The 57,671-nt window shown below is 35.7% G+C and carries 47 protein-coding genes, 1 tRNA gene and 1 pseudogene (2 of these 49 running past the window's edge); 19 read left to right on the forward strand and 30 right to left on the reverse strand.

Annotated elements, in window-relative coordinates; all coding sequences use genetic code 11:
• Positions 1 to 467, reverse strand: partial view of a DNA polymerase IV gene (dinB, locus tag LDL57_RS02515; RefSeq protein WP_225507448.1) — the start only. It extends 589 nt beyond the left edge of the window; only the first 467 of its 1,056 coding nucleotides appear in the window; its start codon is at positions 465 to 467; its stop codon lies beyond the left edge, outside the window.
• Positions 468 to 638: 171 nt separating this feature from the next.
• Positions 639 to 1,712 carry a C45 family autoproteolytic acyltransferase/hydrolase gene (locus tag LDL57_RS02520; protein ID WP_225506963.1) on the reverse strand — a complete coding sequence of 358 codons (1,074 nt, stop codon included), beginning with the start codon at positions 1,710 to 1,712 and terminating at the stop codon, positions 639 to 641.
• A gap of 702 nt (positions 1,713 to 2,414) precedes the next feature.
• Here LDL57_RS02520 and LDL57_RS02525 point away from each other — a divergent pair.
• On the forward strand, positions 2,415 to 3,284 hold the full coding sequence (locus tag LDL57_RS02525; protein ID WP_225506965.1) for a glycerophosphodiester phosphodiesterase family protein: 870 nt from the start codon (positions 2,415 to 2,417) through the stop codon (positions 3,282 to 3,284).
• Positions 3,285 to 3,332: 48 nt separating this feature from the next.
• Here the strand turns inward: LDL57_RS02525 and nqrM are convergent, their stop codons facing one another.
• The 8 genes from nqrM to LDL57_RS02565 all read right to left on the reverse strand — a co-directional run bounded on the left by nqrM (position 3,333) and on the right by LDL57_RS02565 (position 10,518).
• Positions 3,333 to 3,560 (reverse strand): (Na+)-NQR maturation NqrM, encoded by a 228-nt coding sequence (nqrM, locus tag LDL57_RS02530; RefSeq protein WP_180560497.1) that lies wholly within the window; start codon positions 3,558 to 3,560, stop codon positions 3,333 to 3,335.
• 12 nt (positions 3,561 to 3,572) lie between these two features.
• Positions 3,573 to 4,604, reverse strand: a complete 1,032-nt coding sequence (locus tag LDL57_RS02535) for an FAD:protein FMN transferase (protein WP_180560498.1) — start codon at positions 4,602 to 4,604, stop codon at positions 3,573 to 3,575.
• A gap of 68 nt (positions 4,605 to 4,672) precedes the next feature.
• Positions 4,673 to 5,899, reverse strand: a complete 1,227-nt coding sequence (gene nqrF, locus LDL57_RS02540; RefSeq protein ID WP_180560499.1) for an NADH:ubiquinone reductase (Na(+)-transporting) subunit F — start codon at positions 5,897 to 5,899, stop codon at positions 4,673 to 4,675.
• Between the two features lie 15 nt (positions 5,900 to 5,914).
• Positions 5,915 to 6,511, reverse strand: a complete 597-nt coding sequence (gene nqrE / locus LDL57_RS02545) for an NADH:ubiquinone reductase (Na(+)-transporting) subunit E (protein ID WP_180560500.1) — start codon at positions 6,509 to 6,511, stop codon at positions 5,915 to 5,917.
• Positions 6,512 to 6,519: 8 nt separating this feature from the next.
• A complete protein-coding gene (locus LDL57_RS02550) occupies positions 6,520 to 7,149 on the reverse strand; it encodes an NADH:ubiquinone reductase (Na(+)-transporting) subunit D (RefSeq protein WP_180560501.1) in 630 nt (209 codons plus the stop codon).
• Positions 7,142 to 7,939: a Na(+)-translocating NADH-quinone reductase subunit C gene (locus LDL57_RS02555; RefSeq protein ID WP_180560502.1), complete on the reverse strand. Its 798-nt coding sequence runs from the start codon at positions 7,937 to 7,939 to the stop codon at positions 7,142 to 7,144. The genes LDL57_RS02550 and LDL57_RS02555 overlap by 8 nt, the downstream gene beginning before the upstream one ends.
• Positions 7,932 to 9,170 (reverse strand): NADH:ubiquinone reductase (Na(+)-transporting) subunit B, encoded by a 1,239-nt coding sequence (locus tag LDL57_RS02560; RefSeq protein ID WP_225506967.1) that lies wholly within the window; start codon positions 9,168 to 9,170, stop codon positions 7,932 to 7,934. Before LDL57_RS02560 ends, LDL57_RS02555 begins: the two co-directional genes overlap by 8 nt.
• A gap of 4 nt (positions 9,171 to 9,174) precedes the next feature.
• Complete coding sequence (locus LDL57_RS02565) at positions 9,175 to 10,518, reverse strand: Na(+)-translocating NADH-quinone reductase subunit A (RefSeq protein WP_225506969.1); 1,344 nt, start codon at positions 10,516 to 10,518, stop codon at positions 9,175 to 9,177.
• Positions 10,519 to 10,943: 425 nt separating this feature from the next.
• Between LDL57_RS02565 and LDL57_RS02570 the strand changes: the two genes are divergently transcribed.
• Positions 10,944 to 11,696: a L,D-transpeptidase family protein gene (locus LDL57_RS02570; RefSeq protein ID WP_180560505.1), complete on the forward strand. Its 753-nt coding sequence runs from the start codon at positions 10,944 to 10,946 to the stop codon at positions 11,694 to 11,696.
• Here the strand turns inward: LDL57_RS02570 and LDL57_RS02575 are convergent.
• Complete coding sequence (locus LDL57_RS02575; RefSeq protein ID WP_225506971.1) at positions 11,667 to 12,434, reverse strand: class II glutamine amidotransferase; 768 nt, start codon at positions 12,432 to 12,434, stop codon at positions 11,667 to 11,669. The genes LDL57_RS02570 and LDL57_RS02575 overlap by 30 nt on opposite strands.
• 93 nt (positions 12,435 to 12,527) lie before the next feature.
• Positions 12,528 to 13,106 carry a D-sedoheptulose 7-phosphate isomerase gene (lpcA, locus tag LDL57_RS02580; protein ID WP_180560668.1) on the reverse strand — a complete coding sequence of 193 codons (579 nt, stop codon included), beginning with the start codon at positions 13,104 to 13,106 and terminating at the stop codon, positions 12,528 to 12,530.
• Between the two features lie 240 nt (positions 13,107 to 13,346).
• Between lpcA and fadE the strand changes: the two genes are divergently transcribed.
• Entirely contained in the window at positions 13,347 to 15,806 is a 2,460-nt protein-coding gene (gene fadE, locus LDL57_RS02585) for an acyl-CoA dehydrogenase FadE (RefSeq protein ID WP_180560669.1), read from the forward strand.
• A gap of 22 nt (positions 15,807 to 15,828) precedes the next feature.
• Here the strand turns inward: fadE and lysA are convergent, their stop codons facing one another.
• Positions 15,829 to 17,115 carry a diaminopimelate decarboxylase gene (lysA, locus tag LDL57_RS02590; RefSeq protein WP_225506973.1) on the reverse strand — a complete coding sequence of 429 codons (1,287 nt, stop codon included), beginning with the start codon at positions 17,113 to 17,115 and terminating at the stop codon, positions 15,829 to 15,831.
• A 122-nt stretch (positions 17,116 to 17,237) separates the two neighbouring features.
• Here lysA and LDL57_RS02595 point away from each other — a divergent pair, with 122 nt between their 5' ends.
• From LDL57_RS02595 to LDL57_RS02605, 3 genes are all read left to right on the forward strand, one after another.
• Positions 17,238 to 18,170, forward strand: coding sequence for a LysR family transcriptional regulator (locus LDL57_RS02595; RefSeq protein WP_225506975.1), 933 nt, complete (start codon positions 17,238 to 17,240; stop codon positions 18,168 to 18,170).
• Positions 18,171 to 18,564: 394 nt separating this feature from the next.
• Entirely contained in the window at positions 18,565 to 19,437 is an 873-nt protein-coding gene (locus LDL57_RS02600; RefSeq protein WP_180560508.1) for an MBL fold metallo-hydrolase, read from the forward strand.
• A 15-nt stretch (positions 19,438 to 19,452) separates the two neighbouring features.
• Positions 19,453 to 20,103 (forward strand): DsbA family protein, encoded by a 651-nt coding sequence (locus tag LDL57_RS02605; RefSeq protein ID WP_180560509.1) that lies wholly within the window; start codon positions 19,453 to 19,455, stop codon positions 20,101 to 20,103.
• 143 nt (positions 20,104 to 20,246) lie between these two features.
• Here LDL57_RS02605 and LDL57_RS02610 read toward each other — a convergent pair whose 3' ends face one another.
• Both LDL57_RS02610 and LDL57_RS02615 read right to left on the reverse strand, forming a co-directional pair.
• Positions 20,247 to 20,621, reverse strand: coding sequence for a DUF4354 family protein (locus tag LDL57_RS02610; protein ID WP_180560510.1), 375 nt, complete (start codon positions 20,619 to 20,621; stop codon positions 20,247 to 20,249).
• Between the two features lie 130 nt (positions 20,622 to 20,751).
• On the reverse strand, positions 20,752 to 21,438 hold the full coding sequence (locus tag LDL57_RS02615) for a prepilin peptidase (RefSeq protein WP_180560511.1): 687 nt from the start codon (positions 21,436 to 21,438) through the stop codon (positions 20,752 to 20,754).
• A gap of 256 nt (positions 21,439 to 21,694) precedes the next feature.
• Here LDL57_RS02615 and rsmE point away from each other — a divergent pair, with 256 nt between their 5' ends.
• From rsmE to hemW, 9 genes are all read left to right on the forward strand, one after another.
• Positions 21,695 to 22,426 carry a 16S rRNA (uracil(1498)-N(3))-methyltransferase gene (gene rsmE / locus LDL57_RS02620; protein WP_180560512.1) on the forward strand — a complete coding sequence of 244 codons (732 nt, stop codon included), beginning with the start codon at positions 21,695 to 21,697 and terminating at the stop codon, positions 22,424 to 22,426.
• 9 nt (positions 22,427 to 22,435) lie between these two features.
• Positions 22,436 to 23,407, forward strand: a complete 972-nt coding sequence (gene gshB / locus LDL57_RS02625; RefSeq protein ID WP_180560513.1) for a glutathione synthase — start codon at positions 22,436 to 22,438, stop codon at positions 23,405 to 23,407.
• Between the two features lie 185 nt (positions 23,408 to 23,592).
• Positions 23,593 to 24,156, forward strand: coding sequence for a YqgE/AlgH family protein (locus tag LDL57_RS02630; RefSeq protein ID WP_180560514.1), 564 nt, complete (start codon positions 23,593 to 23,595; stop codon positions 24,154 to 24,156).
• Positions 24,156 to 24,575: a Holliday junction resolvase RuvX gene (ruvX, locus tag LDL57_RS02635; RefSeq protein ID WP_225506977.1), complete on the forward strand. Its 420-nt coding sequence runs from the start codon at positions 24,156 to 24,158 to the stop codon at positions 24,573 to 24,575. The genes LDL57_RS02630 and ruvX overlap by 1 nt, the downstream gene beginning before the upstream one ends.
• Before the next feature lie 85 nt (positions 24,576 to 24,660).
• Positions 24,661 to 25,344 (forward strand): YggS family pyridoxal phosphate-dependent enzyme, encoded by a 684-nt coding sequence (locus tag LDL57_RS02640; protein ID WP_225506979.1) that lies wholly within the window; start codon positions 24,661 to 24,663, stop codon positions 25,342 to 25,344.
• A gap of 45 nt (positions 25,345 to 25,389) precedes the next feature.
• A complete protein-coding gene (proC, locus tag LDL57_RS02645) occupies positions 25,390 to 26,211 on the forward strand; it encodes a pyrroline-5-carboxylate reductase (RefSeq protein WP_180560517.1) in 822 nt (273 codons plus the stop codon).
• Between the two features lie 17 nt (positions 26,212 to 26,228).
• On the forward strand, positions 26,229 to 26,810 hold the full coding sequence (locus tag LDL57_RS02650) for a YggT family protein (RefSeq protein WP_180560518.1): 582 nt from the start codon (positions 26,229 to 26,231) through the stop codon (positions 26,808 to 26,810).
• Positions 26,811 to 26,830: 20 nt separating this feature from the next.
• The gene (rdgB, locus tag LDL57_RS02655; RefSeq protein WP_180560519.1) at positions 26,831 to 27,424 is read left to right on the forward strand and encodes an RdgB/HAM1 family non-canonical purine NTP pyrophosphatase; all 594 of its coding nucleotides are present in this window, start codon (positions 26,831 to 26,833) and stop codon (positions 27,422 to 27,424) included.
• Positions 27,417 to 28,547 carry a radical SAM family heme chaperone HemW gene (gene hemW / locus LDL57_RS02660; RefSeq protein ID WP_180560520.1) on the forward strand — a complete coding sequence of 377 codons (1,131 nt, stop codon included), beginning with the start codon at positions 27,417 to 27,419 and terminating at the stop codon, positions 28,545 to 28,547. The genes rdgB and hemW overlap by 8 nt, the downstream gene beginning before the upstream one ends.
• A gap of 66 nt (positions 28,548 to 28,613) precedes the next feature.
• On the opposite strand, the gene LDL57_RS02665 is transcribed toward hemW, so the two are convergent.
• The 5 genes from LDL57_RS02665 to trmB all read right to left on the reverse strand — a co-directional run bounded on the left by LDL57_RS02665 (position 28,614) and on the right by trmB (position 34,122).
• The gene (locus LDL57_RS02665) at positions 28,614 to 30,011 is read right to left on the reverse strand and encodes a T3SS effector SopD family protein (RefSeq protein WP_225506981.1); all 1,398 of its coding nucleotides are present in this window, start codon (positions 30,009 to 30,011) and stop codon (positions 28,614 to 28,616) included.
• Between the two features lie 448 nt (positions 30,012 to 30,459).
• Positions 30,460 to 31,185 carry a DUF2884 family protein gene (locus tag LDL57_RS02670; RefSeq protein WP_180560522.1) on the reverse strand — a complete coding sequence of 242 codons (726 nt, stop codon included), beginning with the start codon at positions 31,183 to 31,185 and terminating at the stop codon, positions 30,460 to 30,462.
• Between the two features lie 38 nt (positions 31,186 to 31,223).
• Positions 31,224 to 32,156 (reverse strand): glutaminase B, encoded by a 933-nt coding sequence (gene glsB / locus LDL57_RS02675; protein ID WP_225506983.1) that lies wholly within the window; start codon positions 32,154 to 32,156, stop codon positions 31,224 to 31,226.
• Between the two features lie 920 nt (positions 32,157 to 33,076).
• Positions 33,077 to 33,403: a YggL family protein gene (locus LDL57_RS02680; protein WP_180560524.1), complete on the reverse strand. Its 327-nt coding sequence runs from the start codon at positions 33,401 to 33,403 to the stop codon at positions 33,077 to 33,079.
• Positions 33,403 to 34,122: a tRNA (guanosine(46)-N7)-methyltransferase TrmB gene (gene trmB / locus LDL57_RS02685; protein WP_180560525.1), complete on the reverse strand. Its 720-nt coding sequence runs from the start codon at positions 34,120 to 34,122 to the stop codon at positions 33,403 to 33,405. Before trmB ends, LDL57_RS02680 begins: the two co-directional genes overlap by 1 nt.
• 246 nt (positions 34,123 to 34,368) lie before the next feature.
• On the opposite strand from trmB, the gene mutY reads away from it, so the two are divergent.
• The 4 genes from mutY (at position 34,369) to LDL57_RS02705 (ending at position 37,105) form a co-directional block, all read left to right on the forward strand.
• The gene (gene mutY / locus LDL57_RS02690) at positions 34,369 to 35,409 is read left to right on the forward strand and encodes an A/G-specific adenine glycosylase (protein WP_180560526.1); all 1,041 of its coding nucleotides are present in this window, start codon (positions 34,369 to 34,371) and stop codon (positions 35,407 to 35,409) included.
• A 24-nt stretch (positions 35,410 to 35,433) separates the two neighbouring features.
• On the forward strand, positions 35,434 to 35,706 hold the full coding sequence (locus tag LDL57_RS02695; protein WP_225506985.1) for an oxidative damage protection protein: 273 nt from the start codon (positions 35,434 to 35,436) through the stop codon (positions 35,704 to 35,706).
• A 69-nt stretch (positions 35,707 to 35,775) separates the two neighbouring features.
• On the forward strand, positions 35,776 to 36,846 hold the full coding sequence (mltC, locus tag LDL57_RS02700) for a membrane-bound lytic murein transglycosylase MltC (protein WP_180560528.1): 1,071 nt from the start codon (positions 35,776 to 35,778) through the stop codon (positions 36,844 to 36,846).
• A gap of 183 nt (positions 36,847 to 37,029) precedes the next feature.
• Positions 37,030 to 37,105: transfer RNA gene (locus tag LDL57_RS02705), tRNA-Phe, on the forward strand.
• Between the two features lie 36 nt (positions 37,106 to 37,141).
• Here the strand turns inward: LDL57_RS02705 and LDL57_RS02710 are convergent.
• The 10 genes and pseudogenes from LDL57_RS02710 to LDL57_RS02750 all read right to left on the reverse strand — a co-directional run.
• Positions 37,142 to 40,351, reverse strand: a complete 3,210-nt coding sequence (locus LDL57_RS02710; RefSeq protein ID WP_225506987.1) for a hypothetical protein — start codon at positions 40,349 to 40,351, stop codon at positions 37,142 to 37,144.
• 35 nt (positions 40,352 to 40,386) lie between these two features.
• Entirely contained in the window at positions 40,387 to 40,857 is a 471-nt protein-coding gene (locus tag LDL57_RS02715) for a hypothetical protein (RefSeq protein ID WP_180560530.1), read from the reverse strand.
• Between the two features lie 48 nt (positions 40,858 to 40,905).
• Entirely contained in the window at positions 40,906 to 42,009 is a 1,104-nt protein-coding gene (locus LDL57_RS02720) for a hypothetical protein (RefSeq protein ID WP_225506989.1), read from the reverse strand.
• Between the two features lie 457 nt (positions 42,010 to 42,466).
• The gene (locus tag LDL57_RS02725; protein WP_225506991.1) at positions 42,467 to 43,393 is read right to left on the reverse strand and encodes a calcium-binding protein; all 927 of its coding nucleotides are present in this window, start codon (positions 43,391 to 43,393) and stop codon (positions 42,467 to 42,469) included.
• A gap of 483 nt (positions 43,394 to 43,876) precedes the next feature.
• Complete coding sequence (locus LDL57_RS02730) at positions 43,877 to 46,942, reverse strand: pentapeptide repeat-containing protein (RefSeq protein WP_225506994.1); 3,066 nt, start codon at positions 46,940 to 46,942, stop codon at positions 43,877 to 43,879.
• Positions 46,943 to 47,049: 107 nt separating this feature from the next.
• Positions 47,050 to 49,758 carry a hypothetical protein gene (locus LDL57_RS02735; RefSeq protein WP_225506996.1) on the reverse strand — a complete coding sequence of 903 codons (2,709 nt, stop codon included), beginning with the start codon at positions 49,756 to 49,758 and terminating at the stop codon, positions 47,050 to 47,052.
• Positions 49,759 to 50,277: 519 nt separating this feature from the next.
• Positions 50,278 to 50,739: a M10 family metallopeptidase C-terminal domain-containing protein gene (locus tag LDL57_RS02740; RefSeq protein ID WP_180560537.1), complete on the reverse strand. Its 462-nt coding sequence runs from the start codon at positions 50,737 to 50,739 to the stop codon at positions 50,278 to 50,280.
• Positions 50,740 to 50,802: 63 nt separating this feature from the next.
• Positions 50,803 to 50,928 (reverse strand): annotated as a pseudogene (locus LDL57_RS18065) (hypothetical protein); the annotation flags it as partial.
• Between the two features lie 12 nt (positions 50,929 to 50,940).
• Positions 50,941 to 51,267, reverse strand: a complete 327-nt coding sequence (locus LDL57_RS02745) for a calcium-binding protein (protein WP_180560538.1) — start codon at positions 51,265 to 51,267, stop codon at positions 50,941 to 50,943.
• Between the two features lie 483 nt (positions 51,268 to 51,750).
• Positions 51,751 to 57,671, reverse strand: partial view of a pentapeptide repeat-containing protein gene (locus LDL57_RS02750; protein WP_225506998.1) — the 3' portion only. 445 nt of this gene lie beyond the right edge of the window; only the last 5,921 of its 6,366 coding nucleotides appear in the window; its start codon lies beyond the right edge, outside the window; its stop codon occupies positions 51,751 to 51,753.

Raw genomic sequence — 57,671 nt, forward strand, 5'->3', positions numbered from 1 at the left:
TTCATATCAGAAGCAATTTTAGCGAGAAATTTGACTGGTGCGATACCGGCTGATGCGGTAAGCGATAATTCATTAAAAATTCGCTGTCTAATTGCATTAGCTATTAATGTTGCGGAACCGTGATAATGGGGACTATTGGTCACATCAAGATAAGCTTCATCTAAAGAAATAGGCTCAACTAAGTGGGTAAAATCGAGCAGAATTTGCCGTATCTGCCATGATATTTTTTTATATAAGGACATGCGGCCAGGAATGATTTTCAATTGTGGGCAATGTTTAAGTGCTAAAGCTGTAGACATCGCACTATGCACGCCATAACGTCGAGCTAAATAATTGGCTGTACTAACTACCCCACGACGATCGGCTCTACCTCCAATCGCTAGCGGAATAGTGCGCAAAGAAGGATTGTCACGCATTTCTATGGCTGCATAAAAGCAATCCATATCAATATGGATAATTTTGCGCACCACTTCCTGCTCCTGACAATGCTGTTTAAATAAACAGTATAGTAAGAATTTTATTAAGCGTAAATAAAAAACTCAATCACAATAACAGCTCAATCCAATAATAGGATTTTGGCCATAAAATACTTGATTAAAATAGCGTATTACTTTTTTTAGATTTAATAATTTTTCTTGTTAGAAAGAAAGATAACCGGTTTGAGATAATTGATAAGGATTGCCAGCTGCATATTTTAATATACCATTTTTAGTATTAATACTTATTGTTAATAAAGTTTGCCAACGCTCTGTATCCGGTTGCGAACTGTTAGGCAGAAAACAAATTGGTGATTGCTCCCCTTCGGGACCACACATTGTAGCCGCGCGCGCCATAGTGCTTTTATTTTTCATATCACTAGATACGCTTTTTAGATGTTGATAACGTTTATAAGTCGTATCATCAGTAGTACCTTCCCCCGAAACCAATTCAGACGCTAGAAAATGATTAGTATGAAGTAACCAATTATTTTGTTGTGGGTAAACAATCGCTGACCGAAATGGACTTAACTCAATACTTACGGCTCGGCATCGTGCTGCCTGATGGCAAAATACACTTAATACTGACGACGCACTTACTTGCGCAGAACATGCTAAAGCGATAGCCTCTTCTACGGTTGTTGCTTCTTCTAATATTCGGCGAGCTACTGCATGTACAGGCACACCACCAGAATCATTGTCACTTGTATGATGTAAGATATTAAAATGTAAACCTAATCCAGCACTGTTAACACCAATTTTAGCTAACATACCAAATTCAGTAAAAAGCTTAAATTGCATCCCTTTTCTATTCTGTAATTGAATCATCAACCCATTAGGCGCTAAAACATCATGCCAATCCCAAGTTTGCATGGTTTGCGGCATATTAATATCAGGAGCTGTATAAATTGCGGTAGAGCATTCACTAGCATAGGATGTTGACTTTGTTGATAAAATTTCAGTGCGTGCATTTAAACTTGCTAGATACCAAATCGGAAGATTAGCTCCCATAGCTGTTGCTTCAATTTCACTTACCAAATCCGGACACCAATATTCCAGGGCAGCCAAACTATTTTCTCCAATTCTTTTCACCTGATCGCCAGTTATACCAATACGAGAAAAAAAATCCAAATAAAGCATTACCGTCTGTTTTATTTGCGGCGCCCAATATTCACCAATCTGTTTTCCTCGACAAAAAGGATCCTTTACCACGTTATTAAACGTATAAACTTTCATGATTAATAGCCTTTTTAATTAAAAAATAATTTAAATAATAGTAGTTAATATTATTCCTTAATTTAAAAAATTTAATAATACTATTTTACTATTATCTATAAACCAATAAGTCGATTTGAAATATTATAATTATAATATCCTATTTTATATTAAGCGATAGCTATTTTCATTATTAATAAAATAAAATAAATTTAAATTAAAAATGACAGAATATAGAAAGAAAAAAATTTTGTAATTTATTATTCAAACTTTATTAAAGAATAATTTCTAATTATAATTTTTAATTATTTTTACAAACAAGAAGGATAAAAAATTCCCATCAATATAACATATAAAAAATTAAGGTATTCTCATATAATATGACGATAAAATAAATTTATTTTATGATGATATTATAACTAATTTTATCTAATAGATAATAAACTCTATTACACCAACTTATCATTAAAAAGATAAAATAATTTAAAATAATATATACTATTCTAACTGACAATAGAAAAAATTATTTAGCCAGAAAATAAATTTCGATATTATAATTAAAAAAATAAATAATTTTATAAACAACATAAAGCTAAGTTATATTTTTATATTTACGATAAAAAATAATAAAAATCTGCTATATTAATTTATATTTAATCGGTAGCTTTTAATAATAAAATTAATTGATAATATTTTTCATACACACAACTTATGGAGAAGATAATGCATAAAAGTATCACCGCCGTACTACTTTTGCTCTGTTCAGTGACTGCCTTAGCAAATTTACCGAAAATTGTTGCCCATCGTGGAGGAACTGCCGATGCGCCAGAAAATACCATTTATGCTATCGATCAGGCATTGAAAAATGGCGCAGATAAAATATGGATCACCGTGCAACTTTCCAGTGATAAAGTGCCCATATTATATCGCCCATCTGATTTAAATACATTAACCAATAAAAGCGGCCCGGTTTCCTCTTACCGTGCACAGCAACTTATGAAAGCGGATGCTGGATACCGTTTTGGTTCCCGTCATAACCATCTTTATTGCAATAAAGGTATTGTCATTCCTACATTAAAACAAGTACTGCAACAGTTTCGGGCGACCGATTTCTATATCGATCTGAAATCTCCCGATGCCGATCCTTACGAACAAGCACAAGCGATTGAAAAAGTATTAAAAGAAGAAAAAGCTTTTCGGCGTACTCGCTTTTATTCTACCAACGAAGCTTTCTTAAATGCTTTATCTGATCATATCCAACGTTTTGAAAGTCGTGATGAAACCCGTGATATTCTGGCAAATATTACTATGAATCATCATTGTTTGATTGATAAAAGAATTAATACTCAGCGCTGGTATGGACTGGAACTACGGCGTAAAGTAGAAGTTGTCGAAAAATATACTCTTGGAGAAGCGCGTTCATCATCCGATTTAGTTTGGGATCATGAAGCAATGAAATGTTTTCGTGCTAGCGGCGGAGCACATATCGTTTTATTTGGCATAAAAGATGAAGCTGACTATCAACTAGCTAAAGAACTAGGCGCAGACGAAGTTATGGTCGATTCGCCTAAATATTTTAAAAATATAAAATAATCATAATATTAATAACCTCGTTATTACTATTAATAACGAGATTTTTTATTAAATAATACGGTTGTTCATCTGTTGTTGCTTTTGACAATTTTCCCTGGCCATACGCTTCTTACGAAGATCACATGGCTGCGGGCAATCACAAACTTTTTCAATGCCTATACTACTTAACCCACCACAACTTCCTTGAATTTCCTTGCGTTTAAAAATATATCCAAGAGACATAGCAATAAAAGCAAGTATGAAAAAAGCTAAAGTAGCAATAAATACTGTTAACATAATGTGACTCCGTTACATCCTTTTTACCAAATAAGGTTTAAATGCCGAACTATAACGCTCTTCAAAACCTTTATTCGTTGTAACGACCATAAAAACTGGTAAATTCAAACGTTCAGCTAGTTCCATTCCTTTTTCTGCCCCTAGCACATTTAGGCCAGTAGATAAACCATCTGCCATCATGCAAGTTGGGGCGATAACAGTAATAGAAATTAAATTATGAATAATCGGTCTACCGGTCTTCGGATCAATAGTATGTGAATAATAGACACCATCTTGTTCAAAATAATTACGATAGTCTCCAGAGGTAGCAACTGACATATTGCCAGGCTCAATAATTTCTTGTACCGACTGTTCTAGCCCTTTGTCCGAAGGTTTTTCAATCGCAATACGCCACGCTACACCTTTGCCATTATGGCCTTTTGTCCGGACTTCGCCACCAATATCGACCATATAATTATGAATATTTTGTGACTCTAAATATTCTGCTATAACATCAACGCCGTACCCTTTAGCAATAGCTGAAAGATCTATATAGAGTTGAGGTATTTTTTTTATCAGACTATTACCATCAATTGCCAGTTTATCAATACCAATCCATTGTCGACGCAACTCCAGTGTCTCTTCCGGCGGTGATTTAGTTATTCTGCCTTCTGGGCCAAATCCCCATAAATTAACTAATGGCCCAATAGTAATATCGAGTGCGCCATGGGTTAATCTATTAATATGAATTGCTTCTTTAACCACTGTCATCATGGCTAGTGAGACAGGAAATGGTGTATTTACGTGTTGAAATTGATTAAATTGGCTTAATTCAGAGTTAGGGCGATAAGTTGACATCTGATTGTTAACTTCTTCTAAACGGCTATCAATATCGTCACGCAATGTTTCCCAAAAAGGATGAGACGATTGATTAACATACTTAACAACATAGTAAGTTCCCATCGTTTGTCCTTGAATACTCTTTTGCTCTGTCTCAAAGCACCCACAAAGCATAAAAATAGTAGATAAGGTAATGGTCCAATTGAATAATTTATTTTTCAGCATAAAATTTTTTAGAGTATTAAGTCCATATTAACTCAATGATTATACATGAGTTAAAAGACAGGAAAGAATTAACCACCGAAATCATCTAATAAAATATTTTCATCTTCAACGCCTAAATCTTTAAGCATCTTAATAACTGCGGCATTCATCACAGGAGGACCACACATATAAAACTCACAATCCTCTGGCGCTGGGTGATCTTTCAAATAGTTTTCATATAAAACGTTATGAATAAAGCCTGTATACCCTTGCCAATTATCTTCTGGCATTGCATCTGATAGCGCAACATGCCAGGTAAAATTTTTATTTTCAACCGCCAATTGATCAAAATCTTCAACATAAAACATTTCACGTTTTGAACGGGCCCCATACCAAAAACTGATTTTCCGTTTAGAATTTAAGCGCTTTAATTGATCAAAAATATGTGAGCGCATTGGTGCCATACCCGCCCCGCCACCAATAAAAATCATTTCCGCATTGGTATCTTTAGCAAAAAATTCACCAAATGGCCCAGAAATAGTAACTTTATCACCTGGTTTTAATGACCAAATGTAAGAGGACATGATCCCTGGAGGTAAATCTGCGGCTTTTGGCGGTGGTGTTGCTATCCTGACGTTTAACATGATAATTCCATGTTCTTCTGGATAATTTGCCATTGAATAAGCTCTTACTGTCTGCTCTTTTGCTTCAGAGACATAACGAAATAGATTAAATTTATCCCAATCTTCACGATACTCATCAGGCACATCAAAATCAGCATAAGAAACTTTATGTGGCGGACATTCGATCTGAATATAGCCACCTGCCCGAAAAGGGACAACTTCTCCTGCGGGAATTTTTAATTTTAGTTCTTTAATGAAAGTGGCTTTATTCTCATTCGAAATAACTTCACATTCCCATTTTTTTACCCCAAAAATCTCTTCAGGTAATTCAATTTTCAGATCCTGTTTTACATTAACCTGACAAGCCAAACGACATCCTGCTCTGGCTTCGCGTTTATTAATATGGGCCAGTTCAGTAGGCAGGATATCACCGCCACCCTGCTTGATTGTCACCCGACATTGGCCACAAGAACCTCCGCCGCCACAGGCAGATGAAACAAAAATACCCTGATTGGACAACATATTTAATAGCTTATCGCCTGCTGGAGCAGCAAAACTCTTTTTAGGGTCACCATTAACTTCAATTTTTACATCCCCTGTGTTTACTAATCTAGATTTGGCAAATAAAATCATTGCCGTTAGAATCAACACAATTAGGGTAAACATTACGACACCAAGAATAATAATATCCATGAATTATTTTCACCCTTATAACTGTACACCGGAAAAAGACATAAAACCCAATGCCATCAAACCAGTAGTGACAAAGGTGATCCCTAAACCTTTTAAACCCGATGGGATATCAGCATATTTCATTTTTTCACGAATAGATGCCAATAAAACAATGGCTAGCATCCATCCCAATCCTGAACCAAATCCATAAACAATAGATTCACTAAAATTATATTCACGCTGGGCCATAAACGAGACACCACCAAAAATCGCACAATTAACGGTGATCAATGGTAGAAAAATACCTAATGCGTTATAAAGGGCGGGAAAATAACGATTCAAAATCATTTCAAGAATTTGTACTAATGCGGCAATGACACCAATAAAAGTTATGAAATTTAAAAAACTTAAATCAACTCCCTCGATCAGGGCACCATCACGTAAAATGAAATTATAAACTAAATTATTTGCGGGTACGGAAATACCCAGAACAACAGTAACTGCAATACCTAACCCAAAAGCAGTTTTGACATTTTTAGAAACAGCCAAAAATGTACACATACCCAGAAAAAAGGCAAGAGCCATGTTTTCAATAAACACAGCTCGAACAAACAAGCTGATATAATGTTCCATTGCGTCTGTTACTCCTTTTCAACCTGTGAAGGTTTTAATGTGCGCAGTCCCCAAATCAACATACCAATGATGAAAAACGCACTTGGTGCAAGCAGGAACAAGCCATTTGGCTGATACCAACCACCATTCTGAACCGATTGCAGAATAGTAATACCGAATAGTTTACCTGAACCAAATAGTTCTCTTAGGAAACCAACTAAAATTAAAATAGCGCCATATCCCAAACCATTACCTATACCATCCATGAAACTTTCAATTGGTGGCGATTTCATTGCATAAGCTTCCGCTCGTCCCATAACGATACAATTAGTAATAATTAAACCGACAAATACGGAAAGTTGCTTAGAGACTTCATAAGCGTAAGCGCGCAGGATTTGATCAACAACAATAACCAAAGAAGCAATAATTGTCATTTGAGCAATAATTCGCACACTACTAGGAATATAATGACGAATCAATGAGATAAAAAAGCTAGAAAAACCAGTCACTAAGGTCACAGCAATAGCCATTACAAGAGCAGTTTCTAATTTTGTCGTTACCGCTAAAGCCGAACAAACGCCTAAAACTTGCAATGCAATAGGATTATTATCCAATAAAGGTCCAATCAGCACGCGTTTAATCTCTTTACTATCAGCCATGATTTAACTCTCCTTTGCGTACTTTATCCAGAAACGGACCAAAACCATTATTACCCAACCAGAAATCAAACATTTTCTGAATACCGTTTGATGTTAGTGTTGCTCCTGATAGGCCATCGATACTAGAGGGATCATCTATTGCGCCACCACGCACAATTTTTATCGCAGGTTCCCCTTGTTGATTGTAGAGTTTTTTACCAATCCATTGGGCGCGCCATTGTGGATTATCCACTTCTCCACCTAAACCTGGCGTTTCACCATGAGAATAATAAGTTATACCACGTGATGTGATTCCATCTATATCAACAGCGATAAAAGCATACATTACTGACCATAAACCAGAACCATAAACCGGTAAAACAAGTGCCATGGTTTTCCCATGATCATCATTGACTAAATAAATTTCTGCCAGGTTGGCTCTATAACGAATCTTAGCTACATCTTGTTCTGGTGATAATACAATTCGTGTGTCATCATTACGCAGTTGACTATTAAGATCGAAGTTGCCATTACTATTTGATATTTCAGCTGTTTTGAAGTCCAAAATTTTAGCGCTAATACGAGCATTATAAAGAGATTGTATCTCTTTAGCTGACATTTTTGGCTTGAGTAAACCAGCTATATCAAGAATATTACGTTGCTTATCTAATAATTTTTGTGCTTGCTGTCTAGATTTCAAACCGACCGCTGCACCAGATACAACTATTGAACAAACTAAACACAGAATAAATACCACAAGAAATGTTCTGCCGACGCTATCTTTGGGATTTTTTATTTTATCGTTAGCCACGGGCTTTTCTCCGTTTAATATTTGCCTGAACTACCAGATAATCAAACAGAGGCGCAAATAAGTTGGCAAACAAAATCGCCAACATCATTCCTTCCGGATAAGCAGGATTAATGACTCTGATGAGAACACACATCACACCAATCAGCATGCCATATGCCCATTTACCTTCATTAGTAAAAGAGGCCGAAACAGGATCTGTCGCCATAAACATCATGCCAAAAGCAAAACCGCCTAGCACTAAATGCCAGTACCAAGGCATCGCAAATAATGGATTAGTCGATGATCCAATCGCATTAAATAGATAAGACATTGCCATCATACCTATCATCACACCGGCAACGATACGCCACGAAGCTATTCGGCAAAATAAAATCAACGCCCCACCGATTAAGATCATTAAAGTTGAAACTTCACCAATCGAGCCTGGAATATTGCCCAAAAAAGCATCCATCCAAGTCACAGGCTGATGGGTCAAATTATTTATTAGTGCATGATCTCCACCCCTCGCCCATTGTGACAACGGCGTAGCACCAGAGAAACCATCTGTTGCAGTCCAAACTAAATCACCTGAAATTTGAGCTGGATAAGCAAAAAATAGAAATGCACGCCCAGCTAATGCTGGATTTATAAAATTACGTCCAGTACCACCAAAAATTTCTTTCGCCACAACAATACCAAACGTAATACCTAATGCTGCCTGCCAAAGCGGTATAGTAGGCGGTACAATAAGGGCAAACAAAATAGAAGAGACAAAGAAGCCTTCATTGATTTCATGACCACGAATCAATGAAAATAATACTTCCCAAAAACCACCAACTAAAAAAACTACTATATAGATAGGTAAAAAATATACCGCACCAAGCAACATTTTACTTGCCCAGCCAGCCTCTGGTGTTAATGAAGCGCCCAAAAACTGAGCGATGCTATAATGCCAATCGGACACCAGGATCTTCTGCAATTCAGCTTCACTATTTAATTGATAAAGAGCTGGAATCGCTTGTGCGCCGACATTATACATTCCCCAAAACATGGCTGGAAAAACGGACAACCAGACTAGAATCATCATTCGCTTTAGATCAATACTATCACGAACATGCGATCGCCCGTGTGTGATTGTTCCCGGAGTATAAAAAATAGTCGCCACTGCTTCATAGAGCACATAGTATTTTTCTAGTTTTCCACCGGGTTCAAAATGACGTTCATACTTTTCAAATAAATTCTTTAAGCCCATGTAGTTAACCTTCTTGCTCAATTCTGGCCAATACCTTACGTAGTACAGGACCATACTCATATTTGGCTGGGCAAACATAGGTGCACAGCTCCAAATCTTCCTCATCCAGTTCAAGACAACCAAGTTGCTGAGAGCTGGCTAAATCACCAACAAGCAGATCGCGTAACAAATGGGTGATCATAATATCAAGCGGCATAATGCGTTCATAATTACCAATTGGAACTATAGAACGTTCACTACCATTAGTCGTGGTAGTGAAATTAAACTGTTTATTTTTCAGAAAGTGGCCAAGTGTGGTGCGGGTAATAGTAAACTTATCTATTCCAGGCGCAATCCAGCCAAATAACTCTTTTTCACGTCCTTCACGTAATACCGAAACTTGATTATGGAATCTGCCCAAATAACCTCGTGTATCATCACATTTATTACCCCATAAAATTGACCCTGAGATAATTCTATTTTCTCCTATTTTTAGTTCACCTTCCGTTAATTCGTACAGATCAGCGCCTAAACAAGTCCGAACTAAACGTGGCTTTTTAACTTGAGGTCCTGCCAGTGAGATTACGCGATCCGAATAAAGATGGCCGGTCGTAAAAAGTTTACCAATCGCAATCACGTCTTGATAATTTAAATGCCAGACAGTTTTCTCGGCACTAACCGGCTCTAGAAAATGGATATGGGTGCCGACTAACCCCGCAGGATGTGGGCCAATAAACTGCTTATAAATAATTTGTTCATTACCAGTAAACTTGACTAAGTTACCGTCTCCATGGCAAACATAAATTTTTCCTTCAGTTAATTTAGTCAATACTTTCAAACCATCATTGAATGCCATTTGCTCTTCGGCAATAATCAACAACGGATCCGCCGCCAGTGGACGCGTATCCATCGCCGTAACAAAAATTGCTTTTGGGCTGCTACCTGGTACTGGAGTATGGCTAAAAGGACGCGTTCGCATTGCTGTCCACAAACCTGACTGAAGTAAATTAGCTTCTACTTGTTGATACGTTAATGTATCAAGTTGATTATTATCATAACGATTAAATACAATTTGCTCATCGCCATGAATTTCAATAACAATAGATTGAAGTACTCGGCGTTCACCTCGATTGATTTTTATGATAGTGCCACAAGCCGGGCTGGTAAAAAATACGCCTGAATTTTTCTTATCTTCGAAAAGAATTTGCCCCTTTTTAACTTGCTCACCTTCCTTCACCAACATTGAAGGACGCATCCCTATATACTCTTCACCCAATACTGCAACATGATGAATGACAGGGCTATCCGCTATCACTTGAGCGGGCACTCCTGCAATCGGGAGGTTGAGTCCTTTTTTAATTTTAATCATAAGAATTGCACAAGTTTATCAGTTAAACCCTAAGCTAACGATTTCAAATGAAATCAGATAGCAACCAATAATTAAAAGGCTGTTGAATAATTGAAACAAGCCAGCTAATGAATCCCCACCAATTAATTACAATTTACCTATTATTTTAACGAAGACGATTTTATCAGTTCCCTGGCTTGCTGTCTGATACAACAAGTGATTTAGTTCAAGCAAATAAGAATAAATTTTTTATTATTTTAAGAACAATTCGCAAATAACGATCATTCAAATCATCTTTTTCGATGGATATTAGAATTTTTAGCGAAATAAGCCAAAAATGGCAGGAGACAAAATTATTAATTTTTAATATAAAAAACTACAATACAAATGTATGATTAATATTTATGTACTTTTTTTGTACAATAACTCACTTTTGTATGGAACTTATGAAACGCTCTTTTTTTATTAGCATAGGGATCTTTTCCCTTTTATTTTTTATCAGTAATAGCTACTCAGCGTCAAGGCTATATTATCCATTGGATATCCGTAATAACAGCAAAAAACACTTAAATAATTCACTATTTATTCAAATTTTTAAAGAAGAAAGAGTACTTGAACTCTATACTAAAAATGAAAAAGGGTTATTTTCCTTATTTAAAAGCTATCCAATCTGTAATTTTTCTGGTGGATTAGGGCCTAAAACAAGAGAAGGTGACTTAAAAAGTCCAGAAGGATTTTATCGCATTACACGCTCACAATTAAAACCCAATAGTAAATATTATCGCGCTTTTAATTTAGGTTTTCCTAATGAATATGACCGAGCTCATGGTTATACAGGTGCTTATTTAATGGTACATGGTGGCTGTAGGTCAATTGGCTGCTATGCTATGACTGATCGCTATATAAATGAAATCTATCGTTATGTGGAAAATGCCTTACAGAATGGCCAATATGAAATACAGGTCAATATTTATCCTTTTAAAATGACATCGGCCAATATGAATCGTCACCGGAATTCACGTTACTATATGTTTTGGCAGCAACTGCAACCCGCATATGAATATTTTACTAAAACAAATCAATTGCCGGTAATTAATATTGAACAAGGACAATATTTAGTAAACAAATTTCCTAATCGTCAATCATCGCCAGCTATAGTAGGTGAAAGATTACAGTATGCGCGTGCCCAAATGGAATAAAACAAAACTCCCCGGCTGGATTCGTTGCCAATACTCATTGCCAGTTAAAGGCTGGGTTGCAATCACTGATACGATATCAGTTGTTTGAGTATGTTGCTGAAAATCGATTTCAATATCGTTATCAAGCAACCTTGCCTTACCAAAAGGTGCTTTGCGTGTAAGCCAATGCAAATTAGTCGCGCAATAGGCCATCATGTATCGTCCATCGGAAATCAACATATTAAATACCCCCATTAGCTTTAATTGATCAGCCAGTTTGGCAATAAATCGATATACAGTTAACCAGTTAGCCGGTTTTTTAGGATATTTTTCTGAAAGTTGATTTAACATCCAACAAAATACCCACTCACTATCTGTCGCTCCAATTGGCCGATAATGCCCTACTGCTAATTTTTTATAACCTTTAAGTTGGCCGTTGTGAGCATAAGTCCAATTTTTTCCCCATAGTTCTCTGGTAAAAGGATGGGTGTTTTCTAATAAAACATCACCTCGATTTGCCTGGCGAATATGCGCAATAACTGCTTCTGACTTAATCGGATACTCTTGTACAAAGCGCGCAATTGGCGACTGATAACAAGGCTTAGGATCTTTAAATGTTCGGCATCCTCGACCTTCATAAAAAGTGATCCCCCAACCATCTTTATGTGGCCCTGTCTGGCCTCCTCGAGAGATAAGACCACTTAAACTAAAATTAATATCTGTCGGGACATTAGCATTCATACCGAGTAATTCACACATAATGCCTCCTTTATGCCAGAATGAAATTGCTAAATTCAAACATTATCATGTAAAATAAATGCCTTACCCATCCGGCAATATTGTATAGCAATACTATTTTACCATCTCTTTCTCTATTAACTGAATTAAGATATGGATCACTTTAATATGAATTTCTTGGATCCGATCGGCATAGCCAAAATGAGGTACACGGATCTCAATATCAGCGGTTCCTGCCATTTTTCCACCTTCTTTACCTGTCAGTATAATCACTTGCATTCCTTTCGCACGCGCAACCTCGATTGCCTTAATGATATTGCCAGAATTACCTGATGTGGAAAGCGCAAAGAGTATATCTCCTTCTTTACCCACAGCTTCTATATAGCGAGAAAAAACATAGTCATAGCCAAAGTCATTACCAACGCAGGAGAGATGACTAACATCGGAAATCGCAATGGCAGGATAACCTGGCCGATTTTCCCGATAACGTCCAGTTAATTCTTCGGCAAAATGCATGGCATCACAATGCGAACCACCATTGCCACAAGATATTACTTTTCCTCCCGCTTTAAAGGCATTTGCCAACATAATCGCGGCTTGCTCAATCGCTTCGATATTTTCTTTGTTATTAAGAAAATTCTTCAATGTAACCGCCGCTTCTTCTAATTCAGCACAAATAAGCTCCTGATACATCATTTTTACTCCTAATAAAATATTATTTTTTTCAACAATCCCAGTGTAACGGATTAAACTTTATGAAAGAAGTATCAAAGATACTTATCATAACTAAGTTAAGTTCAATAAATAATTTGTGAACTACATTGTAATTAACATGTAAAAATATTGATAAATAAAATTACATAGATTAAAGATAAGAAAAAACACAGATATGACCTCCGATGACTTAGTTTAATCATAATCAGGAGTACCATGATGGCTCTACTCACTTTTTTTCTATTTATTGGTTTATTCGGAATTCTTTGTTATCACAAAACGAATCTACTATTTAGTAGCCTACTTATACTTGCTTATTGTTTAGTTATGGCTAGTGCTGGTTTATGGTATTATTGGACGTTATTACTCGCAGCAGCGATATTATTCCCGCTGGTCTACTTGCCAGTTCGCCGCTCATTTATTTCTAGCAAAGCCTTACAAATTTTTCAGAAAATTATCCCCGCCATGTCAAAAACCGAGAAAGAAGCCATCGAGGCGGGCACAACTTGGTGGGAAGGCGACTTATTTCAAGGTACGCCTAACTGGGATAAATTACATAATTATCCAAAACCGCAATTAACAGCTGAAGAACAAGCCTTTCTAAATGGCCCAGTTGAAGAAGCATGCCGTATGGCTAATGACTTTCAAATTAGCCATGAACTAGCCGATCTACCCACTGAATTATGGCAACATTTAAAGCAACACCGTTTTTTCGCGATGATCATCAAAAAAGAGTATGGTGGACTGGAATTTTCTGCTTATGCTCAAGCGCTGGTATTACAAAAATTAGCTGGGGTTTCCGGTATATTAGCCATTACTGTTGGTTTACCTAACTCATTAGGCCCAGGAGAACTTTTACAACATTATGGCACAGATGAGCAAAAACAGCACTATCTCCCCAAACTAGCGCGCGGTGAAGAGATCCCCTGTTTTGCATTAACCAGTCCTGAAGCCGGTTCCGATGCTGGAGCTATTCCTGATAGCGGTGTTGTCTGTATGGGCGAATGGGAAAACCAACAGATATTAGGTATGCGTCTAAATTGGAATAAACGTTATATTACCTTAGCGCCGGTAGCTACAGTATTAGGGCTAGCCTTTAAACTTTATGATCCTGATCATTTATTGGGCGATATAGCCGATCTCGGCATTACGTGCGCTTTGATACCTACCAATATTGATGGGGTAGAAATTGGCCATCGCCATTTTCCTTTGAATATTCCTTTCCAAAATGGCCCTACACGCGGTAAAGATATTTTTGTGCCGATTGATTATATTATCGGTGGTGCCAAAATGGCCGGCCAAGGCTGGCGTATGTTAATGGAATGTCTTTCTATTGGTCGTGGTATTACGCTTCCATCTAACGCTACGGGTGGCTTAAAAAGTATTGCAATGGCAATCGGCGCATATGCCTATATCCGTCGGCAATTCAAACTACCTATTGGAAAAATGGAAGGTATTGAGGAGCCTTTAGCGCGTATCGCTGGTAATGCCTATTTAATGGATGCTGCTTCAACGTTAATTACTACAGCAATTGTATCAGGCGAAAAACCAGCCGTCCTCTCTGCGATTGTAAAATATCACTGTACTCATCGAGGCCAAAAAGCAATTATTGATGCAATGGATATTGCTGGCGGTAAAGGTATTTGTATGGGTCCGGCAAATTTCCTCGCTCGGTTTTATCAAGGGGCTCCTATTGCGATCACTGTTGAGGGCGCCAATATTTTAACACGAAGTATGATGATTTTTGGCCAAGGGGCTATTCGCTGTCATCCTTACCTTTTGCAGGAAATAGCTGCAACCCAAAATAACGATATTGTCACTTTTGATAAATTACTGTTTAGCCATTTGAGCCACACAATAAGTAACCTATTCCGCAGTTTCTACTTAGGCCTAACAAACGGCAGAACAAGCAAAGCACCAACAAAAGATAATACTCGCCGCTTCTATCAGCAATTGAATCGACAAAGTGCCAATCTTGCCTTACTGGCTGATATTTCTATGGCTGTATTAGGTGGCGGGTTAAAACGCCGTGAACGTATTTCTGCCCGTTTAGGCGATATTTTGAGTCACCTCTATTTAGCATCAGCAACATTAAAACGTTTTCAGGATGATGGCCGTCCAACAATGGATTTGCCTATTGTCGAATGGGTAATAAAAGATTGTTTGTTTCAATCAGAGAAAGCCATGCAAGCACTGCTACGTAACTTTCCGAATCGTCTAGTAGCTATGTTAATCCGTATTATCATTTTCCCATTGGGTTATCATTATTCCCCACCTAATGATCAACTTGATCATAAACTAGCAAAAATTATGATGACACCATCAGAAACACGTGATCGCATTGGTCGCGGTCAATATATGACACCCAGTGAGTCCAACCCTCATGGCATAATTAATGCCGCGTTATTAGATATTATTGCCGCTGAGCCAATCTTCGAACGCTTAGTTAGCCAAAATGCACACAAACCGCACTTTACCAATTTAGATAAACTTGCTGAGCAAGCACTTGCTGACGGTAAAATTACCCCACAAGAAGCTGACATTTTACGGAAAGCAGAAGCCAGCCGTTCAAGAACAATCAATGTTGATGAATTTGAATATGATGCCCTGGCTGTGGCTAGTGAAAAAACTGATAAACAGAAAAATAGTTCGCCGTTAAATAAAGAGCAAGCTGCTTAATCCTGGTGCTTACAGGGAGCTGTTAAGCTCCCTTATTACTAGTTATCAAACATGTTTCTAATGCCAACAACTCTGCCAATGTTTGACGCCGACGAATTAATTTTGGCTCACCATCTAAATACATTACTTCAGCAATTAGCGGGCGACTATTATAATTAGAAGACATAGAAGCACCATAAGCACCAGTATCATGAAAAACTAAATAATCGCCCACATGAATTTCAGGTAATAAACGAGGGACAACAGCGCCGTTATTTGCCTGTGTAAAAACATCACCAGATTCACATAAAGGACCAGCAACTAAGGTTTCACGTAAATTTTCATTAGTAAGATCTCGATTATCCGCTGCTAAGACAGAGATATGATGATAACAACCATACATAGCAGGACGCATAAGATCATTAAAACCACTATCAACTAGTACATAATGATTTTTGCCCATTTTTTTTATTGCCCTAACTTCAGCTAAAAGCACACCTGATTCTGCTACCAAATAACGACCAGGCTCAATTTCTAGTGTAATATGATGCCCCAAATGCGCTGAAATACGTTCACGAGCACTATTCCATAAGGCAAAATAATGGTTAATATCAATCCGCTCTTCAGCTAAATTGTATGGGATCGACAATCCGCCACCAGCAGAAATAGCTTGTATATCACAACCACTCAAGATGACCTGCTCTACCATGGCGTCACAGACTTTAGCCAGGTGACAATAATCAACCCCAGAACCAATATGCATATGTATCCCGACCAGCGTTAACTGATATTGATTAATTTTTTCAATAGCTAATGGCAGATCACTAAACCAGATACCGTGCTTACTATTTTCTCCACCCGTGTTGGTTTTTTGGTTATGTCCATGGCCAAACCCAGGATTGATACGTAACCAAATAGGATGATGCCGTTTGGCTTTTCCTAATTGAACCAGCATATCAATCGATCCGACATTAACCGGAATATCTAACTCTATTACACGCTCAAGAGTTTGCTTTTCAATCACATCCGCGGTGAACACAATTTCGGCTTGTTCACTTCCTGGACGAAAACCTGCGACTAACGCTCTTTCAATTTCGCCTAATGATACAGCATCAACTTTCACCCCCTGTTCACGCATCAAACGCAAAATATGAATATTGGAGCATGCTTTTTGCGCAAAACGGATCACATCAAATGCGGTTAACTGCATAATCGCCTGTATAATAACTTCACTATCATAGATCCAGATAGGGGTTTCGAATTGAGCAGGAAGTTTAATTAATTGTTCTGCTGTCAAATATCGACTCGTTGTGGTTGCAAACGTTGTCATTAATAACCTTAATTTATTTTTTCATTTTTTATTATTATTAATAGAAAAAATGAGGATTAAAAATATCTATTTAGCTATAGTTTATTCATATTGGATATAGATAACTGCAGCGAGTTATATAAATGAAAACTTTTTCCTGGCGTCATATAGAAATTTTTCGCGCGGTCATGACCACCAAAAACTTAACCGATGCAGCCCAATTACTTAGAACATCTCAGCCCACAGTCAGCCGTGAAATCAGTCGTCTAGAAAATCTGTTACGATTTAAATTATTTGATAGGGTCAAAGGGCGGCTATTGCCAACTGCTCAGGGGTTAAGGTTATTCGCAGAAGTCGAACGTTCTTATTATGGATTAGAAAGGATCTATAATATGGCGGAAAATATCAGACAATTTTGTGATAGTAAACTTTCAATTGCCTGTTTACCGGTATTTAGTCAGTCGCTATTACCTAAAGTCTGTAAACGGTTGCTGCTCAATTACCCTGAAGTTAACTTCACCATTACCTCTCAAGAGTCACCTATATTAGAGGAATGGCTTTCAGCGCAACATTACGATATCGGTTTGACAGAAAATCAACAGATACCCACCGGTACCTATGGCGATATTTTAATTAGCCTAAATGAAGTCGTTGTTTTACCTCGTATGCACCCACTAAGTAAAAAAAAATATTTAACGGCTAAAGACTTTAATAATGTTGCTTTTATTAGTCTCTCAATTACCGATAGTTATCGCCAAGCAATTGATACATTTTTTGCTGAACAACATATTAGCCGGCGAATGATTATGGAAGTACATAATGCTGCCTCTGTTTGTGCTATGGTCAGGGAAGGATTAGGTATTTCAATCGTCAATCCATTTACCGTTATTGATTTTCTACAACATGATCCTGATAGCCTTTGTATCAGACCTTTTATTAAACCAATTCCTTTCACTGTCAATTTAATTAAGCCAATACATCGCCCTTCTTCTGAACTTACTGAAAGATTTATTCAATGCCTAAAAATGACTATTAAAGAATTTGAAACACAGTTACTTAAAGCCTTTCATGATTGATTATTTTTAAACTGATCCATCAACCAATTTAAGTTTAAAAAATTGAATACTAATTCTTAATATTATTGAGTTATTTTTATAAATAAAATATTGATAATTAAAAATAATTAGATTATTTTTTGATTAATTAATAATATGCCATGCTAATTGTATAGGATCATCTCGTCAGTTAACTGTTTTATTGATTAATTGTCGATCCACAGTAATACTATTTTGTATATGGGCGAAATTTGCCAAGCAGCGACTAAAATACTCTTTGCTGGTGAAATTGTATTGTTACCCTGTTTGAATACGCATATATACAATAACTTACTGTCAAGCGTGTTATTTTTCTTTCGGTTTTTACCATTTGCTATGAGTGATTAAACATTCATTCAGTATTAAGGAAAACATTATGAAAGTTGGCTCCATCATCACTATGGCTGTGCTTTTTACTTTCAGCACATTAGTTCAAGCGACAAATTTAAAAATGTCAGTCTATAACCCCGGTGAAAAAAGTATTTTCCCCGTCTCTTCTGAAATTATTAGTGGCGAGCATGAAATAATTCTTATTGATGCCCAATTTCAAAAAAATGATGCGGAAGAATTAGTTAATGGTATAAAAAAACTAAATAAAAAACTAACAACAATTTATATTAGTCATTCTGATCCCGATTATTATTTTGGACTAGAGGTTATTACTAAAGCTTTTCCTAATGCAAAAGTATTAGCAACAGCCGAGACGGTTAAAGCGATAAAGGCGACAAAAGAGGGTAAACAGGCCTATTGGGGGCCTATATTGAAACAACAAGCACCTAACAAAATCATTATTCCTGAGGTGTTGCAAGGTAATACATTAACGGTTAATGGTGAAAAAATTAAAATTCAGGGACTAAAAAGTGCTGCACCTGATCGTACTTTTGTTTGGATCCCTAAACTTAAAGCTATTGTTGGCGGTGTTCTTGTCTCTGACAATATTCATGTCTGGACAGCTGACACTCAGAGCAAAGCATCTCGCCAACACTGGCTACAAGCGTTAGAAAGTATTAAACAACTTAAGCCAAAAGTCGTTATTCCGGGGCATTACCTTGAACCTTCGGCAAAAGATATTACCAGCGTTACTTTTACAGAAAACTATATAAAAAAACTAGAAAAAGTTTTAGCAAAAAGTAAAAATTCAACTGAAGTCATTGACATTATGCAGCAAGCTTACCCAAATTTAAAAGAGCCTGCTAGTCTCGAATTGAGCGCCAAAGTATTGAAGGGTGAAATGAAATGGCCACAATAATTTCGCGAGGAAAAAATGTCATCAATAACCTTACATTATATTTTTGATCCTTTCTGTGGTTGGTGTTATGGTGCGTCTCCATTGATAGAAATTGCAGCTAGTCAGCCAAATATTAAACTACAACTACATGGTGGTGGTATGCTGACAGGTTATAACCGAGTAAAGATTGACGATCAATGGCGTCAATTTTTGTTAGATACTGATAAGCAGATTGCCAGTATAACTGGACAAACATTTGGTGATAATTATCACCAAATGTTACAACAAAATAATGTAATACTAGATTCGTTACCACCGATAACAGCAATTATTACCGCTGATGAATTAGCAAATAAAGGTTTAACAATGTTAAAGGCCATCCAAACAGCGCATTATATTGATGGGCTTCAGGTCAGTGATGAGAACACTTTGTTGCAATTAGCACAACAGATTGGACTAGACAAACCGCTGTTTCAACAAACTTTTGCCATCAATAAAGATGAACCAACTAACAAACATATCCAATCTAGTCGTACCTTATTACATAAAGTTGCTCGTTCCGGTTTTCCGACCCTAATTGCTCAACATAATGAAAATCTGATGGTAATAAATTTAGATAGATATTTTTCTCAACCCCAACTATGGCAAAAATATCTACAAAATTTATCAGCAGCTTCTTTATCATAAAATTTATTTATGCCTTTCCATGGATTGAAAGGGGTAAACAGTTATTTAGTTAGTGTAAGAATAAATTTAAACTTATTAAAAAGACATCTCTAATAATTTAACGCAGCTGCTTATTATAAAGTTAAGCTGCGTTTTGAGATTATTTATTTACAATTATCAGTTAATTTAACCATTGCTGCTTTAGTAATATCACGATTAATAGAAGCAAATACAATCATACCTTTTGCATTTTCGTTATTTTTTAGCACTTTATTATGTAAGTTCTCATCAATGGTATCAACTTTGAATTCTCTTGAACCTAAAAAAGCCTTGAAACAATATTTAGACAGATCAAGCTCTTTTTCCGACAAATTAGCAACCATTACCTCGAATCTTTTTGTATAATAGGATTTCTTCGCTGTAGAAATACTACCGGCTTCTTTTTGAGAGGCAAATACCGTAACACCATTTGGCACAGTTGCCATAATTGAAAATGAACAACAGATAAGAAAAGATAATAGCAAACTTGCTTTTTTCATTTGAACTTTCCTCATATTTTATCTAGTGAGTTAAAAGTACATAAAATTAATAAAGTCTTTTTTCATTAATAATACCAGTCTAAGTGTAACAGAGTTACCCTATAGCCCCAAATATCAACATACTAACTTGTTAAAGAATATTTTTTATGAGCCAATCCTCTTTAAAATATTTAATCAACATGAGACTAATACCTGCACTGGCTAATGCGGGACCAAAAGCAATTTTATCTGGTTTATATCGTATTTTGACCCATAAAAAAACATAATTAAGTAAGCCTAGACAAGCAGATAATAACATTAGATAAGGTAAAATATATATGCCTAACCAAGCACCATAAGCCGCAACAAGTTTAATATCTCCTTGTGCTAATCCTCGACGTTTAATAGCCAATTTAAAAAAACCATAAATAAACCAAAATATTAAATAACCAATCAAGGCACCATAAATAGCTAGTAACAGTTGCTCACTAGATTGCATAGCATGAAAAAGTAATGCTAATACAAGTAAGGGATAGACTAATAAATCTGGTAAATAGCCTGTCTGATGATCAATAAAAGCCAGTAATACGCTAAACCAGACGAAAAAAAGTAAAATCATCATATGGCTAAGGTCGGTAAGTAACAAGAATATGATAGTGAAAGGAATAAAAAGAGTAATAAAAAGGAGACATCTACTGGGTGAGCCATTAAATCTATAATTAAATAGATGAAATGGTAAATAACTAATTAATAATTGGCTTAAAGGGAATAAAATAATTGTTATAATAAACGCTTGTATCAGTTGCCAATACGAAAAAGTGGTGAGCCACGTTGCCATCTTCAAATTCCTTTTTGAAAAATCCTCATTATTCTCTCAGCATCCATTTCCAACATGCATAAATAAAAAACAATGCTTAACAACAGTTCTACAATAGATATTAACAATAATCTGCTTGTAAGCGATTTTTTGCGAATTATTACGCAAAATAAAAAGGGAAAATCAATAGCTAGCGAGACAACTTGCTAGTTTATTTTCCCATCTCTATTATAGGCACAATATTTTGCTAGCATTCAGTTTATAAGGAAGCATGGTTATGCGTGTTCCTCGGATCTATCATCCTGAAGCATTAGAATCAGGCGCAATAATACGATTAAGTGATAATGCCACTAACCACGTTAGTCGAGTTCTACGTATGAGTGTAGGACAAAATATTGAGTTATTTGACGGTAGTAATTCTATTTTCGTGGCGCAAATACTCGAGGCTAATAAAAAATCAGTTATAGTGCAGCTCGGGCTGGCGACAATTGCAAACAGAGAATCCCCTTTAGATCTCCATCTTGGACAAGTTATTTCTCGCGGGGAAAAAATGGAATTCACTATTCAAAAATCAGTAGAGCTTGGCGTCAATACCATTACTCCACTACTTTCTGCACGCTGTAATGTTAAACTGGATCCCGGGCGACTGAGTAAAAAGCAACAACAATGGCAGAATATTGCTATTTCTGCTTGCGAACAATGTGGACGTAACAAGATCCCCTTAATTCGTTCAGTCATGCCTCTTGAAGCTTGGTGCATGGAAAAAGATGATGCATTAAAAATTAATCTCCATCCTAAAGCCCAATCAAGTATTAATACACTGCCTGCATCTGTAAATAAAGTCCGCTTACTCATTGGCCCAGAAGGCGGACTTTCACCAGAAGAAATCATAATGACAACTAATTACCAATTTACTAATATCCTACTTGGACCTCGGATATTAAGAACAGAAACCACTGCGTTAACTGCAATCACAGCATTACAAGTTCGTTTCGGCGATCTTGGTTAAGGAGACAAAATGATCAAATTAGGTATTGTGATGGATCCCATTTCAACCATAAAAATTAAAAAAGATAGTAGTTTCGCTATGCTATTAGAAGCACAACGCCGTGGCTATGAAATTCACTATCTAGAAATGGGCGATCTCTATTTATTACAAGGCGAAGCATACGGGCATACTAAGCAACTGATCAATATTAAACAAGATACTATGCAATGGTATGAATTTGGTGCTGAGCAAGATATTGCGCTGAAAAATCTTGATGTGATTTTAATGCGAAAGGATCCTCCATTTGATACTGAATATATTTACGCCACTTATATCCTTGAAAGAGCAGAACAAGCAGGTAGTTTAATTGTCAATAAACCTCAAAGCCTACGGGATTGTAACGAAAAACTATTTACTGCCTGGTTTGCTAAGTTAACGCCTGATACATTAGTAACCCGAAATAATAAAAAACTACGTGAATTTCATCAAAAACATGGTGATGTCATCTTTAAACCCCTGGATGGAATGGGTGGCGCGTCTATTTTCCGGCTAACAAAAGATGATCCTAATGTCAGCGTCATTATCGAAACATTAACCCAACATGGTCAGCGTTTCTGTATGGCGCAAGATTACTTACCTGCTATCAAAGAAGGTGATAAACGTGTGTTGGTTGTCGATGGTGAACCGGTTCCTTATTGCTTAGCCCGTATTCCAGCTCAAGGTGAAACGCGAGGAAATCTAGCTGCTGGAGGATCTGGGGAAGCGAGGCCATTGACAGGAAGTGATTGGAAAATTGCTAGAACAGTCGCGCCTATATTAAAAGAAAAAGGGTTAATTTTCGTTGGCTTAGATATTATTGGTGATCGCTTAACCGAAATTAATGTTACCAGTCCTACCTGTATACGTGAAATTGAAGCCGCATTTTCGGATATATCAATTACGGGTATGTTATTTGATGCAATAGAAAAACGACTAACTGCAAAACAGCAAATTAACAAATAGCTAACATTATGGTTAACTGAATAATAAAATAGGATACTATAAATGTTTTCTACTGTTATAAAATACGAATATCGTAAAGTCTACCTACGATAGAATTTACACAACCTAGTGTGTTTGATTAATTATTTTTTACCGCTTAATTCAGGTATATTTTATTGATAATTCAGGAAAATAAGTTTAATGATATGAATTTACAAAACCACTTTCTCATCGCCATGCCAACGTTATTAGATCCGTTTTTTCAAAAGTCGGTGGTTTATATCTGTGAGCATAATGAAAAAGGTGCTATGGGTTTGGTGATCAATAGACCAATCGAACAAATTTCAATCAACAGCATATTAAAAAATTTAAACATCAAAACAACAGAATACGATCATATAACTGAATTAAGTCAACCGGTTTTTTCTGGTGGCCCGATTGCAGAAGCGCATGGTTTTATTCTACATTCGCCACAAAACGGTTTTCATTCTACCTTAAAGCTTTCTGATGAAATTATGATCACCACTTCAAAAGATATTCTCGAAACTTTAGGCACCACCAAACAACCAGAAAAAACACTTATCGCCTTAGGATATTCAAGCTGGGAACAAGGGCAACTGGAAAAAGAGATGATGGAAAATAATTGGCTAACCGCTAAAGCTGATAGCAATATCATTTTTCACACACCTATTGCTGAACGCTGGCGTGAAGCCGCTGCTCTGATTGGGATTGATATTTTTAATATTTCAAATCAAGCAGGTCATGCATAATGGCAAATAGAACAATTATCGCTTTTGATTTCGGTACACTGAGTATTGGCATCGCCATCGGGCAGGAAATTACAGCAAATGCCCGTCCTTTAACAGCAATAAAAGCCAAAGACGGTAAGCCCAACTGGTTAGAAATTGAAAAAATATTACAAGAATGGCAACCTGAACTAGCTATTGTTGGACTTCCTCTCAATATGGACGGAACAGAGCAGCCAATGAGCAATCAAGCCCGTAAATTTGCTAACCGTTTGCATGGGCGCTTTGGTATTCAAGTTACATTACATGATGAACGCCTAACAACGATAGAAGCGCGAGCACAACTCTTTAATCAGGGTGGTTATCGGGCTTTAAATAAAAGCAAGATTGATTCCATTTCTGCTGTCATCATTTTAGAAAGTTGGTTTGAACAACATGCTTAGTCAGCATAATTATAATAAACTGTTACTCATAGCCACGATAATGAAGTTATGCTGTTATCCTATTTTATTTAGCATCTAAATTTTTATGAATACAATCCAACAAAATCTGGTTAATGTCAAAAATAGCATCATTCAAGCAGCTAATAAATATCATCGCTCGCCAGAAGATATTACTCTGCTTGCCGTCAGTAAAACTAAATCATGTGAGGCAATTCAAGACGCTATCGATGCGGGTCAATACCAGTTTGGCGAAAATTATTTGCAAGAAGGGATAGAAAAAATCACCTATTTTAGTCACAAACAGGATTTAATATGGCACTTTATCGGCGCGCTACAATCCAATAAAAGCCGATTGGTAGCTGAGCATTTCGATTGGTGTCATACTATTGATAGATTAAAAATAGCACAACGATTAAATAATCAGCGTCCGGCAAATAAAGCGCCATTAAACGTACTGATCCAAATTAATATCAGTGATGAAATAAGTAAATCAGGTATTGCACCAGCAGAATTAGATAAATTAGCGGCTGAAATTGTATTACTACCAAACTTAAAATTACGTGGTTTAATGGCAATCCCAGCCCCAAATAATGAACTGAGCCAACAAACGTCAATTTTTCGCAGTATGGAAAATTTATTTAATCAATTAAAAAAACAATATCCAGATATTGATACTCTTTCCATGGGTATGACCGCTGATCTTGATATTGCTATTGCTTGTGGTTCAACATTAGTCAGAATTGGCACAGCTATTTTTGGTTCCCGATAATGAATTAATTTGAAAATCAATGCGATCAATAAAAGGAGCAATATAATGCAACAGCGAAAAATTACCTTTATAGGCGCTGGGAATATGGCTCATGCGATTATCGCAGGATTAATATCTGCTGGTTATCCGGAAAATTACATTACAGCATGTTCCCCCACAGCAACAAATCGCGAACTACTGGTAAAAAAATATGGTATAAATGGAAAAAGCGATAACAGCGAAGCAAGCAAACAGGCAGATGTTATTATTCTTGCTGTTAAGCCCCAGATAATGGAAACCGTTTGTCAACCTCTAAAAGAACAGGTTAATTTTGCCAATAAATTGGTTTTGACAATTGCCGCGGGAATTCCGGCGAAACGTTATCAACAGTATCTCGCGCCTAATATAAATTTGGTGCGTGTTATGCCCAACACACCGTCTCTGGTTGGTCAAGGTGTTAGTGGTTTGTATGCCATGGATTGTGTATCAGAGGATGATAAAACCTTTGCTACAGAACTAATGGCAAGTGTTGGTAAAGTTTTCTGGCTGAATAACCAAGCCGCTATTAATGATATTATTGCCGTAACTGGTAGTGCACCCGCTTACTTTTTCCTATTTATGGAATCAATGCAACAGGAGGCTGAACGACTTGGTTTTGATAGTAAAACAGCAAAAGAGCTGGTTTTATATACCGCCCAAGGTTCTATTGCCCTAGCAGCAAGTAAATCAGATCTCTCTTTTGCGACATTAAGAGAACAAGTAACCTCTAAGGGCGGGACAACAGCTAAAGCCTTAGAGCAGTTTTATCAAGCTAATTTACCTCAGATTGTTACCAATGCCATGCGTGCTGCAATCTGCCGCGCTGAAGAAATGGAAAAACAATATTGATCTTTTAGGATAATTAAATGCAATTTTTAACTTTTATCGTACCAACCATTATTCAACTATACATTATTATTTTATTGCTACGCGTTTGGATGCAATGGGTTAGAGCGGATTTCTACAATCCCTTTTCCCAATTTGTGGTCAAAGTCACTCAACCGATCGTAGGACCATTGCGTCGTTTTATTCCAGCCATTGGTGCGATTGATACAGCAACTTTATTAGTCGCCTATATTCTTACCGTGGCCAATATTCTTTTTGTCATGTGGGCAACAAATACGCTCGCTTTAATCAGCATAACGTTACTACCTCTTAGCTTTATCCAATTATTAACCTATGCCGGCAAGTTAGTTTTTTGGCTGATCTTAATTCGAGCTATTCTTAGTTGGATAAGCCAGGGCCGTAATCCTATTGATTATATGCTTATGCAATTAACCGAACCTTTGATGTCACCTATTCGTCGGATTATTCCTGCCATGGGTGGATTGGATTTCTCAGCCATGATAGTGATGCTGATCTTGATTGCTTTAAATTATCTGCGGTTGGATATTCTGTTATTTATTGATCCGACTATTACCAGCATACTTTTTCAGTTGGCTATTTGATGTAAAGGTAAACAAACTTCATGCAAAAAGTGGTATTAGCAACGGGTAATGCCGGCAAGGTAAGTGAATTTTCTGACCTATTAAAAGAGTGTAACTTAAATATTATTGCTCAAACTGAGTTAGCTATCAGTCCGATCGCGGAAACAGGATTAACTTTTATTGAAAATGCGATATTAAAAGCACGTCACGCAGCAAAAGTCTCTGGTTTAGCGGCCATTGCCGATGATTCAGGCCTTTCGGTTAAGGCGCTAAAAGGTGCGCCCGGTATCTATTCAGCACGCTTTGCGGGTGAAAATGCTTCTGACGAAGATAATTTATATAAACTATTATCCCTCATGAAAGATATCCCGGATAACCAACGCCAAGCTCAATTCAATTGTGTCCTGGTTTATCTCCGCCATGTTGCCGATCCCACACCGATTATATGTCACGGTATATGGCAAGGTGTGTTAACCCATGAACCTAAAGGTAGCAACGGTTTTGGTTATGATCCTATTTTTTATGACACCAAACTAAAACTTACCGCAGCTCAATTAACCAAAGCGCAAAAAAATGCACTCTCTCATCGTGGGCAAGCATTAAGGATGTTATTAGGATCTTTAACTAATGCTTAAATTACCTCCAATGAGTCTGTATGTTCATATCCCTTGGTGTGTACAAAAATGCCCTTATTGTGATTTTAATTCACATACACTAAAAGGTGAGCTACCCCAACAAGAATATGTCACACATCTTCTAACCGATCTCCAGGCTGACCTGGCATTAATAAATGGTCGCCAAGTTAATAGTATCTTTATTGGTGGAGGTACGCCAAGTCTGCTCGACGCTAAGGCGATGCAATCTTTGCTTGATGGTATACGGCAAAGATTATCCTTGGCTTCCGATGCCGAAATCACCATGGAGGCTAATCCTGGCACCGTTGAGGCGGATCGTTTTAGCCAATATCAACAAGCTGGCATTAATCGGATTTCGATTGGCGTACAAAGTTTTGCTGCCGATAAACTCACTAAACTAGGCAGAATACATGGCCCCGAAGAAGCCATCCAAGCCGCTTCTCTGGCAGCAGCATTAAATTTACGTAGTTTTAATCTTGATCTGATGCATGGCTTACCTGATCAGACACTGGAACAAGCACTTTCTGATCTACGCCAAGCAATTGACTTATCTCCGCCCCATATTTCTTGGTATCAATTAACGATTGAGCCTAATACCCATTTTGGCTCTTGCCCACCGATACTCCCTAATGATGATGCACTATGGAAGATTTTTTCTCAAGGGCATCAGTTACTTAATAAAGCCGGATATCAACAATATGAAATATCGGGTTATGCCAAGCCAGGATATCAGTGTCAGCACAATTTAAATTATTGGCGTTTTGGCGATTATCTAGGTATTGGCTGCGGCGCACACGGAAAAATCTCTTTTGCTGATGGTCGTATTTTGCGAACAATGAAAACAAAACATCCCCGTGGCTATATGACGGGTCACTATCTCTATCAACAACAAGAGGTAAACCAATCAGATAGGCCTTTTGAATTCTTTATGAATCGCTTTCGCTTGCTTGAGGCGGTAGCAAGACAGGATTTTGTTGATTACACCGGTTTAGCGGAAAGTGTTATTCGTCAACAACTTGATAACGCTTTGAAACAAGGTTATATCACACAAACAAAATCGCACTGGCAGATCACCGAGCAGGGTAAGTTATTTCTTAACTCTTTGTTAACGCTATTTCTATAAAGTCATTTACATCCCATTTAGCATTGGGATGTAAATGATGGCATATTATTCTACTTTTCTGAGCAGTTATACCCTTTTATCTACTATAGTATTCCTACTCTTACCATCGGTATTATTAATACCAGGTTGAGTGATACCAAATAATTTACCCAATGTCGTATCACCAATAACCTGTTTATGGAGTGCTTGTACAGTTTCCTTGCTAATTAGAGGACTTTTATTTTCAATTAGAAACTTAATAGGATCATACATGCCATCCGGACACTCAATGGAATTACCCTTAGTCAGTAGTTGAATAAAAATATCCAAATGAGGAGGTACCGCATACAGTAGCATGGTATTTTGTCCTGTACGATTATTACCTTGTACACACAATTCTCTCAAATTGCGATAATTACCACTTTGCAATGCGTTTTTTAAAAGAGCTCCCCTAAATTCACCGTGTAAATTGTCTCTATTAGAAAATTCTAAACTCCCCTCTTTGAAGTGAGCAATAAATTTCGCTGAATCAGCACCTTCTTCGATTGTACAAAAATTTTCATGGCCATACTTAGGGTTGTCTAAGTTTTTTCCAAGCTGCTCGCGTATTATTTCATCATCACTCATACATTGGATACTTACCCTAATATGATCATCAGTACTTTCATGACCAATACCAAAAATATCAGGGTTATCAGATATATATTGGCGAAACGCCATACCTGTAGCCGCTGCACAAAAAACACCATAAGAAGTGTTTGCACTATCAACTACATTATTGGCTTGATATATTGTATGCTCTGCAATTTGTAATCGATAATCCCATTCAACATATTTATTAGGTGGATCAGCGTCAATGGTAAAATCTTTTTGGTGTTCAGGATTGGCTAACTGACGCAACTGTTCAAATTTCTGTAATCGCTCATTTAGTGAAGTATCATCGGATGATGGATGATAAATTTGAAATAATTTCTCTAAGGCCTGCGACTTCATTTCATCTTGAAAAAAATGGTTAACCCGCTCCAATAACCCCGCATTTTGTCTTATAAATTGACGATGTTCTATCTCTGTTTTAGCTGAGCAAAAGCTATCATAAGAGGTATCTGCCTGATCAGCGATAGTATTGGATTGATATATATTGTGTTGTCCAATCTTGAATTGAAAACTCCATAGTCTAGCTTCGTTAGGTGGATTAACCTCAACAGTAAACTTTGTTTGTTGTTCTGGTTTGGCTAAATCAATCAATCGTTCAAATTTCTCTAGTTGCTTATTTGGTGATGCATCATGGCGTGCTGGCTGATTAATTTGATCAAACAATGCCTCTATTGCTTGCCGCTTCACACCACCTTGAAAAAAATCTTTAATCCGATCCCATAATCCCATATATTGTGCTTCAGCCAATGTTTCTGCATTCATAACACGATTAAGTCGACTTTCATTGAAGTTATAATTGTGGTTATGACCTAGGTTCAATATGGTAGACATGAATTGTGCTCCTATCAAAGCCAAACTTTTTAGTCATTTATTTTCTATAACAGGCTTATCAGTTAAGTTTCATACTTAGTACTGTCTTTTTTATTGACATTAGCCACTAACAAAAACAGTCTATTTAACGATAAGTGTTATTATATTTAATAAATTATTTCATTTAATAGAATAGAGATATCAGGGTATAGCCTGATTTTTATCAAATAGTTAATATTTCATGGAGTAATAAACAAGCTCGTAGATTTTAATTTTTTCTCATTAAAAAACTTCACTGAAATCTAGCAAGAAAAATGTCAGAAAATTTAACCTGACTAATACCTGCAACAATAACAGGTAATAATCAGATTAAATTTTATTGATTAAAATAAATTGCGATTAAATTAAGCACTCAATTTAGTCATACCCGATTAAATTGTACGGTTAAAATAGATGATAGTTTAAAAAACTATTTCAACTTATTTAATAGATCAATACGCAGCTGTTCCATGTGGGTAATTTTGCGACAAACCTGTTGGCCAAACTGGCGAAAATTATCTTCTTGCTTTTTCCATTCCAATTCTAAATCCTGCTGTAATCCGCTTAACCCACCGAGCAAATTTTGCAGCGACTGGTTGGTATCACTACCGGTTAATAATTGTCTACGCCCCATTTCATTAATACTATCTTGCAATATTCCACCTAAACTTTCATTAAGTAAAATACGGCTGTCTGCTTCAATTGTTTTTAATCTCTGATGATGAAAGATCAAGCTATCAGCGCGTTGTTCAATAACCTTATCAATCTGTTTATCCAAATTCTGTTTTAACACATTTAAGCGATTTCTCACTTGACTGTCCTGACCCATCAACCGAACCACCAGCTTATCGAGTATTTGCTTAGCTTCCGCTAATTTCTGCTCTGTATGCTGTTTTATCCACGGCAACTCTTTACGCACCTCTGTTTGATAATTAATAGCTTGCACTCTCTGCAGCGCGGTTAATGGCATTACTTTATTATTAAATCTAACTTCACCATCAGGTGTGATCTGTAAATTGCCACTGGTGCCTTTCACTTGTATATGTTGTTTGGTAATAATAATGTCATCTTTAAGATTCGTAGAACATTGATGTCCTTCAGCCACAGCAAAAGTTGCCATCAGTAATGTACAAACAATTAGTAAAATACGTAACATATCTTCTCCTGTAACCTGCTGCTTTATATTGCCATTTGTTAAAAAACGGAGCGACCTATCCGTTGAGATAATAATTCTAAGGCAGCGCAACCTGCCAAAGAGTTCCCTGATTTATTTAATTCAGGTGACCATACCGCTACAGTAAAAGCATTAGGCACAACACAAATGATACCGCCACCAACACCTGATTTACCCGGCATACCGATACGAAAAGCAAATTCACCAGAGCCATCATACATACCACAAGTCATCATAAGGGCGTTAATTTGTCGAGCTTGGATTGGTGTGATGATCTGCTCCTTATTTAATAATCGTCCATTATTGGCTAAATAATTAAAACATTGGGCTAATTCCACACAATTCATGCTTAGTGAACAATAATGAAAATAAGTTTCTAATACTGCTAAAACATCACTCTTAAAATTACCAAAAGATTTCATTAAATAGGCAATTGCTGCATTGCGACTCGCATGCTCCATTTCCGAGCGCGCCACTTGGTTATCATAACCAATATCCATTTGACCGGTAAGTGAGCGAACAAATTCTAACATTCGTTGCTTAGGGGTGCTGAATCGAAACTGCAACATATCAGTGATGATAATAGCCCCGGCATTAATAAAAGGATTCCTTGGTATGCCCTTTTCCATTTCTAACTGTACCAATGAATTAAAAGGTAGTCCTGACGGTTCCTTACCAACCCGACACCAAATTTCATCTTCGCGGTAGCGAGTCATAGCTAAGGTAAGGCCAAGGACTTTAGAAATTGACTGAATAGAAAAACGCTCATATGCATCACCGGCCGAAAATATCTCTCCTTCGACAGTACAAACAGCCATAGCCAAATGGTGATTCGGTACTTCTGCTAACGCTGGGATATAATTTGCTAATTTTCCTTGTCCGATCAAAGCACGGACCTGCTGTAAAATATCTATGAGTAAGGTATTAGAAAGTGTTGTGTTTAAAGTTTTCATGTCTTAATACTATCCGATATTATTTTTATTTCCTATAAATTACCATGATAAAAATATAATCTATTTATCAGGTTAACTTTTATCTATTTTCTCTTGATGCTTAAATTTCACCCAATTGATGATTAAAAAATTTAATTAATTCCAAAACTCATAATTATCAAGTGCCTATTATACGGCAAAATATCACCTAGTTAAGTTAAAGAGCAAAAGCTTCTATCATTAATTATAATTTAAAAACATAATAAAATTTTAACTTATAATGCAAAACATAACCACCTATTATTAAACATCAGAAAAATTAATTAATAATTTTAACGAATTCCATGTAAAAATAGATAGTTAATTAAATACTAACTGATTATTTTTTTAGCCTATATTATAAGCATGCTAAATTTAACCATTTGAAAATATATTAATATTTTTTATATATGTATAATGGATAGAATGGCAGACATCATTTTGATTGATTCAAAGTTTTAAAAAATATATTGTTGTAATAAAGACAATATTTATTACTTAAAATAAAGAGACTAAAATAGTTATTTATTTTTTTATTCAATGAGTTAATATAAATCTAATTTTATCATCATTTATTATGATGAATTAAAAAATAAGATAGCGTAATATTTGCCAACTTTGTAATGAACCATCTGTAATTTAAAGTTATAAAAATACATTTAAAATTGCTAAATATTTCATTTGCTTTTTCTTTAATTGATACTAAGCAAAAAATAAATAACTGCTAATCTTTAAAAATATAGTTTTATAGTGAAATAATCTATTGATAAACTTATCTACACCAAAAAAGTAATCGTTAGATGTGGATTAAATAATCCCTTATATTTATTCTTCGGTTAGACAAATTAAAGATGCCAAAGACACTTAGTAACAATAATCTGTCTAATAATATTTTAAACAGATTAATCCCACCAAATATCAAATAATTCCGATGTAACCACCTTTTTCATACCTTGATTTTTTAACCACTCTTCGACTAATTTACGATGCTCTTCTGTACATTTGCCAGTTTTTTCCATACAGATTAATCCTTCCCAATCTAAATAACCACTGGCGTCCATCGCTAAACCATTAGGCTGAATAAGCTCTATAATAAAGGTATCAACCATACTATCAATCTTATCAACCGGTGTTTTAGCAGGAAAAGACCATTTTACTGAGAAACCGACCTCCTGAAATTCGTCTATATGTAGTTTTTTACGTAAACGACGGCTACGTTGCTTAGACATTATTTTATCCTCTCAAACATAAGATCAAATACACCATGACCTAATTGTTGGCCACGCTTTTCAAATTTAGTCACTGGTCGCGAAGCGGGGCGCTCAACATAATCGCCTGCAACTGACAAATTTCGATAATTACTGATTTCGCGCATTACATTTAACATATGCTCGGCATAAGGCTGCCAGTCGGTTGCCATATGAAATATACCGCCTAACTCTAATTTATGTAAAACAAGCTCAGCAAAAGGTTGCTGCACAATTCGACGCTTATTATGCCTTACTTTGTGCCAGGGATCCGGGAAAAAAAGTTGCACCATATTTAACGAATCATCTGGTAACATTTTCTCCAATACTTCAATTGCGTCATGACACATCACGCGTAAATTACTCAAGTTGGCTTCATTGGCGGCTGCCAAACAAGCCCCAATTCCCGGGGCATGGACTTCAATGCCCAAAAAATTTTTAGCCGGATTTTGTTCTGCCATGGTAACTAATGATGCTCCCATACCAAAACCAATTTCCAGGATCACCGGCGCATTATTGCCAAATAGCGAATTAAATAATAGAGGCTGGCCAGTAAAGTCTACCCCCATCTTAGGCCATAACATTTGCAGCGCATTTTCCTGACGGGGAGTTAATCTTCCCTGACGACGAACAAAGCTACGAACACGACGCATTACTTTGCCCTCGTCATTCACTTCTGGAGTAATAACATTTTTCATCATAAGTATTGAGATTATTTCTACCAATTAATACTATTCATAATAGAGACAATTATATTACGAGTAGTTGAATAAGAAAATGGCTGGTATAAGCATTACTTGATTGACGGAATAAAAGCCCTCGTCAAAGCTAATATCTGACTAAAAAGTAAAAAATATATATTCCTAACAAAAACGGCTATCGATGATAACACTACTCATATCAAAACCTAATTTTTATCAAAACTATTTAGGGTAAAGACTTTTTATATGGATACACTGCAATTTTCTCATTCTGTACTTAACTGGTATCATCGTTATGGGCGCAAAACGCTTCCCTGGCAACGAGAAAAATCACCCTATCATGTCTGGTTATCTGAGGTCATGTTGCAGCAAACACAAGTTGCTACCGTTATCCCTTATTTTGAGAAATTTATTAACCATTTCCCTGACATCACCTGTTTAGCTAATGCCTCACTAGATGAAATATTGCACCTCTGGACTGGCCTCGGTTACTATGCCAGAGCGCGCAATTTGTATAAAGCAGCACAACAAATTGTGGCAAAATATAATGGCAATTTCCCTAATAAATTTGAACAGGTTATTTCGCTGCCAGGTATCGGACGCTCTACCGCAGGCGCTATTTTATCGTTATCACAAAATCAACATTTCCCAATCTTGGATGGTAACGTAAAACGCGTGCTTACACGTTACTATGGCATTGCAGGTTGGCCCGGTAAAAAAGAAGTTGAAAACCAATTGTGGGCTCTCAGTACCCAGGTAACCCCAGCTAATGATGCGCAATATTTTAATCAGGCGATGATGGATCTCGGTGCTATGATCTGTAGTCGCAGTAAACCAAAATGCGAACTTTGCCCGTTACAAAAAGGTTGCCATGCTTTTATAAACCATAGCTGGCAAAATTTTCCTGCCAAAAAACCTAAACAACAAATTGCCGCCAAAAGTAGCTGGTTTTTGATCCTACAACATGACAACTCAATTTGGTTAGAAAAGCGCCCTCCTGCTGGTATTTGGGGAGGCTTATTTATTTTTCCACAATTTGATACGCTTAATGCACTAAATGAGTGGCTTGAGAATTCGGGTATTGTATATGACAAAATAGAACAACTCATTCCATTTCGTCATACCTTTAGCCATTTTCATTTAGATGTTATCCCCATTTATGTCACTATTAATCAATTCTCCGCTTGCATGGATGAAACGCAAGGACTTTGGTATAACTTACAGCAAGATATAAAAATTGGCTTAGCCGCACCGGTTGAAAACTTACTTAACCAATTTAGAAATTAACTTTGCCGTTTTGAGGATCACTTAATGAGTAGAACTATTTTTTGTACTTTTTTACAACGTGAAGCGGAAGGTTTAGATTTTCAGCTTTATCCTGGGGAAATAGGTAAACGGATTTTTAATCAAATATCTAAGGAAGCCTGGGGGCAATGGATGAGCAAACAGACCATGCTGATCAATGAAAAAAAGCTTAGCACGATGAATCCTGAAGATAGAAAATTACTAGAGCAAGAGATGGTAAAATTTTTATTTGAGGGGCAAGACATTCATATCGAAGGCTATACCCCACCTGAAAAATAATGGTCAACCCATCAGAATCTTGACCATTCTGATGGCTTTTTATCTGACAAACTGTGAATGATATGTGATATGAAAAAGCTGCTGCTCCCTCTCATTATTGCCCAACTTTTGCTGGCTTGCTCCAGTAAAAAAGAAGTCTCATTTCATCCTGAATACATCAAAGATACCAATGGATTTGATATTTTAGTTCAGCAATTTGCACATAATATTGAGAATATTTGGGGCATTCAGGAAGTTTTGATTGCGGGGCCAAAAGATTACGTCAAATATACTGATCAATATCAAACCCGTAGCCATATTAATTTTGATAGCGGCCGCATTACAATAGAAACTATTGCTGGCGTAGAGCCGAAAGAATACTTAAAAAAAGCAATTATTACTACCTTATTGATGGGTGATGATCCAGGCTCTATTGATCTCTACTCTGATATTAATAATATCGCTATTAGTAAAGAGCCGTTTTTGTATGGACAAGTACTTGATCAGACAAATCAACCAATCCGCTGGGAATGGCGGGCGACAAAATTCGCCGATTATTTATTGCAAAATAAATTACAGCGCCGTCAGTCAGGATTACACATTATCTGGTCAATTACCATCCAATTAGTGCCAAATCACCTGGATAAACGTGCTCATAAATATTTACCTTATATTCGTCAGGCAGCGGCAAAATATGGCGTTGATGAATCGTTGATCCTAGCAATTATGCAAATAGAATCTAGTTTTAATCCTTATGCAGTCAGTCGCTCTGATGCCATAGGTTTAATGCAGATTATGCCAAACACCGCAGGTAGAGACGTTTTTCGTACCCAAGGAAAATCGGGCCTTCCAAGCCGCAATTATTTATTTGATCCCGCCAATAATATCGATCTAGGGACTGCCTATTTATCATTGTTACAAAACACTTATCTAGGTGAAATCACTAATGCTACCTCGCGTCGTTATGCGATCATCACCGCTTATAACGGCGGAGCCGGTAGCGTATTAAGAGTATTCCACAACGATAAAAAGTTGGCAGCGCAAATTATTAATCAAATGCCACCAGGTGATGTTTACCAAACATTAGTGACTAAACATCCAGCAGCTCAATCACGTAACTATCTGATTAAGGTAAATAATGCGCAAAAAAATTATCGATAATAACTTTTTTACTTAGCTAAGTTGGTAGCCTGAAAATAAACGGCAGCATGTCTCATTGGCGAAAAAGCTTTGAACGATTTTTCTATAACACTACTTAAATTGTTGAAAAAACAAGCATAAGAAAGCTTATTGCAATAATTTTAATTGACGAAAATATTATAATCAGGTTTAATACGCCCTGTTGCCCGGATAGCTCAGTCGGTAGAGCAGAGGATTGAAAATCCTCGTGTCGGTGGTTCGATTCCGCCTCCGGGCACCAAGTTGCTAGCACAGTCATTGAAACTGAGAGTTTCAATTATTTCTTAAAATTATCCTCGATTAAGTATTCGTTTAGCGATTTAATCGCTTCCAAACTTTGCCCCATAAACTTATCCAACAAAATATAAGAATTACTCGTTAAAGAGATAACCTTTATCATAAGTTCAGCAAATTCATTTGCATTAGTAATTTCTGTTGTTTTTAGCAACATATCCATTTTTGGGATTAGCTCTTTACCTAATTCAGCATTAAATCCATAATATTCTGGATGTAATAGCAAAAAATCATCTACCGTTATTTTCTTTGAAATTAATTTAGCCAACTCTACGATAAGAGATAATATTTTATCATCAACGCCATTCTCGAGGCTCTTTTCACTATCAACTAATTTTTTTGTGTTTTCAAATAAAAGCAATAACTGCCGCCAAAACAAGTTATTTTTATAACTCTGTTCACTGGCAAGATTTAAATCATCATCACTAAGATAAACTCCAGCTTCATATATTTTAGCTTTTGGCGCTGATGGGAGATTATTTTTCACCAGATCTTTTTCTAATGAAAGAGGATGGGCGTTTACTTTTTTATTTAATTTATTTGCTAGCACTTGAGCGACGGGGATTGAACCCATTGCGCCAAAACAAGATTGCAACTCAATAGTTTCTACTTTTTGCCAGTTATTAAAACCAAGTGATTTTATGGCTAATCCTTCAATAATATTACTAAAATCCTCTCCATCCATATAATTTACTATGGTCGGTACTCCCTGTGCCTTAATAAATAATGTATTTCCTTCCAAATTGAAAATGGAATCTTTTCCCAGCAAAGAATCTTGCCGTATTGCTTGTAAATTAACTGAACCTGAAATAACATTTGAGTTTTGAAATTTACCATTTACGATATCTTCAAATTGAGAAGCCGAAACAATTCCATTATATTTCTCTGTGTATATCCCAATGCGCGCCCCATGGCTAATAACAAATTGACCCTCACCTAGACTCACCATCATACTTTTTAATTCATAATCCGTACCATAAAAAGCCACTAAGCGACCAGGTGGTAATTCTGCTAATGATATAACGCTGTTCATGTCTATTAGTTTTGTATTCTTATTGTCTATTAGCTTTATATTTGTTAATAAATTTTTAATACTTTTTTTATTATTACCAGTGGTACAGAGCGCTTTGAGATCTTGATAAAAAATTGTTGCCTGCTCATCAGTTAATTCATTAGCTTGTTTTAAAATTTTTGTCATATATTCTGGTAATTCTAAAACTTCATCTTTTAAAGATTGCTCAACAACCTCATTAATTGAGTTGTTAGGTACTTGAGAACCGATAGCTTGACCGGCATATATTTTTAGTTTATCTGATGGCATACCAAATCGTTCTAACTGACCTTCAACAAATTGGCCAATTTGTTCTGCCATAATAATACCATTGTTATTTATAAGAGAAGCACATAATTTATTATTCTCTAAACTAGAAAATAAACCATTGCCTAAACTAATCATCATAGAAATAAGCTTCCCTTCCTCAGTATTTAAAAATACAATTTCTCCTGGTTTAACAAGTAATAATTCATCCATATTGTTAATTTCACGATAACTATGTAGTACTTGCAACCACAAGCTTTGACTATTTTCAATAGCCTGATTCTGTTGTATTCTTGACAATCCTTCTGCTAACTTTTGTTTATATTCTTTATTTATTAATAATTTAGCATTGTATAACACCTCAGAAATATAATTATTATTATCTTTTGGCAATTTATTATACCAATACATTTTATGTACTATATCCCGAATTGGATTGTAGTTAATTGAATAATTAATTTTGTTTTTAAAAACTCTTTGTCCTGACAGTTCATTTAAATACCAATCTGGTTTTGTTAATATTTGAGTTCCGTCAATAACTTCAGTAGCTGACATATATGAATATTTTTTAAATTCACTAGCCGCCATTTGCTCACCAACAAAATCTTTATATTTAACAATACTATCGGCAAAAGCTAGCAGATATCTGTTTTTCCATTCTGATTCCTCTAAAATAAGTGGGCCATCTAAACTGGAACGGCTAATTTTTTTAAAGCGATGGGCTGTTAAGTCAAAAACATAATTTTTATCCCCTTTTTTGCCAATTACTGCAATATGGTTTATCGGTGTGTCATCCATTATATTATGCCAGATATATATACCTCGATATCTAATATCAGTCATTCCATGCTCGCTCATAAATTTTGTAATTGCGATCATTGATGTATCAAATTCTGCAGCTGGATTATTAATTTTTGCGGCAACTGAAGAAGTTAATTGAAGCTCAGTCAGATATTGAGCTGCTGGAATATTAATTGTTAGATTATTTGGATTGAATGCCGGTTTTATTTCCAGTAAAAATCGATTTTCATTTTCAATAGGGGTTAAACCAATATTTAATTTATTGTGTTTATGGTGAAAATCATTAGCTAACTTTGTGACTATATCTTTATCAAGTTGAAGAATTTTTCTATTAAATCTATATTTGACAAAAAGATTAATTGCTTTTACAGCGGCCACAGCGCTGCAACTAAAAGCCTCAGGAATTACTGTGCCTAGAATTTCCGCCATAATATTCATTACCCCTTCGTTTAAATAGCGTTTATAATCAGCTTCTGTATCACTAATCGACGCTTGTAAAAATGAAGGCGTTGCTGATAAAACGCTACCATAGACAATCCCAGGGATATTACCCATTAAAAATGTAAAAAAAGTATAAGGAAATGTTATATCCTTAAATCGTTCAAATAATTCAAATATTAATGCTTCATTATGGGATCTAATTAATATATCGGCTTCTTTTATATTAAAATTGATAATATCCTCAAATAAAAAAGAAAAATCATCATTTCCTCTAAATAATTTAAGTTGAGAAGGATTAATTTCACTGTAATTACTAACATGTTGTTTTATCCATAAATTTAATACATTATCATCAATAATTGAGAGTTTAAAATCACGAAAAGATGGATAACGAAGGCATTCCCCCGTCAGAAGAGATATTAATGCAATAGGTGTTTGTTCTGGAGCAATACTCTTTATAGTTTTATCAATGCCAGTTTTTGGCCCTCGATCCTCATCAGGAAAAACCAATAATAACGGGTTATTCTCTAGCAAATAGTATAAAACATCCTTTTTATCATAAATGGTTAATACATGCTCTAAAAATTCATAAAACTGCTTTTTTATTTCCTGATTTTTTTTAATATGTTCCATTTCAACAATATAACTATTTTGAATATCAGCAGAATTTATTTCACTGATAATTTTTTTGTATATTGAGTGGGATATAAAGCACCTAATACTTCATCTAATTTATAATTGGTATTTTCAGATAACCATTTTCGCTCTCTACCTAGCAAAATATCACGTATAGTATATAGTTTTTCAACAGGCGGATGAATGTTATTGATAGCAGCATTCAATTCGGGATTAAATGAAGAAGCTTTATAGCGAAATTCAACCAGATCATCTAAGCTAGTAGGATTAACATTATGCTCTTTACTTATTTTGGCTAAATATATTTCTAAATATTTTTCCAGGTTGGGCATTTTTTCTTGTAGTTTATCTTTTTCTTCTTTTAATGAATTAATATTGTTGATGAAATCAATTTGTTTTTTTAAATTAATGGCTTCTTCGTTTAAATAATTGATTAATTCAGAACTAAATTCTACTGGAAATCTTATATTAACATTCTCTCGTTTTATTAGCGGAGAACTCATCTCATTTATATGTTGAGTCAAATAATCAAAAATAGTGAAAGTAGAATACTAAGTATTGTTATTAGGAGCAGTATAACTATATATTATTTCTGTATTAATAATATCTTCTATTGATAATTCACCAAAGGCATGTTTATCAGTATCATAGATGGCATATATTTTCTGTAATGCATAAGTTTTAATAATATCCTGGGTTGGGTTAATATGATCAAAATGATATTTTATATTAAATAGTTTAGTTAATTGATCTATTTTATAAATCGATTGTAAGACTGCTTTTTCATCATTACTATCTGTATGCTGAAGTTCATAATTGATCTTTTGCTGAAAGATGTTATGTAAACTAAAACCGATAGGCGTAGGAGCTATCGCAGATAATTTACTATCAATATCAATTTGTAAAATTTTAACAAAATGATCATTAAGTCGTTCACGTCCTATATTTATTGATTTAGTAAAATCATCTAAATCTTTAATTAATTTTTCTTTTTGTCCATAAAAATCCTCTTTAGCGGCACTTAGATTTAACTTATAAAATGTGGAAATAGCATTCTCTATTTTTTCCATTTTATCAATTACTTTAGAAATAGGCCCTAAATTAATGTTAAACCCTAATTGATATATATGATTTATAATTGTCGATTTTTCAGCTAGAAATAAAATATCACGATAAAGTTTAATAGTTCTTTCATGAATGCGAATATCTTCTTTAATCATAAGATAAAGTTCATTTTCATCTTTAAGCACTGAAGCTAATTGTTTTTCATTTGTTATTTTTAACTGGAGGCAATATATTTGTTCTTTTAATCTTAAATATTCATTAGTATCTTTTATGCTAATTAAATTAGTAATATTATCTTTAGCCCGTTTGATTAAATTAATTAAAGCATCTGTTTGAAAATTTGGTTCATTTACTTCTTCTGGAAATACATCTCTTACTTCCCTTTCTTTATAAATACTCTTATTAATTAAATAATAAAAATTATCAGTATTAGCTATATTTTTTTCTAAATTAATTACCGTCACTTGTTCATCATTAACATTAACACTTTTTTCATTATTTTCAATTTTATCATATAATGTCTTTTCATCACTCAATTTATTATCAACATAAATATATTTTCCATTAGAACCATCATTTGATATTTTCATTTATATTTTCCATGACTTTCACATAATTAATAATATAAAACTTTAGTATATATTATTATGTGAAATTTACAAAAAATAACCAATTATATATTTCACAATTTTATATATGTTAAAAATATATTTTTATAATTTAGGTAGTTGCAAAAATAACAATACTCAAAAATAAATTAACGTATGATAAGAGACGATTTTTTATTAAAAAACATCTATCTTCTATAAAATAATCTACTTTAGTTATGTCATATTAATATAAGCAACCTAAAGAGCAATGAAGGTACGGTTATTATGGTCAAATTTAACGAAATAATAAATAGCAGTAGAATATTGCATAATCTCGCTTACATCATTTATCCTAGTCTAACTTTGTTATTAGCAACTTAATTAGGTAAACGACCCAGCTGTTTCGAGTCGTTTCTATCATCAATTTAATATTAATAGATTTTATTTTTTACAACATTTAAATCAAAATATCTTCGGCAAATTTGACTTCGCCGGTAATTTCAATTTTAAAATCCATTTGTCCATCACCATCATGATCTAACATTAGATTGGTCAAATTAGCTTCTTTATTATAAGCAAACAACAGCTCATTCTTATGATGCGTAAAACTATCTACTTTTTTAAACTCAATAACTTCATCACTAATTCTTCTAAAAATAGACATATCTATTTTATCTTTACCGCTCTCAAAATCAGTTATTTTATCCGCTGATTGTGGCAAAGAGTCAACGATTGATTGATAAAGAAAAATATCATTTCCGCTACCACCTAATAATTCATCAGCACCGAAACCACCCATGATAAAATCATCGTCATCGCCACCAGATAGAATATCATTGCCAGCTCCACCAGATAAATTATCATTACCGTTACCACCTTTTATAGAGTCATTCCCGTTACCTCCGGCAAGATTATCATCTCCATCATCACCGGAAAGGCGATCATTACCATCACCGCCCAAAAGAGTATCATCACCGTCACCACCGGCAAGGTTATCACTTCCGTCACCACCGTCGATATTATCATCTCCTGCACCACCTGCTATATTATCACTCCCATCTCCTCCAGATAAATCATCATTCCCGTCATCACCGGATAAATTATCAGCTCCTGAACCACCGATTATCTTATCAGCACCAGCACCCCCAACTACCACATCATCGCCTGAGTTACTATCTAGATAATCATCCCCATCACCTCCTGAAATAACATCATTTCCTGCTCCACCTAGAATACGATCATTACCGCCATAACCTAATATTTGATCACTTCCTGCATTACCATATATTTGATCATTTTTTGCAGTACCTGTTAATATATCACTATTATCTGTACCATTGATGATATTATAAGTGGTATTTTTAATCTCTGATTTATTTTGCATTAAATTTCGCCTCTATTTATCACCACAAAATATAAAAAATGAAAAATAATTATAGAAGAGCATATTATTTTAACCTTAAATAAAATCATAAAATTTTCAATTAATTATTTTAACCCTAAAATTATAACTTACACTATTATTAATGACTTTATTATAATAGTCTTATCAGATGGTTAAATTTAGTTATTATTAATAACTATCTTAATTTAATAGTATATCTAATTTTTATTTTCAATTATTTATTAATATAAAAAAACATTCATCATTAATAGAATTAAATCAAAAGAGTGAATATATTTTCTTATGGCTACATTAAAGATATTAATAATAAATATAGTAGCTAATATTATTAGCTAATAATGACTCCAATTAGATATTTGTAATCAGTACTTCAATAAAAAAATATTAGCATCTTTTATTAGCACTGTGTTAAATTACGACAGTGCCATTTTATTGAGCAAACTAATTAATATTGCAAAATCCTTACCGCCATGCCGATGGTTGGATCTTTTTTAAAGTTCCATTACAGTGTTCTTTGGCATGTGCAATCATCATGTCCGACAAAAGTGCCGTACAAGTAAAAGCATTGCCTGTACCTAATAATCTATCTTTCCAATCATTGAATTTATCTTGACCAATCAGTGTATGATCTAGATTGTGAGCTTTTTCCATTAAGGCGTAAGCATAATATCTGAGCATTTGTGGAGAATCTGACTCGGTGCCAAAAATAGTACTGGATGAATAACGATTAAAAACGGTAGATAACGCCAATAGATGCTCAGCTTTTTCTCTATCTGTACTTGATGTTAAATTGTATAAATTGATAATCTGGTCATAATTTTGTTTTTTTAAGCTATAGCCCTGTTGAAAATCAAGTAGAGGAGAGAAAATTTTAATTAATGCCTGTTGATGAGTGTCAGCTATGAGTTTTGTACTATAGGAATTGGATTTTATCGCCTCAAGAAAATATTGTTTATATTGGTGATTTAAATCGAAGCTCTCTATTAATCGATTAAACGTTATCTGATTTTCACAATTAATAAACGGTGTGGCGAAAAGAGGAAAGTCTTGTTTATAACATTGGCTCAGATTGTATTCAGCCGGACTCAAACAGTTGCCATCCTGAAAAAGAACAATGTTATCCCATTTTGTGTCCCAATCAAGATGTAACATACGAGTAAAAATACTTTCAGAAACTACTAATACTCTGCCTGGTTTTGTTGGTGACAATAACAGATAATTTGTTGCATATTTGTCTGCCCAGTCTGCATTGCCTTCATAATCACCAAAAATGTCTTTAATTTGACGGTATTGCAGTTGTTGCTCAATTTCAGGTAGTTTTAAATATTTTTCATACAGTTTATTCACAGCCGAAATCTCTATCACATTTATGCCTGGCATTCTGGCCGCTAATATGGTTTGCATAAAAGCGCTATTAGCGTGTGCTGAGGCTAGTAAATGTGGATGTTGGTCGAAATAATTGAAAAAAGGCTTAATGAGTTTAGGATGAGACTCCAAGTTATTGAGTAGTTCTAAGGAAGAGTCTGTTAAATAATTCTCTATCAGTTTATTAATAAAATTGCTAATTTCTCGATTTTTTATAAAAGGGGGCTGCCCTAACACTTCTATCAGTGGTAGCCTGGCCTGTGCAAGATTAATGTCAGTACGGTCAAGGGAATGAATAAGTTGCAGCGCCAATTTAGTTTTTAATTCACGATATCTATCATCTATGCTATTAATACTAGTTAAAAAACTACCTTCTTCATGAGCAAAATGATTAAGTATCAAATCCAAGTTAGCGTCACTCCATTCAATAAATGGATTTAGTGAAAGTGTATTGTTTAAGAGCGCACCAGAAAAATCAACAGATATAATATCGACCCCCTCCAGATTAGCATCACCTAGATTAGCCCCCCTAAAATTAATTCTACGCAAAAAAGCGCCACTAAAATCAACTCCTGCTAAGTTAGTATTTGCCAGGTTGACATTTATCAAGTAGCTATCGGTTAGATTAGCTAATTGCAAATTAGCATTTGCCAAGTTGGTATCGATGAATTCAGCTTCACTTAAATTAATTTTTGTCAGATTGGCAACTGTTAGATTAGCGTCCTCTAACCTAGTATTAGTGAAGTTGCTATTGGTAAGATTAGCGCCGGTTAAATCAGCCCTTGTCAGATCAGCCTCTAAGCCGTTAGCTTTTGTCAGGTTTACTTCTATCAGATTAGCTTTTAAAAAGTTAGTATTTGATAGTTCAGCCTCTGTCAGATCAGCTGCTGATAAGTTAGCATTACTGAAATTGGCATTGACTACATTAGCATGGGCTAAATGCGCTTTTGTCAGGTCGGCACCTGACAGATTAGCTCCGTGCATATTGTCATAAAGTATTTTGGCATCATAAAGCTTAGCCCCACTTAAGTTAGCATCAGTCAATTTGCTGTTACTTAAATTAGCTGCTGATAAGTCAGCATTAGTGAGATTGCTTTTAGTTAGATTAGCGGCGAATAAGTTAGTCTTTGTTAAATTGGCTTTTATCAGATTAGCTTGTAAGCCGTTAGCTTTTGTTAAATTAGCACCTGCCAGATTAGTGTCTAAGCAGTTAGCATTTGTCAAGTTTACTTCTGTCAGGTTAGCTTTTAAAAAGTTAGCATTTGATAGCTGAGCCCCTGTCAGATCGGCTGCTGATAAGTTAGCATTACTGAAATTGCTATTGACTAAATTAGCATGGGTTAAATGCGCTTTAGTCAGGTCAGCACCTGCCAGCTTAGCTCCATGCATATTAGCATAAAGTATTTTGGCATCATAAAGCTTAGCTCCACTTAAGTCAGCATCAATCAATTTGCTGTTACTTAAATTAGCTGCTGATAAATCAGCATTAATGAGGTTGCTTTTGGTTAGATTAGCAGCAAATAAGTTAGTCTTTGTTAAATTGGCATCTATCAGATTAGCGCTTAATAAGTTAGCCTTTGTTAGGTTAGCTTCTGGCAGGACAGCTGCACATAACTTAGCCTTTGTCAGGTTAACTTGTGTCAAATCAGCGGCAAACAACTTAGCATTTGTCAAATTAGCTTCTGCCAGATCAGCGGCAAACAACTTAGCATTATTCAGATTAACTTCTGTCAGATCAGCGGCAAATAAATTAGTATTTGTCAGATCTGCTTCTGATAGATCAGCGGCGAATAAATTAGCATTTGTCAGATCTGCTTCGGTCAAATTAGCGCCATTTAGCTTAATGTTAATTAGAATAGCCTTAATCAATTTAGACTTAGTGAGATTAGCGCCATTGAGATTGACGAAAGTGCTGTCTATGTTTTGATTAAAGCAGTGAGAAAGCTGCATGTCACTCAAGTCTCTTCTGGATAAATTGATAATCGTATTAGCTTGTCGATTTACTAATAATTTTTCCACTTGCCTAAGCGATATTTTCTCTAATTGAGTTGAAATGGTATCAGATTGAGAAGATAAATTTCTGGCGGCTTTACTAGCACCTTTTCCACCCATACCTTGCGTTTTTAAATGGTAAAGATGCTCTCGTAATGAAATAGGTGCCAACTCTAGGTTACCAGCAGCATCTCGTAGATATTTTCGACCAAAAAGCGCGCCGGTTATAGGATGTACTTGTACCCAAATATCTTTTCCACGTTCCTGGCCAATGTTAACTACCTGAACTTCTTTAGCCAGATTAGGGCGAAAAGCGCGTTCAGTATTAAACGTCCTAACGGGTGTATCTGATAACCCTTTATTTGCTTCTCAAGCGCTTTTACCAACGGAGTTAAGCCGTTAATTTCCTGTTTTATCTTTATAGCAGCATTTCTTAGGCTATTAAGACCTTTTATTCCGCCTGATGTCAACAACTCAAATCCAGGATCAGCCGAACGGATGAATTCTACCCCCAGACCAACATAAGTTTTTGGCGGTACACTTTTCATTAAATGAGGTACCCCAAATTTGATAAGCTGTTTTCCTCCTTCTCTTAAAGCCTGAGCAATCGTCGCTTGTCTTAAGGCAATTAGTAGTCCATTAATAGCAGCTTCCCCCGCCGCAACACTAAATCGGCTACCAACTTGAGCACTTTTGCCGATAAAGGGTAAAAAACTTACGATATCTAATAAACCGCTTTCAATCGCTTTCCCTACATTGCCTTTTTGTGCTTCAGTAATACAGGTATAAAGTGGAATAAGACTTAAGAAAAAAGCGTCTACTTTTTGCCGAGTTGTTGCCTGATAACCTTCCTTTTGCAGTTTTTCGTATAATAGTTCACCATGCCGCTTAGCCAATATATCGAACAGTATATTGGGTTTATCATTTTTTGTTTTTATGGACAAAATAGGATGCATTTTTAATTTATAATCATCACCATAGGCTTTACCATCATGGCCAAAGAGGCCAAGAATTGACCGTTTATCCTCATCAACACGATACAACTTATAATGCCCTATATCCTGATCCAGGGTTAATGCGTATATCCGTTTTTCGCCATTAAGCGTACACCTTAGCAGATCAATCGATTCAGGTACTAGGGTTACTAATCCGCCCGCAGCCATTCCCCGCCTTGCTTTTCCCATAGAATAACTGCGATGACTACCAATAGCATTAAATTCGGCCTTCACCAGTTCAATGTCAGCCTGTTCAATAAAGATTTGTTCAGTTTGTCTAATTGAATTAAAAGTAATGGGCAGTAAGATCTTTTCTGTCTGTTCGCTAAATTTAGCAATTTGTTGGTTTTGATCAGCAAAAATTTTATTTATATTAGGTAATAATGACTCTTGTCTCCGTCGATTGATAAAAGCAACCTCTCTATTGTGATATAAATATTCATTTAACCAACTCCCCTCGATATCATGCGCTTTTAATTGTTGGCGGGCAAGCTCTGACCGGCTTTGCCAATTTTGTAATAAGTTAATAAATTGGAGCAGTGGATTATTTTGGCTGGCTTGACGTAATTCATTAAAATAGTTCTGATAAATAGATGGCATAGCTTGTTGATTTATTTCTGTGCTATCTGTCTTATAACCGGTTTCTAATTGATGATGGATGAGAGCGGGTAATTTAAAATAATGAATATATTCAGCGGTTATTTTCTCATCGACGATAAGTGTTTCCAGTAGAACTCCTGTATCAATAATATCATCCAAACGCATTCGGTTAAGTTCAGCTCCACTTTCTTTAAGTAGTAGGGCACCCGCATGCAAGTAACCCCACTGCGGTTGATCTAGTATCATATTATCCAGTCTTAACTGTTCATTCTGATCCTTAAACTGCAGATCAAATATAGGCAAAACTCTACTCAAAACATGTTTTTGATAATAAGTACAGGTTTCCGGCGACAATTTACTAGACTCATTCTGACTGTTGAGTTGATCGAATAACCGCCGTCGCAGATTAGCATGGCGTAGGAGAGAATGTTCCTGTGATTGGATATCACTACTTTTTTTTAATAACGATGCATCAGATGACATACTTAATAAAGCATATTGTAACCAATCGGTAATAATTGATCGCTGCCGGACGGAAGAAATTTTTTCATCTGGATTAACACCATTTTCACTGAATGGTTTTTGTTCTTGTGATGGGATCCCACTGATTTGTTTTAATTTCCATGCTTCAGATAATATATCTAATCTAGTAGTTTGTGACCAATTGGCAGTTGCTTGCTGCTGTGTAGAAAAATTTTTTTCCTCTGGATCAGCACCATTTTCACCTAATGATTTTTGTTCTTGGAATGGGATATCACTGATTTGTTTTAATATCCATGCTTCAAATGACATACCTAATACAGCAAATTGTAACCAATTGGCAATGACTGCTTGTTGGCGGGCAGAAGAAATTTTTTCATCTGGATTAGCACCATATTCACCTAATGGCCTTAATAGTAGCTTTGCGACGGTTGCTATCTCATCTTGCGCATTTTCATTGCGTGAAAGATAATCGCTGATATGATTGACTAAGTGATATGATAACATGCCATCATCTTGCTGATTTATTGTATAACCTTGTTCACTTAACAGAGAACATAACAGACGATTTTGCTCTTTATAGACAACTGAATTTAAAAGAGGAACCTCTGAAACGGGTAAAGTAATATTTATTGGATGATTTGAAGTGCGTAATAGTAATTCTAAATTATAAGCAAATTGCTGGCTAGTTACATCGACACTGTTTTCAGTTGAAATAGTGAATTCTCCATGCGGTAAAGCATTTAATGGTAGCTTTTCGTTCTCTTTTATTTGCTTATTTAGCGTTTCTTTGTCATTTGAGCGCGGTTCTTCAGTTAATATATTTTCAACTGCTCGTTTATTATGATATGAAAGATCTGAAGTAGATGATAACCAGGCCGTTGATGAAAATGTTGAATTTATAATTGTCATTATAGAGCCGTTATTTAATTTAAATAATCAATTATATTTAAATTATGAAAATTTGCCTTTTCTAACGAAATTTTTTCTTATTAATTATTTTTTTACTTTATATAGTTAGTTTAATCTTATTTAATATATTTTATTAAGGTTATTAAGTTATGTTAGCAATTTAAAAAAGCTTCAATACCTTTTATCTCTTAAGGATAAGCTTGGTAAAAAGAATGAAAGTAGCCCGAAGATGAAATTGGTAAAATTTTAGCCATCTTTAATTCTGATCTGAAAGTGAGGTGACCGTTCTGTCGACTGACATTGCTGGTGAAAGTTATGACACCGGAATAGATCATATAAACTGTCTGTACGTTAGCCACATTTCTCAACTGCCCCAAACAGAAGTGGCGTTGTAAGCTAACTGACGACATTCAGTGCCATCTTTTTAGCTTTAGTCTCTCTATTATCAGATTATTTTGACAAACGACCCGGTTATTTCGAGTCGTTGTATGATCATATCGTATTAATCGATTTTACTTTTTACAGTTCTGAAGTAATAATATCCTGCTCGAAATCGACTTTACCTATAATTTCAATGTTAAATTCTGCTTGCCCATTACCATCGTGATCCAACTTTAGATTGGTCACGTTAGTATTTTCATTATAATCAAGCAATAATTCATTTATTTTTCTAGTAAAATTAACTACTTTTTTAATTTCAACTTCTTCATTATTAAATTGTTTAAGAGAATTAAGATTTATTTTATCTATACCCGTTTCAAAATCATTTATTTTATCCGGTGCTGCTACTGAAGAGTCATTTACTGTTATATAAACATAAGTATCACTGCCAGCACCACCAGTTAATTGATCGGCGCCAGAACCGCCTATAATAACATCATTGCCATTGTCGCCGGTTATGATGTCATTGCCATTGTCGCCGGTTATAATGTCATTGCCATCACCGCCGATTAATATGTCATTGTCCTCACCACCAGCCAAATTATCATTTCCTAAACCCCCATCGATATAATCGCGTCCTGCATCACCTGTGATAATATCATTTCCCTCACCGCCTTCTATTTTGTCATATCCCTCACCGCCTTTTATATTATAATTTCCCTCACCGCCTTTTATATTATCATTTCCCTCACCACCTTCTATGGTGTCATCTCCCTTATCACCATGTATGTTATCATTTCCCTAATTGCCAAATATTCGATCATCACCTTCACCTCCAGTTAAATGATCATTTCCTTCTCCCCCTTCGAGATTATCATTGCCAGCATCACCTTGTAGGAGATCATCGCCTGAATTACCTTCCAAGTGATCATCACCATTCCCACCTGAAATAATATCATTGCCAGCACCTCCGGCTAAGTTATCATTACCCGCATAACCAAATATTTTATCATTCCCTCCATGACCGTATATTTCATCATTTCTTCTAGTCCCTTGTAATATATTATTACCATCAGTGCCATTAATTATCTCATTAGTCGTGTCATGGCTGTCTAATTTATCTTGCATTAAATTTATCCTCTATTTATTTGTCGTCCCAAAATAAAAATTGAAAAATAATTATAGAAGAGCATATAATTTTGACATTAAATAGAGTTATAAATTTTCAATAAATTACTTTAATAATAGAATAATAACTTCCTCTATTATTAACGACTTCACTATTATCTTATTACAAGTTATTTAAATTTACTGATTAGCAATACTTTTCTTCTTTTGATCAAAGGTTTTTCAATATTTAATTAATGTTTTTTTATTTTATATACCAATATTTTTTACTAATAAAAATTCAGCAAAATAATAAAGATATTTTACTATGGTTAGATTAAAGATAGTGACAATAAATAATATTATTAACTAGTGATATGCTAATCTGTTAGCCGTAATCAATGAAAAACTGGCTAAGCAAAAATAGTGGTATTTCAATGGTGGCACTGTGATAAATAACACCAGTGCCATTTTATTTAGTAACTGATTAATATATAAGAATCCTTACCGCCAGGCCGGTGGTTGGATCCTTTTTAAAACTTCATTACAACGTTCTCTTGCTCGCTCAATCATCACATCAGATAAAAGCGCCGTACAAGTGAAAGCATCCCCTGTTCCTAATAATCGCGCCTTCCAATCATTAAATAAATTTTGACCAATTAGTGTTGGATCACATTTGTGGGCTTGTTCCATTAAAGCGTAGGCATAGTACCTTAGCATTAATGGCGAATGATGCTCAGTGCCAAATATAGTGCTGGAGGAATAACGGGTAAAAACGGCTGATAGTGAGAATAGATGTTCCGCTTTTTCTCTCTCTGAGCTGGCGGTCAAACCATATAATTTCATGATCTGGCTATAATTTTCGCTTGTTAAACTATTATCAGCAAAATTAAGTACCTTAGAAAAAACATTACTTAATGCTTGTTGCGAGGCATCATCGACTAGTTTTGTCGTAAATGTATTGTTTTTTAAGGCATCATGAAACAGAGGTTTAAGTTGGTCACCCAAATCCAGCGCCTCGATTAACTTACCAAATGTAGCCTGATGATGATTATAGGTATAATATTTAGAGAATAGAGGAAACTCTTCGTTGTAGCATTTATCTATGTTAGATTCGCTAAAGCTTAAATATTCACCATCCTGAAAGCGATAAATATTATCCCATTTGGTTGCTGAATTAGGATGTAACATTTGTGACAGGATATTTTCAGCAACAACTAATACTCTGCCTGGCTTAGTCGGCGATAAAAACAGATAGTTTTGCGCACTGTTATCTGACCAATCTACATTACCGGCATAATCACCAAAAATATCTTTAATTTGTTCATATTGCAGTTGTTGTTGAATTTCAGGTAGTTTTAAATATTTTTCATACAAATTACAAGCTAGCCCCGCGTTCGCAACATCAAGACCTTGAGTTCTTGCCGCCAGCAAAGTTTGCATAAAACTACTATGAAATCCTGGCAACACCATCAAGCTCGGCTTTTGCTCGAAATAATTGAGTAAACTATTAACTATTGTCGGATGCGCTTCTAACGCACTTAGCAATTCTGATGAGTAATCCTTCAAGTAATTATCTAGCAGTTTATTAACAAACTGATTGATTTGCTGATTTTTTATAAACGGCAATCTAGCGATAATATCTAATAATGGTAACGTGACCCGATTAAGATTAATGCCGGGCTGATCCAGAGAGTGAATTAATTGAATAACCAGCTGCGTTTTTAATTTATCATAGGCATTATCAATACTATTAATGCTGGTTAAAATACTGCCAGGATTATTAAAATGGTTAAGCATCAAATCTAGCTTATCGTCATTCCAGTTGGTAGGAAGACCAAGGGTAAATGTGTCGTTGAGAACCGTGCCAGTAAAATCAGTATTCCTAATATGTAATTGTGTTAACGTCGTCTTACTGAGATCAACATTTCTAATATCAGTACCGACTAACGTCACGCCACTCAAGTCAGCACCATCAAGATTAGCATCAGTTAATATTGCGTTAGTCAAATTGGCGTTTTTTAGTTTAGCACTCTGCAAATCAGCCCGAATCAGTTTACTCGCTTTTAGGTTAGCATTAGACAAATTCGCTTTATTTAATTTTATTTCAGTTAGATTGGCTGCTGTTAGCTCGGTATCCACTAATTTGGTATTAGTAAGATCGGCCTTGCTCAGATTGGCATGATACATTTTCACTCTATTTAGATCAGCATTTGCTAGCTTAATTCCCTGCCACTGAACGTCTGCCAGTTGATTGCCAATTAATTTAACGCCGGTTAGATTGGTATTAGCCAATTTTGTTTTATTTAATTTAGCGTCAATCAGAATAGCATTAGTCAAATTAGTCCCAGTTAAATTAGCGCCGGTTAAATCTGCATACATCAATTTAGCATCTGTCAGATTAGCATTCGTCAGATCAGCCTCAGTTAAAATAGCAGTAACCAGATGAGCGCCATTCAATTTTGTATTATTTAATACAGCGTTACTGAAGTTTACTCCGCTCAGACTGGCATTATAGAGCGCAGCATTACTCAAATCAGCCTGAGATAAATCAGCCTGATCCATGGTGACCTCAGTCAAGTTAGCCTTATTTAATTTAGCGCCTCTTAATTTAGCCTTAGTCAAAGTCGCTTTAATCAAATCTGCCTTATATAGATTGGCTTCAGTTAATTTTGCTTGACTTAATTCCGCCTGGAATAGATCAGTCTTAGACAGATTTGTATTGATTAATTCAGTGTTCTCTAGCTTCGCGTTCCTCAGCTTAGCCCCCGTTAGATCAGCATCATTCAATTTAGCGCGTCTTAAGTTGGCCTCCCTTAGATCAACCAATCGCATACTCGCTTTAGTCAAATCTACATTATTCAACTCGGCAGCAATAAATATCGCTTCATCCAATTTAGTGTTAGCCATGTTAGCGCCAGTGAGTTTAGCTTTACTTAGGTCAGCATTACATAATTTTGCACCATTTAATTCCGCCTTGGTCAAATTAACTAGCTGCATACTGGCTTTATTCAACTTAGCCTGTGTCAAATTAGACTCAGTCAGATTAGTGTCTTCTAATTTCGCTTCTGTCAAGGTAGCAGCCGATAAATCAGCTTTAGTCAGATCGACCTCTTTTAGTTCCGCCTTGGTTAGATCAACGCCATTTAAGTTAGCATTAATTAGACTAGCACCATTCAACTTAACTTCAGTCAAATCTGCCTCAGTCAGGGTGGCATTTGTCAATTGAGCCTTGGATAAATTCGCTCGATGCATTTTAACCGCAGTTAAATTAGCATTTTTCAAATCAGCTTCTAATAGATCAGCCTCAATCAATTTAGCTTCGCTCAAATCAGCACCAGTCAAATTAGCCTTGAATAAAACCGTACTATGTAAATTCGCTTTTACCAGCCTAGCTTCCGTTAAATCAGTTTCAATCAATAGAGCGTTAGATAGATTAGCTTCATCCAATTGTGCTTTTATTAACTTAGCACCACCTAATTTAACCTTAGTTAAATTAGCACCAGTCAGATTAACATTATTCAATTCGGCGTCAGTAAGATCAGCGTCTGTCAAATCGGCTTTAGCCATGTTAGCGCCGTTAAATTTAACTTCAATCAGATGCGCGCCATGCAGATCTACGCCAATTAGCGTAGCACGAGTCAAATTAGCACCATTTAATTCAGCGTTTATTAACTTAACATCCGTCAGATCTGCGGCCTTTAGAACAGCTTCTGTTAGTTTAGCCTCAGTAAGATCAGCGCCCTGTAATTGTGCGTTAATTAAATTCGCGTTCGCCAATTTAGCTTCTCTCATATCCGCACCATTGAGAACAGCATCACTCAAATCAGCTGCCGCTAAATCAATCTGCTGCATTTTCGCGTGCGTTAGATCTGCATTGTTTAGATTAGCTTTAAACAAAATAGCATGCTCTAATCGAGTTTTAATTAATTTAGCTCCAGTTAAGTCAGCCTCAACCAACTTCACATGAGTGAGATTAGCCTCATGTAAATTAGCATTCATTAATTTAGCATTCATTAACTCAGCATCAACTAGATAAGCATTCGATAGATCGGCATTGGACAAAGTAGCATTAACCATCCTACTGTCAGCCAAGTTAGCTTTTATCAACTTCGCACCGGCTAAGTTAGCCCGAGATAAGTTAGCCTGCACTAGTCTAGCTTCTGTCAGATTAGCGTTTTCCAATTGAGCGTCAATTAATTTAGCGCCATGCAATTTAGTTTTAGTAAGATCAGCGTTATTAAGGATTGCGTTTTTTAATTCAGCATCATTCAAGTTGCTTTTAGTGAGTGTCGCTGCTGTCATATCGGCAGATGTCAAATTAGCACCAACTAGATTAGCATGCGTCAAATCAGCATTAATCAGTATTGCATTATTTAAATTAGCAATACTTAAATCAGCGTTATTTAGTTTACTAAAAATCATCTTCGCTTCTACCAGCTTACTACTTTTGAGCTTAGCTTCGGTCAGATCAACGCCATTTAAGGTCGCTTTTGTTAGCTCAGCAGACCTTAGATCAACCTTGATTAAAATAGATTCATTCAATTTAGCATCGCATAGGTTAACGCCTACCATTGACGCTTCGGTTAGATTTGAATACTGTAGATTTGTTTCAGCCAAGTTAGCAGTATCCAAATTAGCTTTCATCAGATTAACTTTATATAGGTTACTATTACTTAAATTAGCCTTAGATAGGTTCGCTAATGAGAGGTCTATCGTTACTTTAACCTTATCAAAATAACTGGAAAAGTTTATATTACTCAAATCCGCATTAAATAAATTGATAACCGTGTTAGCCTCCCGATTAACAATTAATTCTTTTAGCTTATTTAATCGCTCAACATTTGCTGTCGAGCCTAATATTTGCTTAGATTCCATCGACCATCTTTGAGCGGCTCTACTTGCCCCTTTACCGCCCATTCCTTGGGTTTTTAGTTGATACAGCCGCTCGTGGATTGGTACCGGTGCTAATTCCAGCTCACCAGCAGAATTACGCAGATATTTTCGCCCCAAGAGGGTATTGTTTTCCAAATTGATTCGTACCCAAATGTCTTTACCTCGCTGCTGGCCGATATTAACCACCTGAACTTCTTTTCCCAATTCAGGATGATAAGCTGTCTCCACCTTGAACGACTTAACGGACTCAACAGCCAAATCTTTTGCCTTTTTTTCCAACGCCTTGATTAATGGGCTTAATCCTTTAATTTTATGTTGTAAATACTTTGCCGCATTTTTTAACGCATTAACCCCTTTTATGCCACCCGAAGCTAACAATCCAAAACCCGGATCAGTACTACGTAAAAAAGTAACCCCTAAGTTAATATAAGTTTTTTGTGGTACCCTATTCATAACATGAGGAATGCCAAACTTAACAAATTGTTCTCCTCCTTGCCGTAATGCTTGTCTGAGTGTAGTCTGCATTAATCCAGTTCGTAAGCCATTAACTGCTGCTTCTCCCATCGCGATGCTGAACCGGCTACCAACTTGAACACTTTTGCCAATAAACGGTAAAAAGCCTAAGATATCTAATAAACCGGCTTCAATCGCTTTCCCTGCATTCGCATTTTGGGCTTCAGTAATACAGGTATAAAGTGGTATAAGACTTAAGAAAAAAGCGTCTACTTTTTGCCGAGTTGTTGCCTGATAACCTTCCTTTTGTAGTTTTTCGTATAATCGTTCACTGCGCCGCTTAGCCAATTTTTCGAACAGTATGTTGGGTTTATCATTTGTTGTTTTTAAGGTCAAAATAGGATGCGTTTTTAATATATAATCATCATCATAGGCTCGACCATCATGGCCAAAGAGGCCAAGAATTGACAGTTTATCCTCATCAACACGATATAACTTATAACACCCTATACCCTGCTCAAGGGTTAACGCGTATATCCGTTTTTCGCCATTAAGCGTACACTTTAGCAGATCAATCGATTCAGGTACCCGGGTTACTAATCCACCCGCAGCCATTCCCAGCCTTGCTTTTCCCATAGAGTAACTGCGATAACTACCAATAGCATTAAATTCGGCCTTAATCAGTTGAATATCAGCCTGTTCAATAAAGATTTGTTCAGTTTGTCTGATTGAATTAAAAGCAATGGGCAGTAAGATCTTTTCTGCCTGTTCGGTAAATTTAGCAATTTGCTGGTTTTGATCGGCAAAAACTTTATTTATATTGGGTAATAATGGCTCTTCTCCCCGTCGATTAATAAAAGCAACTTCTCTATTGTGATATAAATATTCATCTAACCAGTTCTCACTAATATCATGTGCTTTTAATTGTTCGCGGGCAAGCTCTGGCCGGCTTTGCCAATTTTTTGATAAATTAATCAGTTTGATAAAAGGATTGTTTTGTTCAGATTGCGTTAAATAATCAAAATAATTGTTATAAACGTTGGTCATCTCCAACGTCGTCGCGGTAAAGAAATCTT

Source organism: Arsenophonus apicola (assembly GCF_020268605.1).
Lineage (GTDB): Bacteria > Pseudomonadota > Gammaproteobacteria > Enterobacterales > Enterobacteriaceae > Arsenophonus > Arsenophonus apicola.

Excerpts from the sequence above, each read along its gene's own strand:
- glsB (WP_225506983.1), bottom strand. The coding sequence starts at position 32,156 with ATGAAAACTTTAAACACAACACTTTCTAATACCTTACTCATAGATATT.
- LDL57_RS02725 (WP_225506991.1), bottom strand. The coding sequence starts at position 43,393 with ATGCAAAATAAATCAGAGATTAAAAATACCACTTATAATATCATCAAT.
- LDL57_RS02680 (WP_180560524.1), bottom strand. The coding sequence starts at position 33,403 with ATGTCTAAGCAACGTAGCCGTCGTTTACGTAAAAAACTACATATAGAC.
- LDL57_RS02525 (WP_225506965.1), top strand. The coding sequence starts at position 2,415 with ATGCATAAAAGTATCACCGCCGTACTACTTTTGCTCTGTTCAGTGACT.
- lysA (WP_225506973.1), bottom strand. The coding sequence starts at position 17,115 with ATGACAACGTTTGCAACCACAACGAGTCGATATTTGACAGCAGAACAA.
- nqrE (WP_180560500.1), bottom strand. The coding sequence starts at position 6,511 with ATGGAACATTATATCAGCTTGTTTGTTCGAGCTGTGTTTATTGAAAAC.
- LDL57_RS02640 (WP_225506979.1), top strand. The coding sequence starts at position 24,661 with ATGAATACAATCCAACAAAATCTGGTTAATGTCAAAAATAGCATCATT.
- LDL57_RS02595 (WP_225506975.1), top strand. The coding sequence starts at position 17,238 with ATGAAAACTTTTTCCTGGCGTCATATAGAAATTTTTCGCGCGGTCATG.
- rsmE (WP_180560512.1), top strand. The coding sequence starts at position 21,695 with ATGCGTGTTCCTCGGATCTATCATCCTGAAGCATTAGAATCAGGCGCA.
- LDL57_RS02695 (WP_225506985.1), top strand. The coding sequence starts at position 35,434 with ATGAGTAGAACTATTTTTTGTACTTTTTTACAACGTGAAGCGGAAGGT.
- trmB (WP_180560525.1), bottom strand. The coding sequence starts at position 34,122 with ATGATGAAAAATGTTATTACTCCAGAAGTGAATGACGAGGGCAAAGTA.
- LDL57_RS02670 (WP_180560522.1), bottom strand. The coding sequence starts at position 31,185 with ATGTTACGTATTTTACTAATTGTTTGTACATTACTGATGGCAACTTTT.
- LDL57_RS02735 (WP_225506996.1), bottom strand. The coding sequence starts at position 49,758 with ATGACAATTATAAATTCAACATTTTCATCAACGGCCTGGTTATCATCT.
- LDL57_RS02575 (WP_225506971.1), bottom strand. The coding sequence starts at position 12,434 with ATGTGTGAATTACTCGGTATGAATGCTAATGTCCCGACAGATATTAAT.
- LDL57_RS02520 (WP_225506963.1), bottom strand. The coding sequence starts at position 1,712 with ATGAAAGTTTATACGTTTAATAACGTGGTAAAGGATCCTTTTTGTCGA.
- LDL57_RS02615 (WP_180560511.1), bottom strand. The coding sequence starts at position 21,438 with ATGGCAACGTGGCTCACCACTTTTTCGTATTGGCAACTGATACAAGCG.
- mutY (WP_180560526.1), top strand. The coding sequence starts at position 34,369 with ATGGATACACTGCAATTTTCTCATTCTGTACTTAACTGGTATCATCGT.
- hemW (WP_180560520.1), top strand. The coding sequence starts at position 27,417 with ATGCTTAAATTACCTCCAATGAGTCTGTATGTTCATATCCCTTGGTGT.
- LDL57_RS02710 (WP_225506987.1), bottom strand. The coding sequence starts at position 40,351 with ATGGAACATATTAAAAAAAATCAGGAAATAAAAAAGCAGTTTTATGAA.
- LDL57_RS02610 (WP_180560510.1), bottom strand. The coding sequence starts at position 20,621 with ATGAAAAAAGCAAGTTTGCTATTATCTTTTCTTATCTGTTGTTCATTT.
- LDL57_RS02605 (WP_180560509.1), top strand. The coding sequence starts at position 19,453 with ATGTCATCAATAACCTTACATTATATTTTTGATCCTTTCTGTGGTTGG.
- LDL57_RS02565 (WP_225506969.1), bottom strand. The coding sequence starts at position 10,518 with ATGATTAAAATTAAAAAAGGACTCAACCTCCCGATTGCAGGAGTGCCC.
- mltC (WP_180560528.1), top strand. The coding sequence starts at position 35,776 with ATGAAAAAGCTGCTGCTCCCTCTCATTATTGCCCAACTTTTGCTGGCT.
- ruvX (WP_225506977.1), top strand. The coding sequence starts at position 24,156 with ATGGCAAATAGAACAATTATCGCTTTTGATTTCGGTACACTGAGTATT.
- LDL57_RS02570 (WP_180560505.1), top strand. The coding sequence starts at position 10,944 with ATGAAACGCTCTTTTTTTATTAGCATAGGGATCTTTTCCCTTTTATTT.
- rdgB (WP_180560519.1), top strand. The coding sequence starts at position 26,831 with ATGCAAAAAGTGGTATTAGCAACGGGTAATGCCGGCAAGGTAAGTGAA.
- proC (WP_180560517.1), top strand. The coding sequence starts at position 25,390 with ATGCAACAGCGAAAAATTACCTTTATAGGCGCTGGGAATATGGCTCAT.
- LDL57_RS02650 (WP_180560518.1), top strand. The coding sequence starts at position 26,229 with ATGCAATTTTTAACTTTTATCGTACCAACCATTATTCAACTATACATT.
- LDL57_RS02550 (WP_180560501.1), bottom strand. The coding sequence starts at position 7,149 with ATGGCTGATAGTAAAGAGATTAAACGCGTGCTGATTGGACCTTTATTG.
- LDL57_RS02745 (WP_180560538.1), bottom strand. The coding sequence starts at position 51,267 with ATGCAAGATAAATTAGACAGCCATGACACGACTAATGAGATAATTAAT.
- LDL57_RS02535 (WP_180560498.1), bottom strand. The coding sequence starts at position 4,604 with ATGCTGAAAAATAAATTATTCAATTGGACCATTACCTTATCTACTATT.
- LDL57_RS02630 (WP_180560514.1), top strand. The coding sequence starts at position 23,593 with ATGAATTTACAAAACCACTTTCTCATCGCCATGCCAACGTTATTAGAT.
- LDL57_RS02560 (WP_225506967.1), bottom strand. The coding sequence starts at position 9,170 with ATGGGCTTAAAGAATTTATTTGAAAAGTATGAACGTCATTTTGAACCC.
- lpcA (WP_180560668.1), bottom strand. The coding sequence starts at position 13,106 with ATGTATCAGGAGCTTATTTGTGCTGAATTAGAAGAAGCGGCGGTTACA.
- fadE (WP_180560669.1), top strand. The coding sequence starts at position 13,347 with ATGGCTCTACTCACTTTTTTTCTATTTATTGGTTTATTCGGAATTCTT.
- gshB (WP_180560513.1), top strand. The coding sequence starts at position 22,436 with ATGATCAAATTAGGTATTGTGATGGATCCCATTTCAACCATAAAAATT.
- LDL57_RS02600 (WP_180560508.1), top strand. The coding sequence starts at position 18,565 with ATGAAAGTTGGCTCCATCATCACTATGGCTGTGCTTTTTACTTTCAGC.
- LDL57_RS02665 (WP_225506981.1), bottom strand. The coding sequence starts at position 30,011 with ATGTCTACCATATTGAACCTAGGTCATAACCACAATTATAACTTCAAT.
- nqrM (WP_180560497.1), bottom strand. The coding sequence starts at position 3,560 with ATGTTAACAGTATTTATTGCTACTTTAGCTTTTTTCATACTTGCTTTT.
- LDL57_RS02720 (WP_225506989.1), bottom strand. The coding sequence starts at position 42,009 with ATGAAAATATCAAATGATGGTTCTAATGGAAAATATATTTATGTTGAT.
- LDL57_RS02715 (WP_180560530.1), bottom strand. The coding sequence starts at position 40,857 with ATGAGTTCTCCGCTAATAAAACGAGAGAATGTTAATATAAGATTTCCA.
- nqrF (WP_180560499.1), bottom strand. The coding sequence starts at position 5,899 with ATGGATATTATTATTCTTGGTGTCGTAATGTTTACCCTAATTGTGTTG.